This window comes from Nocardia elegans NBRC 108235 (assembly GCF_001612845.1).
Lineage (GTDB): Bacteria > Actinomycetota > Actinomycetes > Mycobacteriales > Mycobacteriaceae > Nocardia > Nocardia nova.
In genome coordinates this window covers 1-53,221 of record NZ_BDBF01000054.1, presented here as the reverse complement: position 1 = coordinate 53,221, position 53,221 = coordinate 1, and the positions used below count along the sequence as shown (strand labels likewise).

General features: G+C 68.2%; 50 protein-coding genes and 1 pseudogene. 31 read left to right on the top strand and 20 right to left on the bottom strand.

Going from position 1 to position 53,221, the window contains the following annotated elements; translation table 11 throughout:
• Window positions 1–135 precede the first annotated feature (135 nt).
• Window positions 136–957, bottom strand: a complete 822-nt coding sequence (locus tag NE2_RS29650) for an SDR family NAD(P)-dependent oxidoreductase (RefSeq protein ID WP_063031434.1) — start codon at window positions 955–957, stop codon at window positions 136–138.
• A gap of 115 nt (window positions 958–1,072) precedes the next feature.
• On the opposite strand from NE2_RS29650, the gene NE2_RS29645 reads away from it, so the two are divergent.
• On the top strand, window positions 1,073–1,675 hold the full coding sequence (locus NE2_RS29645; protein WP_063031432.1) for a TetR/AcrR family transcriptional regulator: 603 nt from the start codon (window positions 1,073–1,075) through the stop codon (window positions 1,673–1,675).
• A gap of 51 nt (window positions 1,676–1,726) precedes the next feature.
• Here NE2_RS29645 and NE2_RS29640 read toward each other — a convergent pair whose 3' ends face one another.
• The 3 genes from NE2_RS29640 to serS form a co-directional block, all read right to left on the bottom strand.
• Entirely contained in the window at window positions 1,727–2,698 is a 972-nt protein-coding gene (locus tag NE2_RS29640) for a DMT family transporter (RefSeq protein WP_063031430.1), read from the bottom strand.
• Between the two features lie 63 nt (window positions 2,699–2,761).
• Complete coding sequence (locus NE2_RS29635) at window positions 2,762–4,633, bottom strand: putative bifunctional diguanylate cyclase/phosphodiesterase (RefSeq protein WP_233429914.1); 1,872 nt, start codon at window positions 4,631–4,633, stop codon at window positions 2,762–2,764.
• Window positions 4,634–4,719: 86 nt separating this feature from the next.
• On the bottom strand, window positions 4,720–5,982 hold the full coding sequence (serS, locus tag NE2_RS29630) for a serine--tRNA ligase (protein WP_063016448.1): 1,263 nt from the start codon (window positions 5,980–5,982) through the stop codon (window positions 4,720–4,722).
• A 105-nt stretch (window positions 5,983–6,087) separates the two neighbouring features.
• On the opposite strand from serS, the gene NE2_RS29625 reads away from it, so the two are divergent.
• From NE2_RS29625 to NE2_RS29605, 5 genes are all read left to right on the top strand, one after another.
• Window positions 6,088–7,245 (top strand): septum formation family protein, encoded by a 1,158-nt coding sequence (locus NE2_RS29625; RefSeq protein WP_369829518.1) that lies wholly within the window; start codon window positions 6,088–6,090, stop codon window positions 7,243–7,245.
• Window positions 7,246–7,249: 4 nt separating this feature from the next.
• Window positions 7,250–7,603, top strand: a complete 354-nt coding sequence (locus NE2_RS29620) for a metallopeptidase family protein (RefSeq protein ID WP_063031424.1) — start codon at window positions 7,250–7,252, stop codon at window positions 7,601–7,603.
• A gap of 199 nt (window positions 7,604–7,802) precedes the next feature.
• Window positions 7,803–8,114 carry a PE family protein gene (locus NE2_RS29615; protein WP_030516766.1) on the top strand — a complete coding sequence of 104 codons (312 nt, stop codon included), beginning with the start codon at window positions 7,803–7,805 and terminating at the stop codon, window positions 8,112–8,114.
• A 44-nt stretch (window positions 8,115–8,158) separates the two neighbouring features.
• Complete coding sequence (locus NE2_RS29610) at window positions 8,159–9,334, top strand: PPE domain-containing protein (RefSeq protein ID WP_063031422.1); 1,176 nt, start codon at window positions 8,159–8,161, stop codon at window positions 9,332–9,334.
• Window positions 9,335–10,168: an ESX secretion-associated protein EspG gene (locus NE2_RS29605; protein WP_063031420.1), complete on the top strand. Its 834-nt coding sequence runs from the start codon at window positions 9,335–9,337 to the stop codon at window positions 10,166–10,168.
• Here the strand turns inward: NE2_RS29605 and NE2_RS29600 are convergent.
• The 3 genes from NE2_RS29600 to NE2_RS29590 all read right to left on the bottom strand — a co-directional run bounded on the left by NE2_RS29600 (window position 10,165) and on the right by NE2_RS29590 (window position 12,287).
• Window positions 10,165–10,866 carry a histidine phosphatase family protein gene (locus NE2_RS29600; protein ID WP_063031418.1) on the bottom strand — a complete coding sequence of 234 codons (702 nt, stop codon included), beginning with the start codon at window positions 10,864–10,866 and terminating at the stop codon, window positions 10,165–10,167. The two genes, NE2_RS29605 and NE2_RS29600, sit on opposite strands and share 4 nt — an antisense overlap.
• A complete protein-coding gene (gene pheA / locus NE2_RS29595; protein WP_063016463.1) occupies window positions 10,863–11,783 on the bottom strand; it encodes a prephenate dehydratase in 921 nt (306 codons plus the stop codon). Before pheA ends, NE2_RS29600 begins: the two co-directional genes overlap by 4 nt.
• 84 nt (window positions 11,784–11,867) lie before the next feature.
• Window positions 11,868–12,287 carry a hypothetical protein gene (locus NE2_RS29590; protein ID WP_063031416.1) on the bottom strand — a complete coding sequence of 140 codons (420 nt, stop codon included), beginning with the start codon at window positions 12,285–12,287 and terminating at the stop codon, window positions 11,868–11,870.
• A gap of 108 nt (window positions 12,288–12,395) precedes the next feature.
• On the opposite strand from NE2_RS29590, the gene NE2_RS29585 reads away from it, so the two are divergent.
• From NE2_RS29585 to NE2_RS29565, 5 genes are all read left to right on the top strand, one after another.
• Window positions 12,396–13,169, top strand: a complete 774-nt coding sequence (locus tag NE2_RS29585) for a DUF2470 domain-containing protein (protein WP_063031414.1) — start codon at window positions 12,396–12,398, stop codon at window positions 13,167–13,169.
• Window positions 13,170–13,218: 49 nt separating this feature from the next.
• Window positions 13,219–14,013, top strand: coding sequence for a CPBP family intramembrane glutamic endopeptidase (locus NE2_RS29580; protein ID WP_063031412.1), 795 nt, complete (start codon window positions 13,219–13,221; stop codon window positions 14,011–14,013).
• Between the two features lie 91 nt (window positions 14,014–14,104).
• Entirely contained in the window at window positions 14,105–15,541 is a 1,437-nt protein-coding gene (locus NE2_RS29575; protein WP_373862290.1) for an LCP family protein, read from the top strand.
• A 10-nt stretch (window positions 15,542–15,551) separates the two neighbouring features.
• Complete coding sequence (locus NE2_RS29570) at window positions 15,552–16,091, top strand: ferritin (RefSeq protein WP_063031409.1); 540 nt, start codon at window positions 15,552–15,554, stop codon at window positions 16,089–16,091.
• Window positions 16,092–16,243: 152 nt separating this feature from the next.
• On the top strand, window positions 16,244–16,792 hold the full coding sequence (locus tag NE2_RS29565; protein WP_030516756.1) for a ferritin: 549 nt from the start codon (window positions 16,244–16,246) through the stop codon (window positions 16,790–16,792).
• Window positions 16,793–16,891: 99 nt separating this feature from the next.
• On the opposite strand, the gene NE2_RS29560 is transcribed toward NE2_RS29565, so the two are convergent.
• The 4 genes from NE2_RS29560 to NE2_RS29545 all read right to left on the bottom strand — a co-directional run bounded on the left by NE2_RS29560 (window position 16,892) and on the right by NE2_RS29545 (window position 20,249).
• Entirely contained in the window at window positions 16,892–17,818 is a 927-nt protein-coding gene (locus tag NE2_RS29560) for a DUF5926 family protein (protein WP_063031406.1), read from the bottom strand.
• A gap of 125 nt (window positions 17,819–17,943) precedes the next feature.
• Complete coding sequence (locus NE2_RS29555) at window positions 17,944–18,711, bottom strand: glycerophosphodiester phosphodiesterase (RefSeq protein ID WP_030516754.1); 768 nt, start codon at window positions 18,709–18,711, stop codon at window positions 17,944–17,946.
• On the bottom strand, window positions 18,708–19,790 hold the full coding sequence (locus NE2_RS29550) for a DUF4328 domain-containing protein (RefSeq protein ID WP_233429913.1): 1,083 nt from the start codon (window positions 19,788–19,790) through the stop codon (window positions 18,708–18,710). The genes NE2_RS29555 and NE2_RS29550 overlap by 4 nt, the downstream gene beginning before the upstream one ends.
• 75 nt (window positions 19,791–19,865) lie before the next feature.
• A complete protein-coding gene (locus tag NE2_RS29545; RefSeq protein ID WP_233429912.1) occupies window positions 19,866–20,249 on the bottom strand; it encodes a rhodanese-like domain-containing protein in 384 nt (127 codons plus the stop codon).
• A gap of 447 nt (window positions 20,250–20,696) precedes the next feature.
• Here NE2_RS29545 and NE2_RS29540 point away from each other — a divergent pair, with 447 nt between their 5' ends.
• The 4 genes from NE2_RS29540 to NE2_RS29525 all read left to right on the top strand — a co-directional run bounded on the left by NE2_RS29540 (window position 20,697) and on the right by NE2_RS29525 (window position 24,012).
• Entirely contained in the window at window positions 20,697–21,305 is a 609-nt protein-coding gene (locus NE2_RS29540; protein ID WP_063031402.1) for a hypothetical protein, read from the top strand.
• A 260-nt stretch (window positions 21,306–21,565) separates the two neighbouring features.
• Window positions 21,566–22,189 (top strand): superoxide dismutase, encoded by a 624-nt coding sequence (locus NE2_RS29535; protein ID WP_030516750.1) that lies wholly within the window; start codon window positions 21,566–21,568, stop codon window positions 22,187–22,189.
• Between the two features lie 220 nt (window positions 22,190–22,409).
• Window positions 22,410–22,937, top strand: coding sequence for a hypothetical protein (locus NE2_RS29530; RefSeq protein ID WP_030516749.1), 528 nt, complete (start codon window positions 22,410–22,412; stop codon window positions 22,935–22,937).
• Window positions 22,938–23,295: 358 nt separating this feature from the next.
• Complete coding sequence (locus tag NE2_RS29525; protein WP_063031400.1) at window positions 23,296–24,012, top strand: TMEM165/GDT1 family protein; 717 nt, start codon at window positions 23,296–23,298, stop codon at window positions 24,010–24,012.
• On the opposite strand, the gene NE2_RS29520 is transcribed toward NE2_RS29525, so the two are convergent.
• A complete protein-coding gene (locus tag NE2_RS29520) occupies window positions 23,995–24,984 on the bottom strand; it encodes a helix-turn-helix transcriptional regulator (RefSeq protein ID WP_063031398.1) in 990 nt (329 codons plus the stop codon). The genes NE2_RS29525 and NE2_RS29520 overlap by 18 nt on opposite strands.
• Before the next feature lie 61 nt (window positions 24,985–25,045).
• On the opposite strand from NE2_RS29520, the gene NE2_RS29515 reads away from it, so the two are divergent.
• Window positions 25,046–25,615, top strand: a complete 570-nt coding sequence (locus NE2_RS29515) for a DinB family protein (RefSeq protein ID WP_063031396.1) — start codon at window positions 25,046–25,048, stop codon at window positions 25,613–25,615.
• Complete coding sequence (locus NE2_RS29510; RefSeq protein ID WP_063016485.1) at window positions 25,615–26,052, top strand: VOC family protein; 438 nt, start codon at window positions 25,615–25,617, stop codon at window positions 26,050–26,052. Before NE2_RS29515 ends, NE2_RS29510 begins: the two co-directional genes overlap by 1 nt.
• An 18-nt stretch (window positions 26,053–26,070) precedes the next feature.
• Here the strand turns inward: NE2_RS29510 and NE2_RS29505 are convergent, their stop codons facing one another.
• A complete protein-coding gene (locus NE2_RS29505) occupies window positions 26,071–26,826 on the bottom strand; it encodes a TetR/AcrR family transcriptional regulator (protein ID WP_063031394.1) in 756 nt (251 codons plus the stop codon).
• A 186-nt stretch (window positions 26,827–27,012) separates the two neighbouring features.
• Between NE2_RS29505 and NE2_RS29500 the strand changes: the two genes are divergently transcribed.
• The gene (locus tag NE2_RS29500) at window positions 27,013–27,780 is read left to right on the top strand and encodes an SDR family NAD(P)-dependent oxidoreductase (protein WP_030516743.1); all 768 of its coding nucleotides are present in this window, start codon (window positions 27,013–27,015) and stop codon (window positions 27,778–27,780) included.
• A 295-nt stretch (window positions 27,781–28,075) separates the two neighbouring features.
• Complete coding sequence (locus NE2_RS29495; protein ID WP_084494411.1) at window positions 28,076–29,428, top strand: lipase family protein; 1,353 nt, start codon at window positions 28,076–28,078, stop codon at window positions 29,426–29,428.
• A 121-nt stretch (window positions 29,429–29,549) separates the two neighbouring features.
• On the opposite strand, the gene htpG is transcribed toward NE2_RS29495, so the two are convergent.
• Together htpG and NE2_RS29485 are read right to left on the bottom strand one after the other, a co-directional pair.
• Window positions 29,550–31,565, bottom strand: a complete 2,016-nt coding sequence (htpG, locus tag NE2_RS29490; protein ID WP_063031392.1) for a molecular chaperone HtpG — start codon at window positions 31,563–31,565, stop codon at window positions 29,550–29,552.
• Entirely contained in the window at window positions 31,562–33,232 is a 1,671-nt protein-coding gene (locus tag NE2_RS29485; protein WP_063031440.1) for a TM0106 family RecB-like putative nuclease, read from the bottom strand. Before NE2_RS29485 ends, htpG begins: the two co-directional genes overlap by 4 nt.
• 410 nt (window positions 33,233–33,642) lie before the next feature.
• Here NE2_RS29485 and NE2_RS29480 point away from each other — a divergent pair, with 410 nt between their 5' ends.
• The 7 genes from NE2_RS29480 to rraA all read left to right on the top strand — a co-directional run bounded on the left by NE2_RS29480 (window position 33,643) and on the right by rraA (window position 38,231).
• Complete coding sequence (locus NE2_RS29480) at window positions 33,643–34,284, top strand: DUF6474 family protein (RefSeq protein WP_030516739.1); 642 nt, start codon at window positions 33,643–33,645, stop codon at window positions 34,282–34,284.
• Window positions 34,285–34,297: 13 nt separating this feature from the next.
• On the top strand, window positions 34,298–34,903 hold the full coding sequence (locus NE2_RS29475; protein WP_063031390.1) for a hypothetical protein: 606 nt from the start codon (window positions 34,298–34,300) through the stop codon (window positions 34,901–34,903).
• Window positions 34,904–34,978: 75 nt separating this feature from the next.
• On the top strand, window positions 34,979–35,638 hold the full coding sequence (locus NE2_RS29470; protein ID WP_063031388.1) for a YcnI family copper-binding membrane protein: 660 nt from the start codon (window positions 34,979–34,981) through the stop codon (window positions 35,636–35,638).
• Window positions 35,635–36,189: a copper resistance CopC family protein gene (locus NE2_RS29465; protein ID WP_084494410.1), complete on the top strand. Its 555-nt coding sequence runs from the start codon at window positions 35,635–35,637 to the stop codon at window positions 36,187–36,189. Before NE2_RS29470 ends, NE2_RS29465 begins: the two co-directional genes overlap by 4 nt.
• Entirely contained in the window at window positions 36,186–37,127 is a 942-nt protein-coding gene (locus NE2_RS29460) for a CopD family protein (RefSeq protein ID WP_063031384.1), read from the top strand. The genes NE2_RS29465 and NE2_RS29460 overlap by 4 nt, the downstream gene beginning before the upstream one ends.
• 89 nt (window positions 37,128–37,216) lie before the next feature.
• Window positions 37,217–37,675: an SRPBCC family protein gene (locus tag NE2_RS29455; protein WP_063031382.1), complete on the top strand. Its 459-nt coding sequence runs from the start codon at window positions 37,217–37,219 to the stop codon at window positions 37,673–37,675.
• 70 nt (window positions 37,676–37,745) lie between these two features.
• On the top strand, window positions 37,746–38,231 hold the full coding sequence (gene rraA, locus NE2_RS29450) for a ribonuclease E activity regulator RraA (protein WP_063031380.1): 486 nt from the start codon (window positions 37,746–37,748) through the stop codon (window positions 38,229–38,231).
• Between the two features lie 43 nt (window positions 38,232–38,274).
• Here the strand turns inward: rraA and NE2_RS29445 are convergent, their stop codons facing one another.
• Window positions 38,275–38,496, bottom strand: coding sequence for an RNA-binding S4 domain-containing protein (locus NE2_RS29445; protein WP_030516732.1), 222 nt, complete (start codon window positions 38,494–38,496; stop codon window positions 38,275–38,277).
• A gap of 156 nt (window positions 38,497–38,652) precedes the next feature.
• Here NE2_RS29445 and lysX point away from each other — a divergent pair, with 156 nt between their 5' ends.
• From lysX to NE2_RS29425, 4 genes are all read left to right on the top strand, one after another.
• Entirely contained in the window at window positions 38,653–41,988 is a 3,336-nt protein-coding gene (lysX, locus tag NE2_RS29440; protein ID WP_063031438.1) for a bifunctional lysylphosphatidylglycerol synthetase/lysine--tRNA ligase LysX, read from the top strand.
• A 70-nt stretch (window positions 41,989–42,058) separates the two neighbouring features.
• A complete protein-coding gene (locus tag NE2_RS29435) occupies window positions 42,059–42,703 on the top strand; it encodes a histidine phosphatase family protein (RefSeq protein WP_063031378.1) in 645 nt (214 codons plus the stop codon).
• Between the two features lie 155 nt (window positions 42,704–42,858).
• The gene (locus NE2_RS29430) at window positions 42,859–43,128 is read left to right on the top strand and encodes a hypothetical protein (protein WP_063031376.1); all 270 of its coding nucleotides are present in this window, start codon (window positions 42,859–42,861) and stop codon (window positions 43,126–43,128) included.
• A gap of 253 nt (window positions 43,129–43,381) precedes the next feature.
• Window positions 43,382–43,690: a hypothetical protein gene (locus NE2_RS29425; RefSeq protein WP_063031374.1), complete on the top strand. Its 309-nt coding sequence runs from the start codon at window positions 43,382–43,384 to the stop codon at window positions 43,688–43,690.
• 63 nt (window positions 43,691–43,753) lie between these two features.
• Here NE2_RS29425 and NE2_RS29420 read toward each other — a convergent pair whose 3' ends face one another.
• The 4 genes from NE2_RS29420 to NE2_RS29405 all read right to left on the bottom strand — a co-directional run bounded on the left by NE2_RS29420 (window position 43,754) and on the right by NE2_RS29405 (window position 52,646).
• A complete protein-coding gene (locus NE2_RS29420; RefSeq protein ID WP_084494409.1) occupies window positions 43,754–44,677 on the bottom strand; it encodes a cutinase family protein in 924 nt (307 codons plus the stop codon).
• A 362-nt stretch (window positions 44,678–45,039) separates the two neighbouring features.
• Complete coding sequence (locus NE2_RS29415) at window positions 45,040–46,509, bottom strand: glutamate synthase subunit beta (protein ID WP_063031372.1); 1,470 nt, start codon at window positions 46,507–46,509, stop codon at window positions 45,040–45,042.
• The gene (gene gltB / locus NE2_RS29410; protein WP_063031370.1) at window positions 46,502–51,166 is read right to left on the bottom strand and encodes a glutamate synthase large subunit; all 4,665 of its coding nucleotides are present in this window, start codon (window positions 51,164–51,166) and stop codon (window positions 46,502–46,504) included. The genes NE2_RS29415 and gltB overlap by 8 nt, the downstream gene beginning before the upstream one ends.
• Before the next feature lie 718 nt (window positions 51,167–51,884).
• Window positions 51,885–52,646, bottom strand: a complete 762-nt coding sequence (locus tag NE2_RS29405) for a chorismate mutase (protein WP_063031368.1) — start codon at window positions 52,644–52,646, stop codon at window positions 51,885–51,887.
• 284 nt (window positions 52,647–52,930) lie between these two features.
• Here NE2_RS29405 and NE2_RS29400 point away from each other — a divergent pair.
• Window positions 52,931–53,221, top strand: a pseudogene (locus NE2_RS29400) (hypothetical protein); the annotation flags it as partial.

The window sequence follows — 53,221 nt, the reverse complement described above, 5'->3', positions numbered from 1 at the left end:
CCACCAACCCCATACCCGTCACCACAACCAACATTTCAGGGTGGACGGCGCTACGCACCACCCACCCCAAAACGCAACAGCCCGATTTCCGCACGGACGGCTCAGGTTTGCACGAATAGTTCACCCGCCCGCCCATCAGCCGGGGGCCAATCGGCTGAGCGACTCCCAGGCTCGATAGCCGTCGGAGCGCGCCGCATAAAGGTCGGCGACCTGATCGAACGAGTTGCCGCCCACGATCAGACGTCGCGGCGGATCCTCCAGTTCGACCAGTTGCATGATCACCGGCGACGCCGAACTCGGCGCCGGACCGGATTCGTCGCCCCACATGCGTGCGAGTTCTTCGCGCAGTGGTTCGTAGTGCGGCAGGGCCGCGGTGGCGGTCGTTCCCGCGGTGAACAGGCCGGTGTCGTAACCGCCCATTTCCAGGTTGGTGACCTTGATTCCGAAGGGTTCGACCTCCATCGCCAGAGCTTCGGTCAGCGAGGCCAGCGCCGCCTTCCCGGCGCCGTAGTAGCCGACGGCGGCCATACCGCCGGCGGTTCCCATCGAGGTGACCTGCAGGATGCGGCCGTGACCCTGTGCGCGCAGCCGCGGCAGCACGGCTTGGACCACCCACACCGCGCCGAAGAAGTTGACATCCAGATGCGCGCGGATCTGGTCCTCGGTCGCCTCCTCGACCATGCCGTAGAGCATGCCGCCCGCGTTGTTCACCACGACGTCGAGATCGCCGACCAGCGCAACGGCCCGCTCGACGGCCTCGAATACGGCCCGGCGATCCGACACGTCCACGCTGAGCGGAAAAAGCCGATCCGGATGTGCCACAGCGAGGTCCCGTAGCGGTTCGACGTCACGAGCGGCCCCGACCACTCGATCACCGGCATGCAAGGCGGCCTCGGTGAACGCACGCCCCAGCCCACGGGAAGCGCCGGTGATGAACCAGGTCTTACCAGTGGTCATATCCACATCCTCTCGTTTCGAGACGGTCCGTCTCGTCTCGGGCAAGTGTGGTGGTCGCGTCTCGAATTGTCAACACGAACCGTCTCGTCTCGGTAGAAATGCTAGGGTCGGCCGCGTGTCCGCTACCGCGAAACCCGAACCCGACAGCACCCGGCGCAGCGAGAAGTCACGGCAGGCGATTCTGGCGGCCACTCGCGAGTTGATCTCCGAGGTCGGGTATCGGAAGGTCTCGATCGAGGCGATCGCCGCGCGTGCGGGGGTCGGTAAACAGACGATCTATCGCTGGTGGCCGTCCAAGGGCGCGGTGATCTTCGAATCGTTCCTGCACCTGAGCGAATCCGACGGGCAGGGCATCTCGCTGCCGGACACCGGGGATATCGAGGCGGATCTGAAACTCGTGATGCGAGCGACAGTCGCGGAATTCGCCGATGCGGACTTCGAGAAACCGGTGCGGGCGCTCAACACCGAGATCATCAACGATCCGGAACTGGCCGCACAGTACGACCGGCAGTTGCGGCGTCCCGTCGACGAGGCCAAGAAGGAGCGGTTACGCAGCGCGCAGGCGGCGGGGCAGGTCCGGGCGGATGCCGACCTCGATCTGATGCTCGAAATGCTGTATGCCCCGGTGTATCAGCGGTGGCTGCTGCGGTACGGGCCGCTCGACGACGCGTACGCCGACGCACTGGTGGAGCTCACACTTCGCGCCTTCCGGCCCTGAGCGACGAAACACGGGCGCGCTGATTCGTGCGGCAGCGCGCCGATATCGCCGTCAGTCCGGTTCGGCGCGGCCCTGCCCGAGGACGCCGATGGCGGCGGCGAGCAACGTCAATCCGCAGCCGACGACGGTCAGCGTCGACAGCCGGGTGCCCGTCGGCGCGACGACATCCAGGACCACCGAACCGATGAGCTGGCCGGACACCGAGGTCAGGCCGAACAGGAGCACTCCGATCCAGCGCACGATCAACGCCGCCACCGCGATGAAGAAGACCCCGATCGCCCCGCCGAGATAGAGCCACGGTTCGGTGGGAAAGCCGGTGGGCCAACCGATCCGAGCGAGCTGTGCCGCCTCCACGACCAACAGGCCCACGGTTCCGGTCGCGAAGTTGATCGTGGTGGCCGGCACGGGCCCGCCGACGGTCGCCAGCCGCCCGTTGACCGCCTGTTGCCACGCGAGGCCGAGGCCCGCCAGAGCGGGCAGCGCGATCAGCAGATAGGCCGCGCCTCCACCGGCCCCGGATTCGCCGCCGGAGCGGCCCAGGGCGGCGACACAGACCGCAGCGACCGCGAGTACCGCCGCACCGAGTCGGACCGGCGTCACGGGCGTCACGCCGGCCGGTCCCACACCCAGACGGTCCACGACGAGTCCGCTGGTCAACTGACCCGCGACCACGGCGATGGTGAAGGCGGTGACGCCGATCGTCGCCACGGACAAGCCTTGGCAGGCAACGAAGAACGCACCGCACAATCCCCCGAGTAGATGCCACCACCGCAGCCGGCCGACATGCACCGAACGGCGGATCGCGGCCAGGCCGGTACGCATTCGCCCGCTGAACCCGCTGACAAGGAGGAGCAGGAGCAGCCCGGAGCCGAAACTGATGACGGCCGCGGCGATTCCGTCGTTCAGCCGATCGCCGAGATCACCGTTGATTCGCGCCTGGACCGCCACACCGGCGCCGCAGCACAGGCCGAGCAGGACACCGATCCAGCGCCGCACGTCGGTTCGTTCGCGGACCGCAGTCATATCCGCCACGGTAGTTGGTCCGGGCGAGCCGATGCCGCGACCCGAATCGCCCGGCGGTCCGGGTCAGCCCCGATGGTCCAGGCCCTCCGGGTCGAAGCCGTTGTTGTCCACCGGGACCCAGCCCTTGGCGGCGAAATCCCGATCGGTCGTCCCGGCGCCGACCAGCCCGCGGTTGGAGTTCATATCGCTGATCAGCTCGGAGACCGGATGCGAATCGCTGTAGTGATAGCCCTGGGCGAGCGCGAAGCCGAGTTCGGTCAGCACCGCCGCCTGATACTCGGTCTCCACACCCTCGGCGATCACCTGCAGATCCAGCGACTTGCTCAGCGCCGCAATCACTCCCAGCAGCGGCGGCGCGGGCGAATCGGAACGGATCGCGGCGACGAAGGACTGGTCGACCTTGAGGATGTCGCTGGGGATGGTGGCCAACCGGCTCAGCGAGGAGTAGCCGGTGCCGAAGTCGTCGATGGCGATACGAACGCCGCTGTCGCGCAATTGGTGCAGATTCGCGATGGCGGTCTGGGATTCGGCGGCCAATTCGCTCTCGGTGACCTCGAGGACGAGCTGGTCGGCGGGCCAGCCGGTGTCGGCGAGGATGCCGGAGACCCGGTCGGCGTAGTTGGTCTCGGCCAATTCGAGACCGCTGACGTTGACGTTCAGGGTCAGATCGAGCTGGGCGAAGGTCTCCTGCAGCCGGGCCGCATCCGCGCACGCACGCCGCAGGACCAGTTCGTCGAGGTCGGAGATCAGGTCGTATTCCTCGGCGACCCGGATCAGCCCCTCGGTGGTGACGTCGGGCTGGGCGTTGGACGACCAGCGCAGCAGCGCCTCCACACCGACCGCCTGGGCGCCGTCCTCACCGAGGCTCACGATGGGCTGGTAGTGCACGTCCAGCGCGCCGGTATCGATGGCCTCGCGCAGTTCGACCGCCAGCGGCAGCTGCCGCGACGATTCCAGCACCGTGCGGTTGCGCCCGGCCTGCTTGGCCCGGTACAGGCCGACATCGGCACGACTGACCAGCAGCGAGCCGGACTCGCCGGGCTGCCAGGAGGTGACACCCGCCGAACATCCCGTGGTGACCGCGGCGCGCAGCTGTTCGGTCAGCAGGATCGCGGCCTGTTCGGTGGTGTTGGGCAACAGCAGCGCGAACGCGTCGCCGCCGTAGCGGGCCAGCAGCTGATCCGGGCCCAGCAGCTTCGACCAGGTGTCGCCGACGCGCTGCAGCACGGCATCGCCGGCGCGATGGCCGAGATGATCGTTGATCTTCTGGAACCGGTCCAGGTCGACCAGAACCAACGCGAGTCCCTGACCGGTCCGCCCGGCATGTCCGATGGCGCTGTTGAGCGCGCGATCGAAACCGCGGCGGTTCAACAGCCCGGTGAGTGTGTCGATATCGGCGTCGGAGGCCATCCGGGTGAGGATGCCGACCACGATGCCGACGCCGACCGTGATTCCGGCCGGGATGATGCCCGACCACCAGGGCAGACCCCGGGACGGCACCACCCACAGACAGAGCACGACCGCGAACGCCACATGCGCCCCGGCCAGCCGCCAGGCGAAGAAGATCGCGGCATCCGCCGCGACGAAGACGTAGAAGGCGGCGAGCGTGATCGCGCCGACCGTATTCGGGAACCAGTGCACGGCGATGGTGACCAGCACCGTCGCCACCGCGACATACCCGTGGTGCACCCAGTGCGGCTGGCGAGGCCCCCAGATCAGCAGGCTCACGCCGAGCAACAGCGCGACCGCTGCGGCCGAGCCGACCAGCGGGCGGTTGCCCTCGTTTCCCGGTGCGATGGCAGTGATCAGCAGGCCCAGGACCCCACCCATGACGTAGAACGCCCCGGTGGTCCGAGCCATGACCATTGCCGTCGCCAGCGCCGATGCCGCCCGAACCTGCGTGCGGGTATCGCCGCGAGACCCGAGTCCTCGCACGCCGTCCAGCCTAGACAACGCGGTGCATAGCAGTAGTGACAACCGCCGGATTCGAGGCCGAAGTCACCGCGGCGGTGCCGCCGTCATCACCGCGGCGGCTCGAGCACCTCGCGGCCCACGAACGGGACCAGTGCGGCGGGCACCCGGACCGAGCCGTCGGCCTGCTGGTGATTTTCCAGCAACGCGACGATCCACCGCGTGGTCGCGAGGGTGCCGTTGAGGGTCGCGGCGATCTGCGGCTTGCCGTTCTCGTCCCGATAGCGCACCGACAGGCGGCGGGCCTGGAAGGTGGTGCAGTTCGAGGTCGAGGTGAGTTCGCGATAGGTCTGCTGGGTCGGCACCCACGCCTCGCAGTCGAACTTGCGGGCGGCCGAGCTGCCGAGATCGCCGCCGGCCACATCGATGACCCGATACGGGACCTCGATCGCGGCGAGCATCTCCTTCTCCCAGTCGAGCAGGCGGCGGTGTTCGGCGTCGGCGTCCTCGGGACGGCAGTAGACGAACATCTCGACCTTGTCGAACTGGTGCACGCGGATGATGCCGCGGGTGTCCTTGCCGTAACTGCCCGCCTCGCGGCGGAAGCACGACGACCAGCCGGCATAGCGCTTCGGCCCGTCGCTCAGGTCGAGGATCTCGCCCGAGTGGTAGCCGGCCAGCGGGACCTCCGAGGTGCCGACCAGGTACAGATCGTCGTCGTCGAGGTGGTAGACCTCGGCCGAATGCTGCCCCAGGAAGCCCGTTCCGGCCATGATCTCCGGGCGCACCAGCACCGGCGGGATCATCATGGTGAAACCGTTGGCGACCGCGCGCTGGGCGGCCAGCTGCAGCAGGCCCAGTTGCAGCAGGGCGCCGTAGCCGGTCAGGAAGTAGAAGCGCGCGCCCGAGACCTTGGCGCCACGTTCCATATCGATCAGTCCGAGCGCCTCGCCCAGGTCGAGATGATCGCGCGGGGAGAAGTCGAATTCGGTGGGCGTGCCCACTGTTTCGAGCAGCACGAAATCGTCCTCGCCGCCTGCGGGCGCGCCCTCCTGCACGACGTTCGAGATCGCGCGGTGGGCGGTGTCGAGTTCGGCGTCGGCGGCGTTCTCGGCGGCCTCGGCCTCCTTCACCTTCGCCGACAACTCCTGCGCATGCGCCAGCAGCGTCGCGCGCTCGTCGGGGGACGCCTTGCCGACCTTCTTACCCAGCGCTTTCTGTTCGGCGCGCAGGTTGTCCGCCGTCGCGACCGCGGCGCGGCGGGCGGCATCCGCCTCGAGCAGGGCATCCACCAGCGCCGGGTCCTCACCGCGGGCACGCTGCGAGGCACGGACCGCTTCGGGATTCTCGCGCAGGAATCGGAGGTCGATCATGGGCAATCAGCCTAGTGGGAGGTGTCCACCGCATTTTCTGAGGATCCGGTGAAATCCGAACCGATCGTGGCAGGCCTCGCACGGGGCCTGCCATGATGGACGGCGATGTCCTCCGACGATGGGGCGCCAGCGGCGCCGGAACCGGGAAACGAAGAATCCGACATGCCTCGCCGCAGGCGTGCCGGGGCGAAACGTCGCCGCCCGTTGCCGGGCGCCGGGAAACGCCTGGGGCAGGATGGCAAGGCGTTGCATCCGCATCGGCTGCGGTGGGGACTGCTCGCGGTCGCCGTCGGTGCCGTGGTGGCGGCGCTGGTGACGCTCTCCATCTCGGGGTTTCGCAGTTCGCACGGACTGGAGGTGCACGATCCCGGATCGGGGAAACCGCCCGCGGGTCGTGCCGACGCCGCCTTCGGCGCCGCCAAGACCGGCGACTGCCTCACCTGGACCAGCACCAAAACCCTGGATCTGACCAAGGTCAACTGCGCCGACAAACATCTGTTCGAGGTCACCGCCGACATCGACCTGAGCAAATATCCGGGTCGCGAATTCGGGCCGGGCTCGGCCTTCCCCGATTCGCTGCGCTTCGGCGAACTGCGCGACGAACACTGCGCATCGGCCGCGGCCGCCTACCTCGGTGGCCGGCTCGACCCGCGCGGGCGATTCGTGGTCGGCATGGTCAACCCGGGTGAACCGGGCTGGCGCAACGGCGATCGGACCATCCGGTGCGGGCTGCAGTTGGTGAGCGCCACGGGCAACGCCACACAGCAGACCGTGGGCCGGGTCCGCGACAGCGACCAGTCGCGCGTCTTCGATCCGGGCACCTGCATCGGCATCAATCAGAACCTGCCGACCAACGAACCGGTCCCCTGCGGCCAGCCGCACGCCTACGAGGTGATGTCGACGGTGGATCTCGGCACCCACTTCAACGGCGGCCCGCCGGCGAACGCCGATCAGGACAAGTTCATGCAGGACGAATGTGGCCGCGCCGCAGGCGATTACCTCGGTGGCCAGGACGCGCTGATCAACAAGACGCTGACCATCTTCTGGGACAACCTCGACGCCCGCAGCTGGCTGGTCGGCAGCCACAAGCTGAACTGCCTGGTGGGCAAGGGCTCTCAGGACGGTTTCGCGACCATCACCGGATCGGCCAAGGGCGATGTGCTGATCGACGGCCAGGCTCCGGTGCCGCCGCCGAGTTCCGGGCGTTCCACCCCGGCGCCGCTGCCGGGTGCGGCTCCCGCGCCGATTCCGCCGCAGCGCTGACGCCATGCCGGTGTCGATGTCGGAGAGCCGGTTCGAAGAACTGGTCGGCGATGCGCTGGATACGATTCCGCCCGCGCTCACCCAGGCGATCGACAACGTCGTGGTGTTGATCGAACCCCGCAATCCCGAGGATCCGCATCTGCTCGGGCTCTATCACGGCATCGCCCTGACCGACCGGGTGGACAGTCAGTACGGCGGCGCGCTGCCGGACACCGTCACCATCTATCGCGACACGATTCTGGAAATGTGCGACGACGAACGGCAGGTCGTCGAGGAAGTGGCCATCACCGTGATCCATGAGATAGCTCACTATTTCGGGATCGACGAAGAACGACTGCATCACTTGGGATGGGGCTAGTCTTTACGCGCGTAGCGGGTAAAGTCGAATCGATTCGTGACTCGAGGGAACCGAACCGGGGGCCGTCGCGTCCAATCATCTCGTAGGGGGAATTCTCGTGGTTCCACCGACGAGTCTGCCGGATCCTCTGTGCCGGAACAGCACTGAGGCTCGGGCAGTCTCGACACTTGCACAGCCGCCACAAGAAGGAGTTCGAGTCATGGTTGGTCTGCTCGGTGTACAGCCCGAAGTCGTCCTGGCGGCCTCGGCGGAACTCGATCTGCTCGCCGAACGTCTCACGGCCGCCACTGCTTTGAGCGGTCCGGCCACCCACGTCGTCCCCGCCGGCGCCGAAGAGGTATCCGTCGCCGCGGCAACCCATCTGAACGAGGGCGCTCTCAGCCACGACCGCGCGGCCGCGCAGGCCATCCTCGAGCTGCATCACGCGGCCGCCATCCTGCGTCAGCAGCTGGCCTCCTACATCGCCCAGGACGCGGTCAACGCGGCCGGCACCGCCGCCATTCAGTTCTGACCGGCGCCGATCCTTCACCACACCATTCGTTCAGGGGAGAGACAATGACTGCAGGGATCACCGGAATCTACTGGCTGCCCCGGCTCGCCGAGGGCAACTCGAGTTTGCTGACCGCGGGTCCGCATGCCGTTCCGGCCGCTGCCGCGGCCACGGCATGGGGTGGGCTGACGGCGGCGTGGGTGGACGCGACCGCGACCGTCACCCGGGTCATGGCCGAACTGGGTGTCGGCATGATCGGCCTCAACGGCGCCGTCGCACTGACCAAACTCGCCGGCTTCACCGGCTGGGCCGAACAGCAGGGTGTGCAGGCGGCGGCGATGGCGGCGAAGGCCTCCGCACACGCCACCGCCAATACCGTTGCCACCCTTGCCATGCCGAGCCTGCCCGAGATCGCCGCGGTGGATGCCGCGCGCGTCGCGGCACATGCCCACGGCGGCGATCTGGACGGTAGCGCCGAGGCGGCCGAAGCCGCCAAGGCCGCACTGGATGTGCAGGCCGCCCTGGTCATGGACACCTACGAATCCACCGTCGAGGCCATGACGGCGACTCCGGCCGAATTCCTGACGCCGCCGCCGATCGCGGCGGGCGCCGGACTGGCCGACAGCGGCGCCGAGGCGGCGTCGCAGAACACCAGCAGCGACCCGGTGCAGACCGCCATCGGTGTGGCACAGGCGCTCGCGAGCGATCCGGGCGTGGTCAGCGCCGCGACCCAGGCGGCCAACGTCGCCGGATCGGTGGCCTCGACGGGCGTCTCCACGGTGGGCAATGTGGCCGGTACCGCGATAGCCGCGGCCACCAGCCAAGCCGCGCCGGCCGCGAGCATGTCGCCGATGATGATGGGCGGCATCGGTAGTGTCGCCGCCGCCGGTGGCGCCGCGGCCGCCACTCGCGCCGTGTCCTTCGGTGGGAGCACCGTCGGTATCGGGAATGGCGCCGGCACGCTGCAACTTCCCGAGGGCTGGGGCGCCGGCAATGTGATCGGTGGTCCGGCCGCGACCGCGCCGGTGGCGGAGACCGCACCCGTCGCGCAGATGGGCGCACCGGCTCCGGCCCGCGCGAACAACGCCGCCGGTAACCCGCTGCTGGGCCGCCAGGTGAACAGCGACGACGACGAGGGCGAGCACCAGGGCAACGACTATCTGCGCGGTGAGCACTTCGCCGACGGCCGGGTCATCGCGCCCGGTGTCATCGGAGCGGACCCGGTCGCGGGAGCGCGCTAAGTGACCGTACTCGGCGCCGGCCGCGGGCCGTCGATGCTCGAGTCCGTCGTGGTGTCGCTCGACGAGATGCAGTTTCTGCTGGAGAAACTGGAGATCGACGAGGTGCCGGTCGTGCTGAATGCGATGGGCCGCTACGACAACGTCGTCGACCACGACCGGGCAATGTCCGCGGCCGCCGAATCGCTCACCGCGCGTGAGCTACTCGTCGACGGGGTCGTCCATCACGACCTGGAAGACCGGCTGCGCGGGCTGTACCGCCCGCACTGGGTGATCTCGATGCGCTGGTACGTCGGCGAGCGGGTGAACCGATTCTGCCTCGCCAAGGGCGACAACCTCGATGTCGTCGCTCTGCGCGGGCCGAATTCCTACAGCATCGACGAAGCCGGACACGACCTGCCGGGCACGATCATGGCGGCGCTGGGTCCGGCGGAGGCGCTCGAGCTCAGCGGAATGAACGTCCTGACCGAGGAACTCAAGCCGATCCTCGGTGATGCCGGGGATGCCGCCACCACCGCCCAGCGCCTGGGCCGGGTGGGGCGGCCGCCCCGCGACGCGCAGGCGCTGGCCTCGGCGCTGGTCGAAATCCATTCGCACGCTTCGATCGTCGGCGTGGTGTACAACGATGCCAGCCGCGACATCTCCGATGGGATGATCGCGGTGTACAACACCCGCAACGGGCGATTCATCGGTGTCACCACCCGCTCCGACGACGAGGTCATGTGGACCTCGCTGGCGAGCGGGACACCGGGCCGGCTGCGGACCGCCATCAAGGACCTCATCGAAAAGCTTCCGCTCCGTGAGGATTTCAAGCCGACGGCGCCCGGCGTCGGCTAACCCATCGGGTCGTCGGCCTTCGGTTCGACCTGGTATCCGAACGGCGGGGTGTAGCGGCCCCAGCGGACACAGGTCCAACCGCCGTCGGCCGTCGGGGCCAGTTCGATGGTCTCGGTGTTGTCCAAATGGTTGTTGGTCGTGAACGGCGGTGCGACGCCGGTGAGTTCACGGGCCGCCAGTCGCATCGCGGCGCCGTGACTGACCAGCAGCACGTCGCGCGAATTCGAACCGGGGAGCAGATAGGTGTCCCGGAGTTGTTCCAGCACGGGCAGATACCGCTCGAGGACCTCCTCGCCGGATTCGCCGCCCGGCAGCCGCGTATTCAGCTCGCCCAGATGCCAGGACCGGTAGACGCGCTGGAATTCCCGATGCGCCGCTTCGGAGTTCTGCCCCTCCAGTTCGCCGACCTGTACCTCGTACACGCCGTCGACCACCTCGGCCCCCACACCGGTCACCGATTCGATATGGCCTGCGGTCTGCTGAGCACGCAGCGCCACCGAGGAATACAACCGCACCGGCGGCACCGCCAACCGCGAGGCGAACGACTTGGCTTGAGCCACACCGCGTTCGGTGAGCGGTAAGCCGGGAACGCGGGTATCCAGAAGTTTCGCGACATTGCCCTCGGTCTCGCCGTGACGGACCAGCACCAACCTGCCGGAACCACCGACGGGATCGAGAGTCGCACCGATTTCGGTCATGAGGCGTCCACCCCCTTTTTCACATCATCCAACCAGGCCGCCGCCGGCTCGTCGGCGGGCGGCGGCGAACCACTCGGTGAACTGGCCGGCCAGGAGCCCAGGTACCGGATCCGCCCGGCGGTCCGGTGCAGCGCTTTCAGGGCCTCGGCGACGGCGGTGTCGTCGATATGGCCGACACAATCCAGATAGAAGCGATAGGTACCCATCCCGGTGCGCGTCGGCCGGGATTCGATCCGGGTCAGATCGACACCGCGAGTGGCGAATTCGGCGAAAACCCGCATCAGCGACCCGGGTTCGTTCGCCAATTCGAGCACCACCAGCGAGGTGCGGTCCGCTCCGGTACGGGCCGGCGCCTCGCACGGCGGAGTGACCAGCACGAAGCGGGTGATGGCCTGGTCGTGGTCGGCGACGCCGGTGGCCAGTTCGATGAGGTTCAGGCGCTGACCGGCCAGTGTGGTCGAGACCGCGGCGTCGGCATGGCCGGCCACGACATCCTCGGCCGCGGCCGCGTTGGAGGCCGACGTGTACAGCGCTGCCTGCGGCATCCGATCCGCCAGCCACAACCGCACCTGCGCGGCCGCCACCGGATAGGCCGCGACCGTGCGCACCCGCGACAGTTCCATACCGGGTTTCGCCACGATCGTGAACGCCACGTCGAGCTCGGTTTCGGCGATGATCTGCAGCCGCGGGCCCACCGCGAGGGCGTCCAGGGTCGCCGAGATGGAACCCTCCACCGAGCTCTCGATCGGCACCACCGCGCCGTCGGCCGCACCGGAGCGGATCATCTCGAGTGCCGCGCCCTGACTGGGTGCGGCGATCCGCTCGACCGGCTCGTCGAAGGCCCCGTCCGATTCGAGTCGGGCCAGGGCCATCTCGGTGAAAGTTCCCGACGGTCCGAAATAGGCGATACGCGGCACGGATACGACATTACTGGCAGTTGGCTGCGCGCTCGCCGTTTGCGCGTACCCGGCGGTAACAGCCCAGGTCGTGGCGGGCAGCGATCAGGGCGTCAGCACCCGCAGCGCCGCGGTCACCGCCTCCACCCGTTCGGTTTCGACGGCCAGCAGCACCTCGCGCAGCGCCTGAACGGCCGGCGCCGACAGGCCGCGCAGGAATTCGATATCGGGGCTGGTCAGTGCGGTCCGGATATTCTCGCCGCACAACGCGGCCACCGTGGCGGCGACGATCGCCACCGCTCGCTCGCCCGAGGCGGTCACGGCGACGAATCCGGTATCGGAATGTGCCACGCCGACCAGGAATTCGGCGACGCGCTCATCGGACAGGGTCAGGTCGAGCACCGGCGCCTGGGGATTCGCCGACGGTGGCCGGACCAGCCCGTCCACCAGATCGGATGGGCCCGTGGTGGGCACGCTCAGCGACAGCAGAACGGGTTCGGAGGCGGGCGTCGAATCGTGCGGCACATTTCCACCGTAGCGAGCACAATGCTTGCGCAACGACGGGCCGTGACTTAGCTTAGGTTTACCTAATTATCCGCCGTATCCGTCCCGGGTTCGTCACTGGAGGTCTGTATGCGCCGCACGATCACGTCCGCCGCTCCATCCGCCGCGGAGCGGATCCGCAGCGCGTGCGCCCATGCCGAGAGTTCCGTCCTGGCCCTGCCCGGCACCGATCCGATTCCCACGACCGTGCATCATCTGCGCGCGTGCGGCGATGTGGTCGTCGCCGTCGCGCGCAATTCGGCGGCGGTCGCCGCCGCGGCGGCCGAGGTCGGTTCGCCGGGGGTGCTGGAGCTGACCGACCACGCACCCCTGGCGTTGCGCGAGCCCGTCCGGGCGCTCGTCTGGCTGCGCGGGCGGGTGCGCGCGGTACCCGGACATGCCCAGCGCGCCTTGGCATCTCAGGTCGCGAGCGAATATCCGCATCCGGGTCTGCTCGATGTCGGTCACACCAGCACGCTGCTGCGACTGGTGCTGGAATCGGCCGTCGTCGCCGATTCCGCCGGCGCCGAATCGGTCTGCCCGCACGATCTGCGCAGCGCCGACGCCGACCCGTTCTGGGAGCTGGAAGCGGCCTGGCTGCACCATATGGACTCCGATCACGCGGATGTGATCGCCCGGCTGGCCCGCCATCTGCCGGTCCGGCTGCGCGGTGGTTCGGTGCGGCCGCTGGCCATCGACCGCTACGGCGTCACGCTCCGGGTCGAGGGACCCGACACCGATCACGATGTGCGACTGCCCTTCCACGCACCGGTGGACGATGTGCAGTCGCTGAGCCGCGCGGTGCGGATCCTCGCCGGTTGCCCGTTCCTCGACCGCATGCACGGCTCCGATCGCTCCGCCTGAGAGCACGCCGGATACGCGGCACGCGGCGGAGCACCCCTAGATTGTTCCTATGGTTCCGGGTGATCGTTTCGCAGCTACCTGGCCCGATCCCGCTGCGGAGCGCGACCGGTTCGCCGTCCGGGTGGAGATCGCGATCGTCCTGGTCGTCACCTTCGGGACGAGCGGGGCCGGTGCGGCACTGTCGCTGCTGGAAAGCGCGCTGGCGCCGGGCGGAATCGGCGGGCAGCAGGTCGCGCTGAATCCCTCGCGGGCCGCGCAGTCGACGATCGATCTGCTGTTTCAGCTGTTGAGCGTCGCACGACTGATCGGCTGGGGTGCGCTGGGACTGTATCTGTTGTGGCGCAGCGGAATCGGGCCGCGACTGATCGGGCTGGCGCGGCTCCGGTGGCGTGGTGACGTGGTCCCCGGCCTCGTCCTCGCCGCGGTGATCGGCCTGCCCGGACTGGGTCTTTATCTGGCCGCCCATGCGCTGGGGCTCAGCGTGACGATCGTGCCCAGTTCCCTGCACGACCACTGGTGGCGATTGCCGGTGCTGGTGCTCTCGGCCATCGCGAATGCCGTGGCCGAGGAGATCGTCGTCGTCGGGTATCTGATCAGCCGGCTGCGCATGCTCGGGTGGTCGGAGAACCGATCACTGGCCGCGTCGGCGCTGCTGCGTGGCAGTTATCACCTGTATCAGGGGTTGGGCGGAGGCCTCGGCAACCTGGTGATGGGGGTGATCTTCGGCCGGTACTGGCAGCGGACCGGACGGCTGTGGCCGCTGATCCTGGCACACGCGACGATCGATTCGGTCGCCTACATCGGCTACACCGCACTGCACGGCCACGGCTCCTGGCTGCCGTAAGACCGGGCCGACCTGCGGGAATCAGCCACGTTCACCCCCGCGGACGCATTGTGCCGACGAGCACAACGCCCCGGTCAGTACCATCTCGGTGGTGAACGGCGACGACCCCCAGCAGTATCCGCGGACCCGCCGGGTGCCGCCGCCGGCGGGCCCGGATGGTCGGCGCATGCCGCCGCCGGATCGGCACGGCCACGATCCGCGAGTTCCGCCCGGTTCCGGACGGCCGATGCCACCCGGCTCGGGCCGCCCGCCGAATTCGGGCCGTCCTCCCGGCTCGGGCCGGCCGCTGCCGCCCGGCTCGGGCCATCCGCCCGGGCGCCCACCGATCGAACCGACCCAGGTCATCCACCGCGACGGCGACAATCCACCGCTGGCCTGGTCACAGGTCCCGAGCAGTCCCGCCCGGCCGCGCGGTAACCCGCAGCCCTTCGAACACGGCGTCGCACCCGGCGGCGAACCGCCCACCCACGCTCCGACGCAGCGCCCGGTTCCGTACCGGGAACCACCGCCGCCGCCCCCGGCACGTCCCCGCCGCACCGAACGCCCGCCGCGCGAACCACGTGCGCCGCGGACCCGCCGGAAACGGCATTGGGGCAGGTGGTTGCTGATTCTGCTGCTCATCATCGTTCTGCTGCCCGTCGCGGGGGTGATCTATCTGGATCGCTCACTGCACCGCATCGACGCCCTGTCCGCCTATCCCGACCGGGTCGCGCAGACGGCCGGCACGAACTGGCTGCTCACCGGATCCGACACCCGCGTCGGTCTGACGCCGGAACAGGAGAAGGAGCTGTCGACCGGCGACAGCGCCGATGCCGGTGGTGAGCGCAGCGACACCATCATGCTCGTGCACATCCCGAAATCCGGTGCGCCCACCGTGGTGAGCCTGCCGCGCGATTCGTATGTGAGCATTCCGGGCGTCGGCAAGGACAAACTCAACGCGGCGTTCTCCGCCGGCGGTCCGAAATTGCTGGTGCAGACGGTCGAGAACGCGACCGGCCTACGGATCGATCATTTCGCCGAGATCGGCTTCGGCGGTTTCGCGGGCATGGTCGATTCACTCGGCGGGATCGATATGTGCCTGCCCGATGCGATCGACGATCCGAAGGCCGGCATCGACCTCCCGGCGGGATGCCAGCATCTGTCCGGCTCCCAGGCGCTCGGCTTCGTGCGCACCCGTGCCACGCCCCGGGCGGATCTGGACCGTATGAACAATCAGCGGCTGTTCCTTTCCGCGCTGCTGGAGAAGGCGACCAGCGCCGGTACGCTCGCCAATCCGTTGAAGGTGTGGCCACTGGCTCGCGATGTGGCGTCCTCACTGCAGGTCGACAAGGGAGATCACATCTGGGATCTCGGCCGGCTGGGCTGGGCGCTGCACGGTAAGACGATTGCCACCACGGTGCCCATCGGCGGTTTCACCGACGAGTCCGGCTCGGGCAACGTGCTGTTGTGGGACAAGGATCGGGCGAGCCGATTCTTCGACGCGCTGGCGCACGACCAGGCGATCCCGGACGATCTGCTCACCCGGTAGCGTCGGGGGCATGCCCGGTACCGGCCCCTTCCCCGAACTCCTGCGCGCGCAGATACGGCACGAATTCACCGCCTCGCAGCAATATCTCGCCGCCGCCGTCTATTTCGACGCGCAGCGACTGCCGCAGCTGGCACGTATTTGCTATGCAGGCGCGGAGGACAAACGCGCCCATGCCTTGCGGATGGTGCAGTATCTGCTCGACCGGGATGTCGCCGTCACGGTCACGGGTACCGACGAAGTGTGTTCGGAATTCGAATCACCCTCGGCCACCGTGGAATTCCTGCTGGCTCGCGAACGGGAGCTGACCGATCTCATCACCACACTGACCCGGACCGCCCGGGATGCGGGCGATTATCTCGGCGAACAGTTCATCCGCTGGTTTCTCGAAGACCAGCTCGAGGAGGTGGCGCGGCTCACCACCCTGGTGGCGGTCTGCGGGCGCGCGGCCGGCAATCTGTTCGACATCGAGGAGTTCGTGGCGCGCGAGATTCCGGCCACACGCGCGCCCGATGCCTCCGCGCCGAAACCCGCGGGAAGTGCGCGGCGATGAAATGCGGGCGAGGCTGGAAATCGCAGGCAGTCGACGAATTCACCGAATGCGGCCCGTCGCAAGGGTGCGACGGCGATAACTAAGGCAACACTTGCCTCATTAAGGGTGTACTTGGATGACAGCCGAAGTTGACCAGCACTAATGTCGGGCCCATGTCCAGCCACCCCGATTCCTCGCACAGCAAATTTCACGCCCTGCTCCACGATCAGATCAGGCATGAATTCAATGCCGAGCACCAGTACATTGCGATCGCGGTGTGGTTCGACAACGCCGACCTGCCGGTTCTGGCGAAGCACTTCTATGCCCAGGCCATCGAGGAACGCAATCACGCGATGATGATCGTGCAGTATTTCCTCGATCGGGATATGAGCGTCGAACTCTCCGGAGTCGATGGCGCGCGCTCGCAATTCGAGAATGCGCGCGAGCCGATCCAATTGGCGCTGCAGCAGGAGAAGACCGTCACCGAGCAGATCATCCAGTTGGCCAGTACCGCCCGCGAAGAGGGCGATTACCTGGGCGAGCAGTTCATGCAGTGGTTCCTGAAGGAACAGGTCGAAGAGGTGGCGCGGATGACCACGCTGCTCACCGTCGCGGATCGGGCCGGGTCGAATCTGTTCGATCTCGAGTATTTCGTCTCCCGCGAGATGAGCGGTCCGAGCGATGCCTCGGGGGCGCCCTCGGCGGCCGGCGGAAACATCTGACGCGAGACGAAACGCGAAAAACGAACTCGGCCTGCCGTCCGGCGGGCCGAGTTCGTCGTCTGGAGCCGATGCGAAACGCTTGTCCCGCAGTGGGTTTCGCTAGCGCAGGGTGACCTGGCGCGAGCGCAGTCCGTCGCGCGAGCGCCGCTCGTCGGAACTCATCGGGGCGTCGGAGGCCAGCGCCTCGGCCAGGCGCGCACCGAATTCGTTTGCGGGGGTGACCCATTCACTCGGGTGGCGTTCGCGATCCAGATCGAAGACCGGCACCAGCAGGCCGTGCGTGCGGAACGAGCCCGCGAATCGGGAACCCTCGCCCAGGTGCAGTCCGCCCGCGGCGTGCACGCGCGCGAGGGCCAGCATCAGGTCATCCTCGTCCTCGGGCCGGACCCAGCGCAGATGCGCCTTCTCCCCCGCGTCGACCCACCACGCCGCGCCCACGGATTCGGCGCCGAGAGCGAGCCGGTCCGACGGCATGATCGCCTGATCGGCCTGGTCGATCGTCGCGGCGACCTGCGGATCCGGCGTGACGCCCTCCGGGACCCACCACTGGAAGTTCTGGTGGACGGTCAGATCCAGAGGCGCCTTGGGGTCGATCACCTCGGTCAGCGGGGGCACCGCCTCCTGGGCGGCCTCGCTTGCCGCGGTGAGCGATGCGCCGGGTTCGGCGGCCTGCGTCCACAGAATCGCGGCGGCCAGATCGGCGGCCGGATTCTCCGACTGGAACTGCACCTGCGCCCCGACGAAACCGGTCGGCTCGTCACCGGCGCGGACCAGGGCGGCGACGGCGCCGGGCAGCACGGTGGCCAAGGTCACCGGCCGCTCGGCGGAGACGCCGGCGGCCAGTTTCAGGGTCGCGGTCGCCGACGGAACGAACTCGCGGAGTGCGACCAGGTCGCATTCGGCGGCCAGCCCGGCGAAGGGACGCGTGACGGCCGAGGCGGCCTGCTGTTGCGCCGCACGACGTTCGGCGAGGCGCTGAGCCCGATTACTGTCGGGCTTGGGACTGTTGCGCTTGCTCTTACCCACGAACGCAGAACCTACAGGTTCCCGCGGCCACGGCCGCGCAGGGGCGCACCGATTCCGCCGCGCCGGGGCGCCGGAATTCGCCCCGCGGGACGCATCGAGTCGGCCGCCGGGGCCGGCCGGGTGGATCAGATACCGTCCAGCACGGTCTTGGTCCGGCCGGGATGGTTGGTCGCGACCCAGCTGACGCCCAGCTCCGCGCACAATTCGACGTCCTGGGGATCGTCGACGGTCCAGCAGTAGGTGGCGCGGCCGGCCGCCGCGGCCTTGTCGACGAGTTCGGGATGTTCGCGCAGGGTTTTCACCGACGGGCCGACCGCGGTGGCGCCGACCGTCGTGGCGGCGCTGCCGCCCAGATACCGCGAGGATTCGCCGAGCAGCACGGTCGGCAGCAGCGGAGCGGCGCGGCGGATGCGCCATACCGCGGTGGCGGCGAACGACATCACGACCGCTCGGGAATGGTCGGCCGAGGCCGGTGTGGCGATGCCGAAGCGCTGCAATTCGGCCAGCACCTTGTTCTCCACCAGCGCGCCGTAGCGGACCGGATGCTTGGTCTCGATGAACAGTTTGGTCGGCCGGCTGCGCCAGTCCAGTACCAGCGTGATCAGCTCGCTCAGCGTCAGCACGGGTGCGGGGCTGCCGTCACCGCCGAAGTCGAGTTCGCGCAGCTCGTCGAGGGTCATCTCGCTGACCAGGCCGGTGCCGGACGAGGTGCGGTCCACGGTGCGGTCGTGCACACAGACCAGGTGACCGTCACGGGTCAGCCGGACATCGCATTCGACACCGTCGGCGCCCTCCTCCAATGCCAGCTCGTAGGCGGCGAGGGTGTGTTCGGGACGGGTCCCCGACGCACCCCGGTGCGCGACCACGAACGGTGCGCGATTGCCCTGGCTCACTTGGCCATGACCTCCTCTTGTTCGACGCGCTCCGCTTCGGTGTGCTCGGCTTCGATGTCCGGTGCTTCGATGTGGCCGCCGGCCGACCGGTTGTCGGCTTCCGCCACGGCGACCGGATGGACGGGCTCGATCACCGGCACCGCCGGACCGGTCGCGGGCAACCAGCGCTTGGGCATCCGGATCCGGCCGCGCAGATCACGACCCTCGCACATCCGCAGCACCCACAGCGACAGCACCGCCGCCGCGACCGCGACCAGATCGGTGTAGACCGTGAAGATCACACCGTCGGCTTGGCCCTGCAGCGTATCGGCCGTGCGCCAGAACAGCGACGCGATCACCATCACACCGTTGAGAACCCAGACACACCACCAGATCCGCACCGCGCGCAGCGTGCGCGGATCGCCACCCAGCTGACGGACCAGTTCGGTGAGGAAAACGCCCGGCCAGACCAGATTGACCACCGGAACGATCCCGCCGCACAGCAGCGCCCGCAGGGAGCGGGGATCGCGGCGGCCGTTGTCGGCATAGGCGCTGCGGCGCGCGCGGACCAGCCAGCCGATCAGGCCCACCGCGGTGACCAGCGCGCAGATCAGCGCGGCGACCGAGGTCGCGTAGACGGTGAGGTCGGAGAAGAACAGCAGCAGCGGCTGGATCAGCCGGGTGCGGTTGCGCAGCAGAATCAGATAGCGGCCGAATTCGGCGACCGCCGACAGTCCGAACAGGATGACGGTGGCGAGCAGCAGACCGGCCACCCGTTCGGTCAGCCAGTGCAGGACGGCCTGGACCCGGTTCTGCGGCGTGACGGCGACGTGCGGCGGCCGATCCCGCAGTCCCCAGCGCGGAATCTCGGTGTAGCGCGGGGTGGCCGGATCGACCGCGGGCGTCGGACGCGGACGTTCGCCCCGCGGGCCGCGCCCCGGCGGGCGGGCCACCCAGCGGTAGTTACGCCGTTCCGGCGGCGCGTCGACGGGCGCAGGAGACAGCAGCACACCGCGACAGCGCGGGCACCAGTGCATCGGGCTGCCGTGCACCGCCCAGCGGGCGCCGCACCGGGCGCAGGGTTGCACGACCGTACTCACCGGGCTGCTCCCCCTTCCATCCAGTCGACCTTCATCATCGGGTGTGCGGTTGCGCTCGTGGTGTTCGACGGCTCGTCAGTAGATTTTCGCCTCGTGATCGCCCGGGGTGCTCAGTGGGCGTCCGGCCCGCTGCCAGGCGACCATGCCGCCGACGACCTGGTAGACCTCGAATCCCACGTACGCCAGATACTTGGCGACCTCGATCGAGCGCCCGCCCTGCCGGCAGACCACGTAGATCTCGGCGTCGTAGTCCAGTTCGTCCAGGCGTGCGGGCACGTCGATCATCGGGATGTGCAGCGCGGCCGGCGCGTGGCCGAGCTGCCATTCGTCGGCTTCGCGGACATCGAGCAGGATCGCGGACGGGGCGCCGGCACCGGATCCGGCACCCGCCGACGGTGCGGCGTCGAATTCGGCAGGCAGATCCTGGACCGGCACCGAGAGGATTTCGGAGCTCGTCACAATGGACGATCCTGCCATGTCCCCCGGATCGGCGGGGAGACCCGGCAGTCGATCGCCTGGGTGAACTCCAGGTTTGTTCCGGCCGTCGATACCGTGCCGCACACCCCGGGCACACCGACCTGTGTATATCTCACCCCCAGTTATCCACATAATCCACAACCTCATCCACAGGTTGCGACTTGCGAGACCGGTCGGTTCGCATCATCCGATTCAGGAAAACGGAACGGGGGCCGCTCCGGGACTCCCCTCCTCGTCCCGGAGCGGCCCCCGCCGCCGCCTGCGGGCCTCTGCGCTGGTCAACGGCGTATCACCGGCCGCTACGAGACCCGACACATACTTGGACGGGCGGTCTGACCGATCGGTTCCCTCTCTTCGGCAAAAAAACGACAACACTAGCGAGAAATTGAAATACCGGGCTCGACGGCGGGGAATCGGTAGCCTGACGCTATGGACGCGAGCAGGGCGTTACTCGACGGATTGGATACGGCCGGGCTCAACACCGCACTCGCCGAGGCGACCTGTCTCGGACTCGTGGTCGACGCCGCGGACGCACGACTTCGAATCGAACTGGAGGTGCTCACCCTCCCCGGTGACGGGCAGCCCGCCGACGGCCGGGTGTCGCTCACACTGTCCGGGGTCAGCCGGGTCGCGGCATCCCTGCGCCAGCAGCGCTGGGACGACCTGGAACCACATATCTTCCCCCTCACCCTCGACACCCTCGGGGACGCCATCGCCGGATTCGGCGGCGGCGCCCTGCACGGCTGGGATTTCATCGACGTCGACGACAGCGGCTGGGCGCTGTGGCGCGAGCTGCTGAGCTTCGACACCACGATCAGCGATCGGACCCCTGCCCACGTCCTCGAGTTCTCCCAGCAGGAGGGCACCGATCCCCGCGAACTGGATGTGCGGGTCTGGTTCGAGGACGTCACCATCGAGACCGCCGACGGAAGTCTGGTCGGTCTCGACGAATTCGCGGCCGGCGCCCGGCGCTGGTGGAAGGCGCACGACTCGTGCGATCCGCGCACCATGCTGCCCGACGTCGCACCGCCGATGTAGGGACGGATCGCGCCACCGAAGTGGCGGAACCCGGTATCGGGATCCACGCGAAATGTGCGCCGACATGCGTTCAGCGTGAATAAATCTCCGAGCCGGGGCATATCTCGGGCATGCGCCCTCGATCCTGGCCGCGCAGTCGATTTCGGGCCGTGGGAATCTAGGGTGGACCGGACCCGGTTGCATCGAGCGGGTGTACGAATGAAGGTTGGTGTGCTCGACAAGACCGGGTACACGCGCCGACATCATGAGGAAGGGACATCGTGGCTGAGTACACGCTGCCAGATCTGGATTACGACTACGGCGCCTTGGAGCCTCACATCTCCGGGCAGATCAACGAGATTCACCACTCGAAGCATCACGCCGCATACGTCGCCGGCGTCAACACCGCGCTCGAGAAGCTGGAAGCCGCGCGCGAGGCCGAGGACCACGGCGCGATCTTCCTGCACGAGAAGAACCTGGCCTTCCACCTCGGTGGTCACGTGAACCACTCGATCTGGTGGAAGAACCTGTCCCCCAACGGCGGCGACAAGCCGGTCGGGGACCTGGCCGCCGCGATCGACGACCAGTTCGGATCGTTCGACAAGTTCCGCGCGCAATTCACCGCTGCCGCCAACGGCCTGCAGGGTTCGGGCTGGGCCGTGCTGGGTTACGACACCCTCGGCCAGAAGCTGCTGACCTTCCAGCTGTACGACCAGCAGGCCAACGTGCCGCTCGGCATCATTCCGCTGCTGCAGGTCGACATGTGGGAGCACGCCTTCTACCTGCAGTACAAGAACGTCAAGGCCGACTACGTGAAGGCGTTCTGGAACGTCGTCAACTGGGCCGACGTGCAGGAGCGCTTCGCCAAGGCCGTCGCTCAGGGCAAGGGCCTCATCTTCGGCTGAGCTGATCCGCCTCTTCGCGTACTCAGGCCATACCGTTCCGGTATGGCCTGAGTTGCGTTCGGGGCCGTGTTTCGGCCGTGTTACCTGCGATTTAGCACTCTCTGGTACTTGTGTGCCAGACATTGTTCGAGTCATTCTCGGGTACTCCTATCGCACGATAGGCCGAGGACGGGCTCGCTCACCGCGGAGCCGCCCCCGTTGACAGTTCGGGAGGCATCCGATGCGTACGAACAATCCGGTCGGGGTCACGCCGTTCCAGGCCCGCGGCCTGCTGCGTGGCTTCGTGATCTCCGGGCGCTGGCCCGATACGACCAAGGAATGGGCGCAACTGCTGGCGCTCGCGGTGCGGGTGGCGAGCCTGCCCGGCCTGCTGACCACCACGACGGTCTTCGGTGCGCGCGAAGAACTGCCCGACGACCCGCATCCGGGCACCGTCGGACTGGTGGTGGCCGAGGGGCCGGTATTGGGCGAGGAAGCGATCGAGCCGGGGCGCTTCGCCGATCATGTGCCGCCCGCGCTGATGATGTTGCATCCGCCCTCGGAGACGAATCCGTCGCTACCCGAATGTGTCGGTGCCGCGTCGGGATGCGTTCTGCTGCCGGGCGTTCCGCATCTGGGGCTGGCGCACCGGGCGGCGTGGGTGGAGGCCGAACTCGACGGCACGGTCACCTCCATGGTCAGCCGCGTGGGCGTGGATCCGATCTCGGATCCCGATACCGCGGTGCTGGCCATGCTGCTCGCCGCCTGAGGTCCACGACGCCCCTTCACACCCGCGACACGGCAGTCCGAACGAGGTGCCCCGCCCCGGCGAAATCCCTTCGACGGGTACCCGAAAATTTTCTGCCGCATCGCCAAACTTATTGCGCGCATTGCGATTTCGGCAACAGGGAGTTGGCAGCCGGGTAGGGGTAAGGGTAGGCTGAGATGTAGCGAAGGGGAGTAGCCCGCAATCGCATGGTCGACATACTGATCCGCTGGACGGATCCGGCCATCCGAACCGGTTTTCCGGTGGGCGAGACCTTCGGCCGACGACAGACCGTTCATGCGGCGTGGTCGGCTGAGGGCGCCCGTCTTCGGCCGATACGCCGGAGACCTGGGAGCCGATAATGATCGCCGCGATACTACTGAGCTTCGGCGTGCTCTTCGTCGCCGAACTCGGCGACAAATCGCAGCTGATGGCCTTGACCTTCGCTCTGCGTTACCGCTGGTGGATCGTGCTGGGCGGTATCACCGTCGCGAGCGTTCTGGTGAACGTGATCGCCGTCGGCGTAGGACATTTCCTCGGAGCTGCCCTGCCCACCGAGTTGATCGCACTCTGCACCGGCATCATCCTGCTGGCGGTCGGTGTGTGGACGCTGTGGGCGTCCCGGCACGAGGAACCCGATCCCGACGAGCCCGTAACCACCGGCCCCACCTCCCCCGGCCGCGCCTTCCTGATCGTGATCTCCTCGTTCCTGCTCGCCGAACTCGGCGACCGGACCATGTTCGCCACCATCGCGCTGGCCTCCAATCACAACTGGGTGGCCGTCTGGGCGGGTTCGGTCGCGGGCATGGTCGCGGCCGGCGGTCTCGCCATCGCGATCGGCATCACCGTGGGCAAGCACATTCCGGAACGAGCGGTCGCGGTCGCTTCCGGCCTGCTGTTCCTCTACATCGGTGCCGCCACCCTGCTCGGCGCGGTGGCGCCGGACCTGGGCAAACTCGGCGAGTACTCGCTCGCGGCCGTCGTGCCGCTGCTCGGCGGTGCGGTGTGGGGCCTGCTCGGCCGCCCGGATCGGCCCGAGGAGGAGCCGGCGGAACCGCATTCACTGCACGGGCGCTGAGCGGCCGGCGGCACGGCCCGGTTCGGCTATCGCCGACAGATCGCGGGCCAGACGGGCCGCGGCCTCCCGCAGTTCCGGCGGCTCGACGACGTCGACCTCGAAACCCAGGCGCACGATGCGGACCGCGAGCCAGTCGAGGTCGTCACCGGCCACCGTCAATACCGACCAGCCGTCGCGATCGTCTTCGACGCGGCCGACCTGGGGCGGAATCAGGTCGCGCACCCGGGCGGAATCGGCGTGCACACGGATTCGGGCGAGGTGGCGGTACGGTGCCTCGGCCACCGATCGCTGGACGTAGCCGACCGGGTCCGGATGGGCGCGGGGACGGAAGCGCCAGGTCGTGGCCTGCACCTCCCGCATGCGGTCGAGGCGGAAGGTGCGCCAGTCGTCGCGGTCCACGTCGCGGGCCATGAGATACCAGCGCCGGCCGGTGGTGACCATGCGGACCGGTTCGACGGTGCGTTCACCGGCGACCCCGGTGCGGCCGGCGTAGTGGAAGCGGACCCGGACGGCGTCCCGGCAGGCCCGGGCGAGGGTCATCAGCAACTCGGCGTCGATCTCGATTCCCGGACCGGCCATGGTCTCGGTCGCGTCGTGGACCGCGCGCACCTCGGCCCGCAATCGGGGCGGCATCACCTGATCGAGCTTCGTCAGTGCCCGCAGCGCCGCCTCGCCCGCACCCGCGACGGTTCCTCCGGTGGCCAGGCGCAGCGACACCGCGGTGGCGATGGCCTCCTCGTCGTCGAGCAGCAGCGGCGGCAGCCGCGTACCCGCGCCGAGTTGGTATCCCCCGCCGACACCGGCCGTGGCCTGGACGGGATAACCGATCGCGCGCAGACGCTCGACGTCGCGGCGCACCGAACGATCGGTGACGCCCAGCTCGGCGGCCAGTTCGGAGGCCGTCCACGACGGCCGCCGTTGCAGCAGGGCCAGCAGCCGCAGCACCCGTTCGGTAGTCGCCTCGACGGTCATGTGCTCATGGTGGCACAAATTGCGGAAGGCATCTGTCCGCTATTCGCGCGAAGCTGTGCCCATGACCGACTGGAACAAACTGCTGCGCGAGCAGATCGACCGGCACTGGACCAACCAACTCCGGCCCCGGCTCGACGGGCTCACCGACGACGAGTACTTCTGGGAGCCCGTGCCCGGCTGCTGGAACCTGCACCCGCGCGGCGCCGGCAGCGCACCGATCCAGGGCGGTTCCGGCGCGATGACCATCGACTTCGCCTTCCCGCCGCCGGAGCCCGCGCCGTTCACGACGATCGCGTGGCGGCTCGGCCATGTGATCGTCGGCGTACTCGCCGTGCGCAACGCCGCGCACTTCGGGCGCGCGGCCACCGACTACTACTCGTTCGAGTACGCCGAGACCGCGAAAGACGCACTGGCCCAACTCGATTCGGAATATTCCACCTGGCTGGGCGGCATCGAATCGCTGGGCGAAGACGGCCTCGACCGTCCGTGCGGTGCGGCCGAGGGGCCCTATGCCGAACTCCCGCTCTCGGCACTGGTTTTGCACATCCATCGCGAACTGATCCACCATCTGGCGGAGGTCTGCCTGCTGCGCGACCTCTACCTGCACCGGAACCGACAGGAGGCGAGCTGATGGCCCGCGATGTCCAGATCACCTTCGACTGCGGCGATCCCGCGACATTGGCCGAGTTCTGGGCCGACGCCCTCGGCTACCGGCTGCAGGATCCACCACCCGGATTCCGGACCTGGGACGAGGCGCTGGCGGCCATGCACGTGCCGCCCGAACGGCGCAACGACGCTTCGGCGCTGATCGACCCCGAGGGCGCCGGTCCGCGGCTGTTCTTCCAGCGGGTGCCCGAGGGCAAACAGGCCAAGAATCGCGTACACCTGGACGTGCGGGCAGCCCCCGGCCTCAGCGGCGACGAACGGATGGCGGCCTTGGAGGCCGAGGCCGAGCGGCTCGTATCCCGCGGCGCGACCAGGCTGCAGCGCCACGAACCGGCTCCCCCGCTGGGCAACGGGCATATCGTGATGGCCGATCCGGAGGGCAACGAATTCTGCCTCGACTGAGTCGGCATGCCGCGGTGGTCACCAGGGATCGAAATGCTCCCGCGGATCGGTGCGATCGAGGGCGCCGGGGTCGGCGGGAACGCCGCCGAACAGATCGCCGCTGCGGCGGACCAACTCGAGCATCGGCTCGCGCAACTCACGCAGCCCGTCCAGATCATCGGCCGCGACGTGGGCGGTCACCATGGCGCTGAGGGCGGCCACCATGGTGCGGCACGCGAAGCGCTGCTGATCGGTGCGGGCGTCGAGAATGTCCGCGACGAGTGAGACGAACGATTCCTGCAGTTCCGCGCGCCGCGCGATCGCCTTGGGCCCCGCGGCGTAGACCTCGACGAGGAACAGGCGCGCATAGGCCGGTTCGGAGGCCAGACCGTCGAGGTAGGCGTCGAGCAAGGCGCCGATCGGCGGGCCGGCCGGGGCATCGGGCCGGCGCGCAGGATTTCGTGCGGAATCGCTGCCGCCGGTGCCGGTCCCGGCGGACCGATCCGGCGCCGGCGGCAGCGCATCCTGCATGCGCGCGATCAGCAGTTCCACGGCTCGCTCGTAGGCCGCCTCGAAACAATCCTCTTTCGAGCGGAACTGCTCGTAGAAGGTCTCCCGCGACACACCCGCTCGCTTGAGCACCGCCGCGACCGACGTGCCCACATAGCCGTGTGCGGCCATCGCATCCGCCATCGCCGCGAGGATTCGGTCGCGCTGGTCCTGGACGACCGTTTCCCGCGGGATTCCGTGCCGGCCCCGAGGGAGCCGGCGGTCCGCGGGGGCCGAGGCGGTCATGTGGTTACTCCATCGATCGATCGCGTACCAGTTCGCAAACGAAACTAGCTGGTTGTCTTCCATTCTGCGCGGTTCCGGCTTCCCACGCGGCGCACCCCCGGCTGTGACCGCACCCACGCCCGATATGGTGCTGTTGACGGAAGGCCAGTACCCATAGGGCCGTCACTAACGAGAGGACCAAACACCGTGGAGATTTCGGGCTCCGCCGCGATCATCACCGGAGCTGCGTCCGGTCTGGGCGCCGCGACCGCAAAACGCTTCGCCGACCAGGGTGCGACCGTATTCGGTCTCGATCTGGCTCAGTCGATCGAACGGGCCGGCGACAGCGTCCCCGCCGGTGTCACCCTGATCCCGACCGACGTGACCAGCAACGACGAGGTCGCCGCCGCGGTGGCGAAGGTCGTCGAATCCGGTGTGCCGCCGCGCATCGTGGTCAACTGCGCCGGTGTGGGCTGGGCGGGACGCATCCTGTCCAAGAACGGCCCGCACGATCTGGAGCTGTTCCGGACCGTGATCACCGTGAATCTGCTGGGCACCTTCAACGTGATGCGCCTGGCCGCCGACGCCATCTCCAAGACCGAGCCGGTCGACGAGTACGGCCAGCGCGGCGTCGTGATCAACACCGCGTCGGTGGCGGCGTTCGAGGGCCAGATCGGCCAGATCGCCTACTCCGCCTCCAAGGGCGGCGTCGCCGGCATGACCGTTCCGGCCGCGCGCGACCTGGCCCAGTTCGGCATCCGCGTCAACACCATCGCCCCCGGCATCATCGACACCCCGATGCTGGCCGGCGTCACCGAGGAGTACCGCAAGGGCCTCGAGGCCGGTGTGCCGTTCCCGTCGCGCCTGGGCCGCCCGGACGAGTACGCGCAGCTCGCGCAGTACATCACCGAGCACGACTACCTGAACGGCGAGACCTTCCGCATGGACGGTGCGCTGCGCATGGCGCCGCGCTGACGCTGGGTCCTGGGGGCTTCGCCCCCGCACCCGTAGGGAAAGCTGGGGGCCCGGCCCCCAGCCCCCGGGTGAAGCGAGGCCGACACGAAATCACGTGTCGGCCTTTCGTTTTCGTGGGACGAAGATTTCTGCGGGCATGGCTGCGCTCCGAGTCGGCGGCTCGCCGGTTGTGGGCGGTCACAATTTCGGAGGCGCGGATTCGGGGCGGCTGACGATGAATTTCTCCCCAGCGGGAAATACGGTATGTTAAAGCCTATTCTACTGGGAAGTAAGTTCATAAGGCCAGGTCGTGACGATGAAGTTGGATCGCAGAGCACAGGACTCGAGGGCGAGTGGATCGCCGAGACGGCGCCGCGGGGGCATCCGTCGGATCGTGGCGCTCGGGGCCGCGGCGTGTGCGGGGGCGACACTCGGTGGCGTGGCCGCCGGTACCGCCACCGCCACCCCGGTGAGCGAGTTCTACACTCCCCCTGCGCAATTCGCGACCGCGCCGGGATCGGTGATCAAGACCGAGCCGATGCCGGTGTTCATCGCACCGCCCGGACTCGGGCCATGGCCGGTGAGCGCGCAGAAGGTCATGTACACCTCGCAGACCCAGGACGGTGAGCCGGTCGCGGTCAGTGGAACCTACATCGACGCGACTCGCCCGTGGCAGGGCACCGGGCCGCGGCCGACCGTCGTCATCGCGCCCGGTACCTCGGGTCAGGGCGATCAGTGCGCGCCGTCGGAGGCCTTCTCCACCGGCCTCTACGCCGATATCACGCCGCCGAGCGTCTCCGCGAATCAGGAGGCCGTCTCGGCCATGGCCTGGAATTCGCTCGGCGCCCGGGTCTTCGTGACCGACTACATCGGACTCGGCACCCCCGGCGTCCACACCTACGTCAACCGCGTCGAGGAGGCGCACGCCGTCCTCGATGCCGCGCGTGCCGCGAATGCGCTCTCCGGCACCGGCCCGCGCACACCGCTGGCCTTCTGGGGCTATTCCCAGGGCGGCGGCGCGACCGCGGCCGCGGCGGAACTACAGCCGAGTTACGCACCCGAACTGGACCTGAAGGGCGTCTGGGCGGGCGCGCCGGTGGCCGATCTGTCGGCGGTCCTGCAGAAGATCGACGGCAATCTGATCGGCGGCGTGGTCGGATACGCCCTCAACGGATTCCTGGCTCGTTATCCGGACCTGAAGCCCGAACTGGACAAGCGGGTCACGCCGCAGGCCCAGGAACTGCTCGCGGACCTGCAGAACGAGTGCATCGGCGATGTGATCCTGAAGCACCCGTTCCTGCACGGCAGTGATTTCACGGCCGATCACCGGTCGATCCTGGACAACCTGCGCGAGGTACCGGCCGCCATCGACATTCTGGATCGGCAGCGCATCGGCACGCTCACGCCGAGCGCGCCCGTCCTGATCACCAGCGGCATCAACGACGACACCGTCCCCTACGACCAAGCCCAGCAACTGGCCGGCGACTGGTGCGGCCACGGCGCGACCGTCACCTTCCGGACCGACAATCTGCCGCCGATCCTGCCCGGTGCGGCGCTGCCCAATCACTTCGGACCCGAGATCATCGACGGGTTCGGAACCGACAACGCCATCTCGTATCTGGTCGATCGGCTGAACGACAAGCCGGTCGCCGGATGCACCTTCGACTGAGGACACGGCCTTCGGCGCGGTCCGGACGAGGCGAACTCGTCCGGACCGCAGGAGCTCAGGCGCCGAAAGGGTAGGGCTCGCACGGATTTCCGTGCGAGCCCTACCGTGTCTCCGGATGCGGTCAGACGGTCTTCGTGAGCCGGTCCGCCAGCAGTTGCGCGAAGTGGGCCGGATCCTTCAATTCGCCGCCTTCGGCGAGAATCGCTGTGCCATAGAGCAATTCGGCGGTAGCGGCCAATTCTCCGGACTTCTCGGCGGTGTCCTTGTTCGCGGAGTACGCATCGCGCAGCCCGGTGACCAGCGGGTGCTCCGGATTGAGTTCCAGAATTCGCTTGGATTCCGGCAGGGCCTGTCCCGATGCCCGGTACATGCGCTCCAGCTGCGGGGTGAAGTCGAAGACGTCGCCCACGACACAGGCCGGGGAGGTGGTCAGGCGGGAGGACAGGCGGACCTCCTTGACGCTGTCGCTCAGCGTCTCCTGCAGCCACTTCAGCACATCGCCGAAATCCTTCTCCCGCTGCTCACGCAGCTGTTCGGAGGCTTTCTTCTCCTCCTCGGTCTCCAGATCGACCTCGCCCTTGGCGATCGACTGGAACGGCTTGCCGTCGAAGTCCGGCACCGAGCCGACCCACATCTCGTCGACCGGATCGGTGAGGATCAGCACCTCGAGGCCCTTGGCCTTGAACGCCTCCATATGCGGCGAATTCTCGATCTGCTGCCGAGATTCGCCGGTCATGTAGTAGATCTTGTCCTGGCCTTCGGCCATGCGCTCCACGTACTGCGCGAGCGTGGTGGGCTCGGAATCCGAGTGCGTCGAGGCGAAAGACGAGACCTGCAGGATGGTTTCGCGGTTGTCGAAGTCGGAGAGCAGGCCCTCCTTGAGAACTCGGCCGAATTCGTTCCAGAAGGTCCGGTACTTGGACTCTTTCGCGGTGGCGTCGTCGTCGCCGGATTCGGCCGATTCGGCGCCCTGCATATCCTTGATCGTCGACAGCACCTTGCGCACCAGGCGCTTGCGGATCATCTGGATCTGCCGGTCCTGCTGCAGAATCTCGCGCGAGACGTTGAGCGAGAGATCCTGCGCATCCACCACGCCCTTGACGAAGCGCAGATACTCCGGCATCAGCTCTTCGCAGTTGTCCATGATGAATACGCGGCGCACGTACAACTGCACCCCGCGCTTGTGCTCGCGCATGAACAGATCGAACGGCGCGTGCGACGGGATGAACAGCAGCGCCTGATATTCGAACGTGCCCTCGGCCTTGAGCGGAATGATCTCCAGCGGGTCGTCCCAGGCGTGCGAGACGTGCTTGTAGAACTCCTTGTACTCCTCGTCGGAGACGTCGCTGCGCGGGCGCGTCCACAGCGCCTTCTGCGAATTGAGCGTCTGCTCCTCGAGGATGGTCTTCTCGGTCTTCTCCTCGCCCTCGCCCTCGGTGACGGTGCGCTCCACCTGCATCCGAATGGGCCAGGAGATGAAGTCCGAGTACTTCTTGACGATCTCGCGGAGCTTCCACTCCTGCGTGTAATCGAAGAGGTGATCGTCCTCGTCCGCGGACTTCAAGTGCAGCGAGACCGCGGTGCCCTGAGGCGCGTCGTCGAGGGTTTCGATGGTGTAGGTCGAGCTGCCCGCTGCGGACTCCCAGCGGGTGCCCTCGGACTCACCCGCGCGGCGGGTCGTCAGCGTGACCTTGTCGGCCACCATGAACGTCGAGTAGAAGCCGATACCGAACTGGCCGATGAGGTCCGCGGGAGCGGAGCCTGCGGAGCGACCCGAAGAATCGGCGTCGGCTCCTTTCATTTCCAGCAGCTGACGACGCAGTTCGGCGGTGCCGGACTTGGCCAGGGTTCCGATGAGGTCGACCACCTCGGCGCGCGACATGCCGACGCCGTTGTCGCGGACGGTCAGCACCCGGGCGTCCTTGTCGACCTCTAGTTCGATATGCAGATCCGAGGTGTCGACCTCGAGATCCTTGTCCCGGAACGACTCGAGCCGGAGCTTGTCCAGCGCGTCGGAGGCGTTCGAGATCAATTCCCGCAGGAACGTGTCCTTGTTCGAGTAGACCGAGTGGATCATCAGTTCCAGAAGCTGATGGGTCTCGGCCTGAAACTCCAGTTGTTCGACGTGATCGGTCACGTGCAGATATTACGACGGACCGCGGGTGGCTCGCGAAAGTCGGTCATCGCGGGAACCTCGGCATCGGCGCTGTGCGCGCGGGGTTGCGCGGGCGCCATCCATTCGCGCAGCACCTGGGTCGCGCGCACGTCGTCCTCGTTGTACTCCAGCAGCCGGGTGCGCTGCGACAGATCGGGCGCACCGTCGTAGCCGACCGCCAGGCGATACCAGCTCATCGACGCCTCGCCGCCGGCCTCGGGATCGCGCCAGCCGAATCCGGCGACCGGAGCGATCTTCTTGAGTCCCTTGCCGTTCGGGCAGATGAACTGCTCCGACACCGCCTGGAACATATCCACCCACTGCGGGCTGTCGACGAAGGCGCGGACCTCGTCCGCGCTGGGTACCCCGGGCCGTCCGGCGAAGCGGCGCGCCGATTCGTAGAGCCACTTGTCCTCGGCGGTGCGCGAGTAGCAGTAGGCGGCGAACGTCTTACCCGCAGCGGCCGCGTCGGCGCGCACCGCCATCAACCAGGTCCAGAATTCGGCGAACGAGCGGGCCTCGTCGACGGTCGGCAGCGGGTCCCAGGTGAAGAAGGGGCGATATACACCGTCGAGCAGGGTGCCCCACAGATAGGCGCCGTATTCCTGATAGCTCTCCAGGTCGACGTCGACCTCGACGTCGGCCCGGGTGACGCGCACCCGATCCACGCGGCGGACCAGCGGCGCGCCCGAGATCCAGGCGCGCGCGGTCACCACCGTCTCGGCGAACGGCTCGTACTGCCAGTCCTCGGGTTCGTCCGCGGTCCACTCGGCCAGGTCGTCGATGGTCTGCACGCCGTGGCGGCGCAGCAGTTCGGCGCGGGATCCGGGTGCGACGAGGCTGACGTCGCGATGGTCCGCCAGCCAGCCCTCACAGCTCACCGCGGGCGGTTCGGTGATACCCGTTCGCTCGACGATCGGCGCTCGGGTCCACCACGGGCACTGCCGGCATTCCGGCACCTTCGACGGCACGGTCGGCAGCTCACCCCGCACCACCGCGATGCGGTCGGCGTAACGCCGGTCGTACTCGTCGAGCACCGGGCCCAGGTCGTGCACCAGGATCCGGTCGAAGTGATAGCCGATCGCCCCGCCGACCAGGGCGGGACTGGCCAGCCCGTGCCGCTGCAACATCCGGTAGAGGTGGGCCAGCCGCTGCTGGTCTCGCGGCTGGGTGCGGACGCGGACGTGCCGGTCGGGGCGCGGATCCCAGTGGTACAGATCGGAGGTGGTGGGGTGGAAATCGGCCGGATCGGGCTGGCGCGGATCGGTCACCTTGTGGTTGACCACGATGATCGGGATATAGCCGCCCCGATCGGTGTCGCGCAGCAGGATCTCGCAGCCGCCGCGACGACCGGTATCGGACTCCTGCGGCAGCAACGCACCCCAAATGCGCTGCGCTCCTTCCGAACACGCGCGCAGCGTGTCCTCGGCGCGACCGCTCGCGGTCTGATCCGGATCGATGATCACCCACGCCTGTGGGTCGGCGGCGACGAGTGTGTCGCGGACCTTGGTGCGATGCGCGGTGGCGGCGTCGCGGCGCTGTTTGACCCCCGCGTCCTCGGGCACCCCGAGCAGCCGTTCCGGATGGGTGGCGTCCAGATGCAGCCGATGCCGGCAGCCGACCAGTGCGCGCGCGTCGACGTAGGCGATTCGCGGCGGATGTTCACCGGCCTCGGCGGGGGCCGAGATATTCACCGTATCGGCCGAAACCTGCTGCGCCCGTTCCACTTCGGCGGGCACTACGACGGTTCGGCGAGCAGCAGCCCGCCGCTCGTCGCCTCCGCCGTCCTCCTCGCGACCGTCCCGGTCGCCGCTGCCCGAATACACGGTAAGCAGTATGGTCCCTACCTCCGACACTCCCGCGAACCGCCTGCGTGCAGGGTGTACGCGGGGCCGCTACCTCGGCACTCCCGCCGTCCGGAGCTCGGATCGCCACGCGCGCGAACCGCGAACCGTCCGCCGCGGCGGCGCCCTCGGGTGCGCATCCCGCTACAGTTGGCGCAAACCGTGTGGCATGTGGGTATATCAGCATGACGGAACTTCGTGACGGAGGGCTTTCGATGGGGTTGTTCACCAAGCGCAAGCGGCGTGCGGACCGCAAAGCCGAGGCGAAAGCCCTCAAGCACAAAGCCGCGATGGAGGCCAAACTCGGCGCCCGCAACGAACGCAAACGCCAGCGCGCCGAGATCCGCACCCAGCGCGAGGTGGCGAAGGCTCAGATCGCGACCTTGAAGGCGGAGGAGAAGGCCGCCCTCAAGACCGCCGAACGAGCCGACCGCGAACTGCTCACCGCGAGCCAGGTGAAGAAGTATCTGGGCGTGGCGCGCGTGCTGGTGCCGGTGCTGGCGCCGCTGGCCTACCGGGCCGCCACCTTCATCCGCGGCCAGATCGACACCCGCCGCGCCCATCGGCTGGGTATCGGCATAGGCGAACTGGGCAACTTCACCGGCCACGGCGCCCGCCTGCAGGCCCGCATCACCGGTGTCGAATCGACCCTGGCCGGTATCGAGAACTCCGGTGACAAGAGCGGCGAGACGCAGAAGTTCGTGGCCGCCACCCGCGACCGGCTCGCCAGTCTGTCGGCTGCCGTGCGTACCGCCGAGCAGATGCCCGCGCCGCGCCGGCGTGCGGTGCACAACTCCATCTCGCACGAACTGGCCGGCGTCGAAGCCGATATCCTCGCGCGCCTCGGCGTGCACTGACCGACCGCTCGCTATGCCGCATCGTGCCCGGCCCGCGACCGGATCCCTGCCTTACCGGCGAGCGGTCCGGCGGCCGGGCATCGATGGCCTGCGGGGCGGGCTGGTCGGTATGGCGGTGGTCGTCCTCGCGGTGGCCGCGCACGGATGGGCCGACGGCGGCTATCCCGGCTCGGCGACGCTGGCGCTGCTATTGCTGAGCGCGGCGGCCACCGGAACCTTCGCGTCGATGCTGCCGCCCACCGGCGGTGTGAGTGGCCGGATCGGCATCCTGGCGGCACTCGGAGGCGGACAGGCGGTGTCGCATATCGCGCTGAGTCTGCTGCCCGCTCATCGGCCCGGTGAAACATCGTGCGGGAGCGGCCTTTCCGGGCTGATCTCGATCTTCCCGAACAACTGGATGACACTGGCGCACACCCTCGCCACCGTGGTGTGCGCGGTGCTGATCGTGGCCGTGGAACGGCTGTATGCCGCGGTCTCCCGATCGGTCCGGGCCGTCACCACCCGGCCGCAACCGCCGGTGGATATCGCCACGCCCCGGTGGCGGACCTCCCCGCGGCAAGCGTGGCAGCAATGGAGCGCCGGCGCCCTCGGCTCCCGCGCACCCCCGGTACTCGCCTGAACCGATCCTCGACCACAGGCAATTCCTCCGGCATCTCGCCGAGTACCGAGAAAGTCACCCATCGTGAGTTCACGCATGTCCACCTCACTGTCGCGCGCCCTGGTCGCCACGGGCGCCGCCGCCGGTCTCGCCCTGCTCGCCTCCGGCCCCGCGGCCGCGCACGTCACCGCCGACGCGCCCGGTGCGGCCCAGGGCGGCTACGCGGTCATCACCTTCCGCGTGCCGACCGAATCGGCGACGGCGTCCACCACCAAACTGACCGTCGCGCTGCCGCAACTGTCCGCGGCTCGCACCGAACCCGTTCCGGGCTGGACCGCCAAGACCGAGAAGAACGACAAGAACCAGTTCACCTCCGTCACCTGGACCGCCAACCCGGGCACTCCCGGCATCACTCCCGAGCAGTTCCAGCGCTTCGCCGTCGCGGTCGGGCCGCTGCCGAAGCAGGACAAGATCAACTTCCCGGCCACTCAGACCTACAGCGACGGCAAGGTCGTCAACTGGAGCGAGCCCATGCCCGCCGGCGGTGACGAGCCCGAGCATCCCGCTCCGAGCATCACGCTGGCCGCCGCCGGATCCGACGACGATCACGCCAGTATGCCGAGCGCTGCCGCCGACAAGTCCGACAGCGACGAGTCCGACAACACCGCGCGCTGGCTGGGCGGTATCGGACTGGTTCTCGGCGCCCTCGGTGCCGCGCTCGGACTCGGCAGCCTGATCCGGAGCCGGCGCTCATGATGCGCCGCATCGTGTTCGCCCTGGTCGGCGCGCTGGCGCTGGGCGCACTGACGATCACGGTCGCCGGTCCGGCCGCCGCACATTCGACGGTGGTATCCACCGACCCCGCCGACGGCGCGAAGGTCGAGACCGGTCCCGCGCGGGTGAGCGTCACCTTCAACGAGAATCTGCAGCCGAGTTTCCCGTCGCTGACCGTCGTCGGCCCGGACGGGAATCTGTGGTCGAAGGGCAAGCCGGTGGTGGACGGCCCGACCGTCACCGTCGAGGTCGGTGACCTGGGCCCGGCCGGCACCTACACGATGGCGTACCGGGTCACCTCCGCCGACGGCCACCCGGTCAGCGGTACCCGCAGTTTCGAACTGACCACGCCCGGCCACGGCGCACCGGGGCCCAAGGCCGATGCCAAGAGCGGCAACTCCGGCAGCGGCGATTCCGGGGGCGTGCCGCTGTGGGTGTTCATCGTGGCCGCGGTCGTGCTGTTCGGTGGTGGACTGGCGTTCGCGCTGTTCGGCGGTCGCTCCCGACGGTCGGGCAGCGGCGGCAAACCATGAGGCCGGGGACGGCCGGCAGCAGATCGACCGCACTGCGTTACGCACTGCTGCTGGTCGTCCCGGCCGCCCTCGTCGGTGCCGCCGCCGGATGGGCGCTCGCCGCACCCGATCCGGTACAGGCCGAGGCGCCGGTGCGCACTCTGGCCGACGGGCTCGGCGCGACGGTTCTCGGCCTGGCCGCGCTGCCGCGCCTGCACGACCGGCTGCGGCCCGCGTGGCGGTTGCTGGCCGTCTTCGGCGGCCTCTGGGCGGTGGCGGAATTCGTGCTGCTGGCCACCGAGGCCGCCGAGGTGGTGGGGGTACCGCTGACCCGGTTGCGCGCCAGCGATTTCGGCGACTACCTCACGCATGTCAGCGGGGGCCAGATCGGCATCGCCGTGCTGATCGGCACCGCGGCGGTCGCCTGCTACAGCACGCTGGCCTTCCGGCGACCGGACCGCGCGACCGCCGATCTGGTGCTGGTCTTCGCCGCGGTGACGCTGGTGCTGCGCCCGATCACCGGCCATATGTCACAGCAGACGCTGGGCTCGGTGCTGGCCGCGGTCCACGCCCTGGCCGCCGCCGTCTGGTTCGGCCTGCTGCTGGCGCTGGCGCTGGTCGTGCGCACCCGCGGTGAGTGGGCGGTGATCCTGCCGCGCTATTCCGGCTGGGCGCTGCCCGCGGTGGCCGCGGTGACGGTGACCGGCGTGGTGAACGGGCTGGTCCGGGTCGGCGATCCGGCCGCCCTGGTCGATACCGGATACGGCCGCATCCTGCTGGCGAAGACGGTCATGGCGCTCGCGCTGCTCGGCCTCGGCTGGTGGTGGCGGCGCAGTTGGGTTCCGGTGGCCACCGACCACCGGATGACCGCGGACTCCTCGCTGCGCCGCGCCCTGATCGAGGTCGTGGTGATGGCCGCGGTGTTCGGCCTGGCGGCGACGCTGGCGGTGACCGCCTGAGTCCGAGCCCGGGCCGGACAGGCCTCCGAACTGGAGTGATAGCAATTACATCCGGTCCGGGCCGGACTAGAACACGTTACGGTTACTGCATGACCGCAGTGAAGATCGTGGCCGATTGCGCCGCGCCGGCCGAGACCGCGTTCGACTACGTCAACGACTATCGCCATCTACCGGAATTCGTCACCGAGGTCCATTCCTTCCGCCCGATCACCGATCAGGTGGCCGGGCTGGGCGCGACGTTCGACACCGAGATCAAACTGGGCCCCGCCTCGTTGACCTCCCGGCTGCAGATCGTGCGCTGGGAGAAGAACGTCGAGATCGCGGTGAAGGCCGTGACCGGATTCGAGATCGAATCGACCTTCCTGTTCCATCCCCGCGGCGACCGCGACTGCACGGTGGACGCCATCGTCGAATACCGGGTGCCGGGCGGACTCGCGGGCAAGGTGCTGGGCAAGACCATCGAGCCGTTCGTCAAACTGTCGGTCAAACACACCACCCACAATCTGACGACCAAGATCGCGGAGTATCAGCGCACCCTCGACAGCTGAACCGGGCGGCCCCGCGTCACGCGGCGAAGGTCTCAGGATCCGATCGTCGCCCGCATGGCAAGCTTATTTCGTGACCGATTCAGCAAACCCAGTGGCAACCGCCGACCTCGCCGACGAGATCGGCCCCGAGATTCGTAGCTGCGATACGCAATTCACGCAGTTCGGCGGCAATCCGGTGTTCAGCGGGCGCATCGTCACCATTCGCTGCTTCCAGGACAATCTGTTGGTCAAGCAGACTCTCAGCGAACCCGGTGACGGACGTGTGCTGGTCGTGGACGGCGGCGCGAGCATCCACACCGCCCTCGTCGGTGACGTGATCGCCGGCCGTGGAGTCGACAACGGCTGGTCCGGCGTCGTGATCAACGGCGGCGTCCGCGATTCGGCGATTCTGCGTACCCTGCCCATCGGCATCAAGGCGCTGGGCACCAACCCGCGCAAGAGCACGCAGACCGGATCCGGCGAACGCGATGTGCCGGTCGAATTCGGCGGCGTCACCTTCGTTCCGGGCGAGATGCTCTACAGCGATCACGACGGGGTCGTCGTCCGCGCGGAATGAGTCGCCGATCGCCGCCGGGCCGGCCGGCCCCGCGCCTGCCGAACTATCCGCCTGCCACCCGCACGCGGTGGCCGGCGAGTGCGACCACGTCTCCGGCATGGAGCTGGCGGCCCCGCCGTAGTTCCACCTCGTCGTTGACGCGCACGAGTCCGGCGGCGATCACGGTCTTGGCCTCCGACCCGCTGTCGATGAGATTGGCCAGCTTCAGGAATTGCCCGAGTCGAATGACTTCGTCTTCGATCGGCACATCGACTGGATCCGACATGGGTTACATCTTTACCGCCGCGCTCGGCGGGCCGCACGCCGCCCCCGTCGCGTTCGGCACCGGGGTCCGGCGAAAGGATCGAATATGACCGTGCACGAGCAGGACTCGCCCGGTGGCCTTCTCCCCTCGAGCGGCCCCAGCCCGCACACTGGTGCGGTGACTTCCACGCAAGACCAGCTCCACTCGCGCGACCGCAGATCACCTTCGTCACCGGTTCCGCATCGCGCCCACGGTCGGCTGAGCGAAGTCCCCCATCTGGTCGGCCTGGTGCTCGGCGTGTTCTCGGCTCTGTGTGCGCTGTGGAGTATTTCGCCCGGCCTGCGCTACATCACCTCCGTCCCACGGCACTACCTCGACGCCTACTATTTCGACGCGCCCGACACGAACCTGATGTGGGCGGTGATCGTCGGTCTGCTCGCCGGCGCGACGGCCTCCCGTAAACGCATCGCCTGGTGGCTGCTGGTCGGGTACATGGCGCTGTTCGCGCTCGCCAACGGACTGGATTTCGCCGAGGAACAGGATCCGCACGCGCTGGCCGCGCTGTTCGTCCACCTCGCGGTGATCGGCCTGATGATCGCGGCATGGCCGGAGTTCTACACCCGGGTGCGGCGGGGCGCGGTGTGGAAGGCGCTCGGTGTCCTGGTCAGCGGGCTGGTGATCAGCAGCCTGCTCGGCTGGGGGCTGGTGGAGCTGTTCCCCGGCAGCCTGCCGCGCGGTGCGCAGCGCCCGCTGTGGGCGATCTCGCGGGTCACCGCGACAATTCTGGTGGCCGACAACAACTTCGACGGCCACCCGCCGCATGTGGTGAATCTGCTGCTGGGCCTGTTCGGTGCCATCGCACTGCTGGCTGCCGCGCTGGTGCTGTTCCGGTCGCAACGCGCCTCCAACGCGATGACCGGGCTGGACGAATCCGCGGTGCGCGGCCTGCTCGCCCGCTCCGATGTCGAGGATTCGCTGGGCTACTTCGCGACTCGCCGCGACAAGGCCGTGGTGTTCGCGCCCAGCGGTAAGGCGGCGATCACCTTCCGCGTCGAACTCGGCGTATGCCTGGCCTCCGGTGATCCGATCGGTGTGCGGGAGGCGTGGCCGCAGGCCATCGATGCCTGGCTGCGACTGGCCGACGAATACGGCTGGGCCCCGGCGGTGATGGGCGCCGGGGAATTCGGCGCCACCGCCTACCGCCGGGCCGGCCTGTCCGCGCTGCGCCTGGGCGACGAGGCGATTCTCGACACCCGTTCGTTCTCGCTGGCCGGGCCCGAGATGAAGCAGGTGCGCCAGGCCGCCAACCGCCTGCACAAACAGGGCTTCACCGTCCGGGTCCGCCGCCACAGCGAACTCTCGCCGGACGAGATGGCGCAGATGATCGCCCGCGCCGATTCCTGGCGCGATACCGAAACCGAACGCGGCTTCTCGATGGCGCTGGGCCGGCTCGGCGACCGGCTCGACGGCGACAGCCTGCTGGTGGAGGCTCTCGATCGCGACTGCCGGGTGTGGGGCATGCTGTCGCTGGTGCCCTGGGGCCGCACCGGGGTCTCGCTCGACGTGATGCGACGAGATCCCAAGGGCCCCAACGGAATCATGGAATTCATGATCTCCCAGCTGGCGCTGACCTCGGAACAGTACGGGATCACCCGGGTCTCGCTGAACTTCGCGGTATTCCGCTCGGTCTTCGAGGAGGGCAGCCGGATCGGCGCCGGCCCGGTGCTGCGGCTGTGGCGCAGTGTGCTGATGTTCTTCAGCCGCTGGTGGCAACTCGAGGCGCTGTACCGGTCGAATGTGAAATATCAGCCGCAGTGGGTGCCGCGGTTCTTCATCTTCGAGGAACGCCGCCAACTGCCGCGGGTCGCGCTCGCCAGCGCGCTGGCCGAGGGCTTCCTGCCGCGCTTCGGCAAGCAGCCGGATGCCTCGGCCCACACCGGTCTGCATTCCGCGGTGCCGGCCACGATCACCGGGCTGCACGCCGACGGCAGCCCGCCCGAGGCGCCGCCCTCGGCCCTCGAACAGGCCGCCGCCCGCCGCCCCGAACAGGTGCGGGTGCGGATGGACAAGGTGCGCCGGCTCGAATCGGCCGATATCGACGCCTATCCGGTGGCCTACGCCCCGACCCATTCGATCGCCGATGCCCGCCGCTCCCCCAAGGGCACCACGGTGCGAGTATGCGGGCGGCTGTTGCGGATCCGCGACCACGGCGGCGTCACCTTCGCGACGCTGCGCGACTGGTCCGGCGACATCCAGATCCTGATCGACCGGGGCCGGGTCGGCGCGCGCCGCTCGAGTTCGTTCGGCGAGTACTTCGATCTGGGCGATCTGATCGAGGTGAGCGGCCAGATCGGCGCGAGCCGCCGGGGCGAGCTGTCGCTGCTCGCCCAGGACTGGCGGATGATCGGCAAATGCCTGCATCCGCTGCCGGACAAGTGGCGCGGACTCGCGGACCCCGAGGCGCGGGTGCGGCAGCGCTACGTCGATATGACGATCAACGTCGAGACGCGCGAGGTACTGGCCAAACGCAGCGCTGTGGTGCGGTCGCTGCGGGATACGTTGAACGGCTGGGGTTTCCTCGAGGTCGAGACGCCGGTGCTGCAGCAGGTGCACGGCGGCGCCAACGCCGCACCCTTCCGCACCCACATCAATGCCTACGATCTGGACCTGTACCTGCGCATCGCACCGGAGCTGTACCTCAAGCGGCTGTGCGTGGGCGGGATGGAGAAGGTCTTCGAACTGGGCCGGGTATTCCGCAACGAGGGCGTGGACTACAGCCACAATCCGGAATTCACGATTCTGGAAGCCTATGAAGCGCACAGTGATTACGAGCGCATGATGCACGCGTGCCGGCAGCTGATCCAGAATGCGGCGATCGCGGCCAACGGCGCCTGCGTGGCCCTGCGGCCGGGTGCGGACGGCACGCTGACCGAGGTCGACATCTCCGGCGACTGGCCGGTGCGCACCGTGCACGGCGCCATCTCCGAGGCCGTCGGCGAGACCGTCACCCCCGACACCCCGGTGGATCGGCTGCGGTTGCTGTGCGACAAGGTCGAGGTGCCGTATCAGCCGGGTTGGGACGCCGGGCAGGTCGTGCTCGAGATGTACGAGCACCTCGTCGAGGAACGGACCCAGGAGCCGACCTTCTACATCGATTTCCCGACCTCCGTGTCACCGCTGACGCGCGCCCATCGCCGCATCGACGGTGTGGCCGAACGCTGGGATCTGGTGGCCTGGGGTGTCGAACTGGGTACCGCCTACAGCGAATTGACCAACCCGATCGAACAGCGCCGTCGCCTGACCGAACAGTCGCTGCTGGCCGCGGGCGGTGATCCGGAGGCCATGGAACTGGACGAGGACTTCCTCGAGGCACTGGAATTCGCGATGCCGCCGACCGGCGGTCTGGGTGTGGGTGTGGATCGTGTGGTCATGCTCATCACCGGCCGCAGTATCCGCGAAACCCTGCCGTTCCCGCTGGTCAAACCGCGCACCGGACAGGGCGAGGGACGCTGACCGCACCGCCGGCGCCGGGGCCCGCGCACCCGTTCGCGAACCCGGAACCCGCGTCCGGCACAGTAGATCCGTGCAGCTTGTTCTCGTGCGTCACGCCCAGCCCGGCCGGGTGCTGACCACCTCCGGTCCCGCCGATCCCGAACTCACCGAACTCGGTGTCGAGCAGGCTCGGCGGGTACCGGCCGTGATCGCCCGGTTCGCCGGGGGCGAGCATCGCATCGCGCGGGTGGTGAGCAGTCCGCAGCGGCGGGCCCGCGATACCGCCGCGCCGACGGCCGAGAAGTTGGGACTGCCGGTCGAGGTACTCGACGGGCTGGCCGAATACGACCGCGACCTACCCGCGTATATCCCGATCGAAGATGCCAAGCGCGATTTCCGCGCCACCTACGACCGGATCAAGGCCGGACATCTGCCCGAACAGATCGACGGGCCCGCGTTCGTGGCGCGGGTGCTGGGCACGGTGTCGGAACTCGTCGCGGCCGCCGAACCCGCCGATACGGTTGTCGCCTTCGCCCACGGCGGAGTGGTGAACGTGCTGCTCCAGGACATTCTCGGACTCGAACGCCCCCTGACCTTTCCGATCGACTACTGCTCGATCACCCGGATTCTGTTCTCCCGTAGCGGTAATCGCACCGCCGCGACGATCAACGAGAACAGCCACGTGTGGGATCTGCTGCCGCGAAATCGTCCCGGAGCGGCCAGCGACGTGATCTGAGCACAGCGTAGGGGCGGGAGAATCCGAAAGCTGTGCGGGTGGCGGAAATTCACAGCCGATTGCCAGCCCTGAAGCCTGCCGGACACAGCAACGAGTCGTTCCATGGATGACCACGGGCCCCGCCCGGCGGCCCGTGTTCCGAGAAAGGTAGTCCGTTGCTCTCCTCCACGAGTTCCTCGCGCCGCCGGCTGATCGCCCGCATCGCCGTCGCCGGCGCGATCGCGGCCGCCCCCGTCGCCGCGGTCGCGGTACCCGCTTTCGCCGATACCCCGTCCGCCACGCAGATCGACTGGCACGACCACGATCACGACCACGACGGGTGGCGTCATCATCGCGATCGCGATCACGATCACGACAACGGCCCGTGGCAGTCCGGTCCCGGCGGCTTCCTGCCCGGACCCCCGCCCACCGGCTCGTTCGGCTGATCGAACCGCACAGCCGAGGAACATACGAGGGCCGCTCCCTTTCCGGGAGCGGCCCTCGTTCGCTGTGTGGAACACGGATTCGGTGGTCGTGAACGGGATCGCGGCACCGTGGCCGGTCGCTTCAAAGTTCATTCACAGTTCGCGAACATCGCCGTCCCAGCCGGCGGCGTTTCGATGTACTCGTGAGCCGCCGGGCCGCCCGGTCCGAATCCCCCAGCACGGCTCCGTATTTCGCAGACGAAAGGCCGAAACCTTGCAGACCACCGCGAAGCCGAAGAACCGCACCCGCCGCCTAGTGACCCGCGTCGCCGTCGCCGGTGCGCTCGTCGTCGTTCCCCTGTCCGCGCTCGCCGTGCCGGCCTTCGCCGACGCCCCGGCCAACACCCCCAGCGCGGTCGCCATCGACCGCGACAACCACCCCGGTGACCGCGACGGGGACCACCGCGGACCGGATCGCGACAACCACGGCGACAACCACGGCGATCGGGACCGCGGCCCGGAGAACCAGCCGGCTCCCGGCCCGCAGCTGCCCCAGCTCCCGCCGACCGGTTCCGCCGGCTGATCCCCGAAACGGTGAAGGCCACCCCGCTCGACGCGGGGTGGCCTTCACAGGCGCCTTACCGGCTCATGCCATTCCGGCGATCCAGTTGTGCATCCACGAGATCGCGGTCTGGCCGCCGCCCACCGAATAATTGCCGTAGGAGGTGTGCGTGCCGGACTGGTAGAAGTGCTCGAGCTGTTCCACCCGCTGCTGGTTGGCGTCGTCGGTGAGCTGCGATTGCAGGGCCGCGACACCACCGTGCGCCATCAGGTCGCCGATGATCGACCCCGCCTCGAGCTGGTAGCGCCACAGGTTGGCCGCGCTCGCACCGGAGGCCTGCGCCAGGAAGCCGGCGAAACGGGTGACGTAGTCGGTGTCCTCGGTGGAGCAGTACAGATCGCCGGCCGCGCAGATGGTGCGGACCCGGTCGCTGAGGAAGCCGAATCCACCCACGCGCGGGCCACCGGCGCCGGCGCCGCCGACCACCGGGCCGACCTGGACGTCTGTGGGCGACCGACGCGGATCGGAGATCAGGCCGACACCCGAAACGCGGTCCGGCGGAACGGCGCCCAGGCCGGTGCCGATCTCGGCGGCCAGATCGCCCGCGGCATCCGCACCCTGGCTGTAACCGACGATCGCGTAGTGCGTACCGGCGCAGCGGGCCGCCATCGCCTGGATGAGGCCCCGTGCGTTGTCGGTCGCTTCCTTCTTGGAGGCGCCGTAGACATCACCCTCCCACGGGAAGGCGGTCGCGGCGTAGCTGACGTAGTCGACGTCCGCCGAACTCGGCAGGCCGCGCGTCACCCCCGACAGCATGCCGGGGCCGACCATATGGTCGGGCTTGTGATCACCGGTCTCCCAGGTGCCCGGGATCGCGACGACGTACAGGCTCGGGCAACCGGGATCCGCGCTCGCGGAACCGCTTCCGATCGCGGTACCCGACACTGCCATACCAGCCAGTACCGCGACTGCCGCCCCGGCGGCCGCGACAACCTTCTTCAACCGCATGCTGCTCCAGTTCAAGCCAGCCCTCGCCGGGGCTCCCCATATGTATTCGCCGCTGATGATGCCGCCGCCACATTGCCGCGCGGTAAATTCCCGGCGAAGCAAAAACCGCCCGCGTCCGAGACCTCGTGAACGAGTTCGGACGCGGACCAAGAGCACTTACGACATACCGGTGCTCAGGATAACGGCGGCACGGTGGAACTGCCATCCGAGCTCGAAATCCCGTCCGATTTCCGATGTTTGAGACGCGGGTACACGTTTTCGCAGTACAGGGCGAAAAAACAGGCGTCCACGGGCTCGAAAGCCCGTGGACGCCTCGTATTTTCGATTGTTCGGCAGTCGGCCCTCGCCGTCCCGGCCGGGACTCAGCGCTGGGCGACCGCCGTCGGAGCGATCGGCGCCGGCAGCGCGGTCTCACCCTCGAGGTGCTTGTCCACCGCCGAGGCGGCGGCGCGGCCCTCGGCGATGGCCCACACGATCAGCGACTGACCACGCCCCATATCGCCGGCGACGAAGACTCCGGGAACGGTGGTCTGGAAGTCCTTACCGCGCTTGACGTTGCCCCGCTGGTCGTAGCCCACGCCGAGATCCTCGAGCAGACCCGGCTTCTGCGGGCCGACGAAGCCCATCGCCAGCAGGACCAGATCGGCCTCCAGGGTGAAGTCGGTGCCCTCGACCTTCTCGAAGCGGCCGTTGACGTTACGAACCTCGTGCGCCTGCAGGCCGGTGACCTTGCCGTCCTCACCGATGAACCGCTCGGTGTTCACCGAGAAGACGCGCTCGCCACCCTCTTCGTGCGCCGAGGAGACCCGGAACATCAGCGGGTAGGTCGGCCACGGGGTCGACTCGGCCCGCTCCTCCGGCGGCCTCGGCATGATCTCGAACTGGTGGACGCTCGCCGCGCCCTGGCGGTGCGACGTGCCCAGGCAGTCGGCGCCGGTGTCACCGCCACCGATGATGACGACCTTCTTGCCCTTGGCGTGGATCCGCGGCAGGCCCTCCTCGTCGGCGACCGGATCGCCCAGCTGAACCCGGTTGGCCAGCGGCAGGAATTCCATCGCCTGGTGGATGCCGTCCAGATCGCGCCCCGGAATCGGCAGGTCGCGCGCGATGGTGGAACCACCCGCGAGCACCACCGCGTCGAACTGCTCGCGCAGCTGCTCGGCGGTGATGTCGACACCGACGTTCACGCCCGCCTTGAAGACGGTGCCCTCGGCCTCCATCTGCGCCAGGCGGCGGTCGATGAAGCGCTTCTCCATCTTGAATTCCGGAATGCCGTAGCGCAGCAGGCCACCGATGCGGTCGTCGCGCTCGAACACCGTGACGGTGTGGCCGGCGCGGGTCAGCTGCTGGGCCGCGGCCAGACCGGCCGGACCCGAACCCACGACCGCGACCTTCTTACCGGTCAGGCGGGTCGGATAGACCGGCTGCACCCAGCCCTCGTCGAAGGCGTTCTCGATGAGTTCGACCTCGACCTGCTTGATGGTGACCGGATCCTGGTTGATACCGAGCACACACGACGCCTCACACGGCGCCGGGCACAACCGCCCGGTGAATTCCGGGAAGTTGTTGGTCGCGTGCAGACGGTCGATGCCCTCGCGCCAGCGATCCCGGTAGACCAGGTCGTTCCACTCGGGAATCAGGTTCCCCAGTGGGCAGCCGTTGTGGCAGAACGGGATACCGCAGTCCATGCAGCGGCTGGCCTGGGTCTGCAGGGTCTGGTGGGAGTAGTTCTCCTCGTAGACCTCTTTCCAGTCCATCAGGCGCAGCGGTACCGGACGCCGAGTGGGCAGTTCCCGGCTGGTGTGCTTCAGAAATCCCTGTGGATCACCCACGTGCGGCCTCCATGATCGCCTCGTCGACATCCCGCCCGGCCTTCTCAGCCTCGGAGATAGCGAGCAATACCTTCTTGTAGTCGCGAGGCATAACCTTCACGAAGTGGTTCACCTGCTGCGACCAATCGCTCAGGATGCGTTCGGCCACCGCCGAACCCGTCGCGTCGCGATGGCTCGCGACCACGTCGCGCAGCCAGGTGAAGTCCTCGCCCTCGAGCTGTTCGATATCCACCAGCTCGGTGTTGAGGTTGGCTTCGAACGTGCCGTTCGGGTTGTAGATGTAGGCGATACCGCCCGACATACCGGCACCGAAGTTGCGCCCGGTCTCGCCGAGGATGACGACCCGGCCACCGGTCATGTACTCGCAGCCGTGATCACCCACGCCCTCGACCACCGCGGTGGCGCCCGAGTTACGCACGCAGAACCGCTCGCCGACCACACCGCGGATGAACGCCTCACCGCTGGTGGCGCCGAACAGGATCACGTTGCCCGCGATGATGTTCTCTTCGGCGACGAAGGACTCCGGCGCGTTCAGCGACGGCCGCACCACCAGGTGTCCGCCCGAAAGGCCCTTGCCCACATAGTCGTTGGCATCACCGAACACCCGCAGGGTGATACCGGCCGGGACGAACGCGCCGAAGCTGTTGCCCGCCGAACCGGTGAAGGTGATGTCGATGGTGTCGTCGGGCAGGCCGGCGCCACCGTAGAGCTTGGTCACCTCGTGGCCGAGCATGGTGCCGACCGTGCGGTTCACGTTCGTGATCTTGGTCTCGAACTTGACCGGCTTGCCGCGCTCGAGCGCATCCGCCGCCTGGGCGATGAGCTGGTTGTCGAGCGCCTTGTCCAGGCCGTGGTCCTGAGTCTTGGTGCAGCGGCGGTCCTGGTACATGAACGCCGTCTCGACATCGTCGAGGATCGGCGACAGATCCAGCTTGCTCGCCTTCCAGTGCTCCTTGGCCTTGGTCGTGTCGAGCAGGTCGACCCGGCCGATGGCCTCGTCGAGCGAGCGCAGACCCAGCGAGGCCAGCAGCTCCCGCACCTCTTCGGCGATGAACATGAAGAAGTTCTCGACGAATTCGGGCTTACCGGTGAAGCGCTGGCGCAGCACCGGATTCTGGGTCGCGACGCCGACCGGGCAGGTGTCGAGGTGGCAGACGCGCATCATGACGCAGCCGGAGACCACCAGCGGAGCGGTCGCGAAACCGTACTCCTCGGCGCCGAGCAAGGCGCCGATCAGCACGTCGCGGCCGGTCTTCATCTGGCCGTCGACCTGCACCACGATGCGGTCGCGCAGACCGTTGAGCAGCAGGGTCTGCTGGGTCTCGGCCAGGCCGAGTTCCCAGGGGCCGCCCGCGTGCTTCAGCGAGGTCAGCGGCGAGGCGCCGGTACCACCATCGTGGCCGGAGATCAGCACGACGTCGGCGTGGGCCTTCGACACACCGGCCGCGACCGTTCCGACACCCGGCTCCGCGACAAGTTTCACGTGAATCCGAGCCTGCGGATTCGCGTTCTTCAGGTCGTGGATCAGCTGGGCCAGATCCTCGATCGAGTAGATGTCGTGGTGCGGCGGCGGCGAGATCAGGCCGACACCCGGCGTCGAGTGCCGCACCTCGGCGACCCACGGGTACACCTTGTGCGCGGGCAGCTGACCGCCCTCACCGGGCTTGGCGCCCTGGGCCATCTTGATCTGGATGTCGGTGCAGTTGGTCAGATAGTGCGCGGTCACGCCGAAGCGACCCGACGCCACCTGCTTGATCGCGCTGCGCCGCCAGTCACCGTTGTCCTCCGGCTCGAAGCGAGCCGGCGACTCGCCGCCCTCACCCGAGTTGGAACGGCCGCCGAGGCGGTTCATCGCGATGGCGAGGGTCTCGTGCGCCTCCGCCGAGATCGAGCCGTAGCTCATCGCGCCGGTGGAGAAGCGCTTCACGATCTCGCTGGCGGGCTCGACCTCCTCGACCGGAATCGCGTGCCGGCCCTCGGTCTTGAACTTGAACAGGCCGCGCAGCGAGGCCAGGCGCTCGGACTGGTCGTCGACCAGCTTGGTGTACTCCTTGAAGATCGAGTACTGACCCGAGCGGGTCGCGTGCTGCAGCTTGAACACCGTGTCCGGGTTGAACAGGTGGTATTCACCCTCGCGCCGCCACTGGTACTCACCGCCGATCTCGAGCTCGCGGTGCGCGCGCTCGGTGCGGTTCTCCAGGAAGGCGATCCGGTGGCGGGCGGCGACCTCGGCGGCGATGTCGTCGAGACCGATGCCGTCCAGCGGCGAGGTCAGGCCGGTGAAGTACTGGTCGCAGAGTTCCTGCGACAGACCCACGACCTGGAACAGCTGCGCGCCGCGGTAGGAGGCGATGGTGGAGATGCCCATCTTGGACATCACCTTCAGCACACCCTTGCCGGCCGCCTTGTTGTAGTTCTTGACGGCCGCGGCGTAGTCCGCCGCCTTGTCGCCGGTGCTGCCGGGCATCTCCAGCGCGCCGCGCTCGAGCATGTCCTCGATCGACTCGAAGGCCATGTAGGGGTTGATCGCGGCCGCGCCGAAGCCGACCAGCATGGCCATGTGGTGCACCTCGCGGGCGTCACCGGCCTCGACCACGAGGCCGACCTTGGTCCGGGTGCGCTCGCGCACCAGGTGGTGGTGCACCGAGGCGGTGAGCAGCAGCGACGGAATCGGCGCCAGCTTCTCGTTGGATTCCCGGTCGGACAGCACGATGATCCGCGCGCCGCCGTCGATGGCGGCCGACACCTGGGCATTGATCGCCTCGAGTGCCTTGCGCAGGCCCTTGCCACCCTCCTTCACCGAGTAGAGGCCGCGCACGACCACCGAACGCAGCTCGGGCCGCGAACCGTCGTCGTTGATGTGGACGAGCTTGGCCAGTTCGTCGTTGTCGAGAATCGGCTGGGTCAGCGTGATGTGACGACAGGACTCCGGACCCGGATGCAGCAGGTCGGCCTCGGGGCCGATGGTGCTGCGCAGGCTGGTGACGACCTCCTCGCGGATGGCGTCCAGCGGCGGGTTGGTGACCTGGGCGAACAGCTGCGCGAAGTAGTCGAACAGCAGACGCGGACGCGAGGACAGCACGGCGATCGGCGTGTCGGTGCCCATCGAACCCAGCGCCTCACCGCCGGTCTTGGCCATCGGCGAGATCAGCAGGCTCAGTTCCTCGGTGGAGTATCCGAAGATCTGCTGACGGATGAGCACGCGGTCGTGCGACATGTGCTCGTGCGGACGGTCGGGCAGCTCGGCGAGCTTGATGATGCCCTCGTCGAGCCACTGCTGATAGGGCTGCTCGGCGGCCAGCTCCGACTTGATCTCGTCGTCGCTGATGATGCGGCCCTGCGAGGTGTCGACCAGGAACATGCGGCCGGGCTGCAGACGGGCCTTGCGGACCACCTTCGACGGCTCGATGTCGAGCACGCCGACCTCGGAGGCCATGACGACCAGGCCGTCCTCGGTGACCCAGATGCGGGAGGGGCGCAGACCATTGCGGTCCAGCACCGCGCCGACCACGGTGCCGTCGGTGAAGCACACCGAGGCCGGGCCGTCCCACGGCTCCATCAGCATGGAGTGGTAGCGGTAGAAGGCGCGCTGCGCCGGGTCCATCGACTCGTGCCGCTCCCAGGCCTCCGGGATCATCATCAGCACGGCGTGCGGCAGGCTGCGGCCACCGAGGTGCAGCAGTTCCAGCACCTCGTCGAAGCGCGCGGTGTCGGAGGCGCCCGGGGTGCAGACCGGGAAGATCTTCTCCAGCCGGTTGTTGCCCTCGCTGTCGGTGCCGAAGATCTCGGAGTTCAGCAGCGCTTCACGCGCGCGCATCCAGTTCTCGTTACCGGTGACGGTGTTGATCTCACCGTTGTGCGCGACGCGGCGGAACGGGTGGGCCAGCGGCCAGGACGGGAAGGTGTTGGTCGAGAAGCGAGAGTGCACGATGCCCAGCGCCGACTCCACCCGGTCGTCCTGCAGATCCAGGTAGAACGCCCGCAGCTGCGGGGTGGTGAACATGCCCTTGTAGACGAAGGTCTGGCCGGACAGGCTCGGGAAGTAGACGGTCTCGCGGCCGACGGCACCCTCGCCGGCGCCCTGCTTGCCGAGCTCGTGCTCGACCCGCTTGCGCACGACATAGGCACGCCGCTCCAGATCCATTCCGCTGAGCTGCTCGGCGGAATCGGCGGGCGAGGCGACGAACAGCTGCCGGAACGTCGGCATGGCATCCCGCGACAGCGCACCCAGGGAGGACCCGTCGATCGGAACCTCGCGCCAGCCCAGAACGGCCAGGCCCTCTTCCTTGACGATCTTCTCGACCAGGTAGCAGGCGCGGGCGGCCTCGCGGCGGGCCTGCGGCAGGAATGCGATACCGGTGGCGTAGGAGCCTTCCGGCGGCAACTCGAACGTGGCACCACCCTCGGCCAGCGCGGCCCGGAAGAACTTGTCCGGGAGCTGGATCAGGATGCCCGCACCGTCACCGGAGTTGGGTTCCGCACCCGCAGCACCACGGTGCTCCAGGTTCAGCAGTGCCGTAATAGCCTTGTCGACGATGTCGCGGCTACGACGGCCATGCATGTCGACGACGAACGCGACACCGCAGGAGTCGTGCTCGTTCGCCGGGTCATAGAGCCCGATCGGTCCAGGTGACCTGTGGCCAGGAAGTTGCGTCATGCCTCTGCCTTCAAGAAATAGGCGCCTTCAACGAAGAGGCCTTCGATTTCGATGCCTTCTTCCGATGGCCCTCGTCGAAACGCCTCCGCCTAGACTGCGTCCGGACGTTGCGGCGACCAGCGGCGCTGATGGTCATCCCGTGCAGTCAAACTCTCCAGTTGTCCACCCGCTTCGGTTTCGTAGTCGGGTGCTCGGTGGTAGCGGAACTCTGAGGAGTTCCTTACCCACCGCGCCGTGCTCGCCCGCTAGGCTGATGCTTGCGGCTCGTGGCCGAGTCCGGGCGACGAGTCGGACATTTCGCGTCCGACACTTAGAGCAAACGATAAGTCAGGACCGGAGCCCAACCAACTTAGGTTGTGCTAAATACTCCGTCTACCTGGGCATCTACATCGGTCCTCCACTACCTGCGCGTTCTCCAGTGTAAAGCAGGCAGCGCGGATCGCTGAGTCGCGTTCGCCACTGCCGTCGATAGCGCCTGGGCATCGGCCACGAGCTGGGAGCCCAGTCCTGCGCAACGCTCTCACCTGCGTCGAAACAGATTTCCCCGTACGCGGCGGCGGCAAACCGGAGTGTAAGGCGGCTAACTCTCCGGACACCTGGAGGAGACATTCCGGATACCGGAGCGACAAGCCACGCCAATGTGCGGACCGTACGGCATCGTTTGCGAATGTGGAGTTCAGCACATTCTTGGCAAACCAAGATCGAGAATGACTGTGGTTTATTTCACATACGTTGCGGGACAAAGCGTTACGGTCGCGCGGACCAGGGCGGCACCGTGCAGCGCGTCCACCCGGCCCGAGGTCAGCACCGGGAACACCGCGGCCGCGAGCTGCTGCGCACAATCCGGTGCGGTCAGCACCGTGCGGTGAGCCGCCAGCTGATTCAGGATCTCGCCGTTCACCTCGTCGATCACCGGCCGCACGGCGGCCAGATCCGACGCATCCGGCGCGGGCGCGGCCGCCGGATCGAAGCGCCACCGGGTGAGTAGTCCGTACTGCACGGTCTTGTTGGCTTCGATCTGTCCGGTGAACACCTGCCGCACCCACTCCTGCGGCAGCCCCGACCGGGTGCCGGCCGCGGCCATCGCGTCGTAGACCTGCGCCTCGCGCGCCGGATCGTCGACCACCGGAGGCTGCCCGGTCCGCTGCGAGGCGGTCCATTTCGCGGCGGCGACGGCATCGGCGGTGTTCAGGCGGCGCAGCACCAACTCCACCAGCGGACTCAGTGCCGACCGGTCCTCTTCCGCCGGCGCCGCCTGCGCCTGCGGAAGTACTCGCTCGGTGGTCATCGGCGCCACGATCGCGAATGCCGAGGTGACGAGCAGGGCGGCCGCGACGAGACGGGCACGCCGGCGCGCGTGGTGACGATCGAATCGCGACAGTGCCCCGGCGTCGACCGCCGCTGCGGCCGCGGAATCGTCGGTTTCGCCCGCATATGGTCCCCCGATCCGATGAATACCGACGCCCGGAGTCGCTCGCACGTTCCGCCCTCCTGTCACCGCCGCACCATCGTGTCGATCGGTGCCGCCCTACCCGAGAGTAGGGTTTCGCTCCGCGGCCGTCTGTGAGGCTCACCACATCGATGCCGCCGCGCTCGGTGGTTCTTCGCTCGGCCTGTCACTCTGAACCTGATTGCGCGCGACCGCGGCGCTCGGCGGATGGCCCGTCCCGCTCGCGCGCGGGGGCACACCACCGCCCGGACCACGATGCAACGACCGTTTCGCCCGGTGGCGACAACGATTGGGACCCAGAGGATGTGAATCCGTTGACCGATCCCCACGTCTTCGAACAGTCCCCCGCCGAAAGTTCGGCATCCGGCCCCTCGGGGTCCGGCTCCCGCACGACCGAATCGCGAGCGAGGCGGTCCCCCGCCGCGGTGCTGACCTGGCTCGGTGGCGCCGAAGCCGGCCGCGGCGACCGGCACGAGGGATCGACGTACGCCGTGACCGGTGGGGTGGTGCTGCTGTTCGCGGTGCTGTCCGGGATCGTCGTCGCGGCGGCCGGTGCGGCGGCGCACTGGCCCGCCGCGGTGGTGGCGATCGTCGCGGTGCCGGCG

Coding starts and splice junctions, on each gene's coding strand:
- NE2_RS29530 (WP_030516749.1), top strand. CDS start 22,410: ATGCGTACGAACAATCCGGTCGGGGTCACGCCGTTCCAGGCCCGCGGC.
- NE2_RS29520 (WP_063031398.1), bottom strand. CDS start 24,984: ATGACCGTCGAGGCGACTACCGAACGGGTGCTGCGGCTGCTGGCCCTG.
- NE2_RS29420 (WP_084494409.1), bottom strand. CDS start 44,677: ATGCGGTTGAAGAAGGTTGTCGCGGCCGCCGGGGCGGCAGTCGCGGTA.
- NE2_RS29620 (WP_063031424.1), top strand. CDS start 7,250: ATGCCGGTGTCGATGTCGGAGAGCCGGTTCGAAGAACTGGTCGGCGAT.
- gltB (WP_063031370.1), bottom strand. CDS start 51,166: ATGACGCAACTTCCTGGCCACAGGTCACCTGGACCGATCGGGCTCTAT.
- NE2_RS29615 (WP_030516766.1), top strand. CDS start 7,803: ATGGTTGGTCTGCTCGGTGTACAGCCCGAAGTCGTCCTGGCGGCCTCG.
- NE2_RS29515 (WP_063031396.1), top strand. CDS start 25,046: ATGACCGACTGGAACAAACTGCTGCGCGAGCAGATCGACCGGCACTGG.
- NE2_RS29495 (WP_084494411.1), top strand. CDS start 28,076: ATGAAGTTGGATCGCAGAGCACAGGACTCGAGGGCGAGTGGATCGCCG.
- NE2_RS29505 (WP_063031394.1), bottom strand. CDS start 26,826: ATGACCGCCTCGGCCCCCGCGGACCGCCGGCTCCCTCGGGGCCGGCAC.
- NE2_RS29455 (WP_063031382.1), top strand. CDS start 37,217: ATGACCGCAGTGAAGATCGTGGCCGATTGCGCCGCGCCGGCCGAGACC.
- NE2_RS29525 (WP_063031400.1), top strand. CDS start 23,296: ATGATCGCCGCGATACTACTGAGCTTCGGCGTGCTCTTCGTCGCCGAA.
- NE2_RS29465 (WP_084494410.1), top strand. CDS start 35,635: ATGATGCGCCGCATCGTGTTCGCCCTGGTCGGCGCGCTGGCGCTGGGC.
- NE2_RS29460 (WP_063031384.1), top strand. CDS start 36,186: ATGAGGCCGGGGACGGCCGGCAGCAGATCGACCGCACTGCGTTACGCA.
- NE2_RS29585 (WP_063031414.1), top strand. CDS start 12,396: ATGCGCCGCACGATCACGTCCGCCGCTCCATCCGCCGCGGAGCGGATC.
- NE2_RS29580 (WP_063031412.1), top strand. CDS start 13,219: ATGGTTCCGGGTGATCGTTTCGCAGCTACCTGGCCCGATCCCGCTGCG.
- NE2_RS29600 (WP_063031418.1), bottom strand. CDS start 10,866: ATGACCGAAATCGGTGCGACTCTCGATCCCGTCGGTGGTTCCGGCAGG.
- NE2_RS29625 (WP_369829518.1), top strand. CDS start 6,088: ATGTCCTCCGACGATGGGGCGCCAGCGGCGCCGGAACCGGGAAACGAA.
- NE2_RS29470 (WP_063031388.1), top strand. CDS start 34,979: ATGTCCACCTCACTGTCGCGCGCCCTGGTCGCCACGGGCGCCGCCGCC.
- NE2_RS29640 (WP_063031430.1), bottom strand. CDS start 2,698: ATGACTGCGGTCCGCGAACGAACCGACGTGCGGCGCTGGATCGGTGTC.
- NE2_RS29480 (WP_030516739.1), top strand. CDS start 33,643: ATGGGGTTGTTCACCAAGCGCAAGCGGCGTGCGGACCGCAAAGCCGAG.
- NE2_RS29540 (WP_063031402.1), top strand. CDS start 20,697: ATGGACGCGAGCAGGGCGTTACTCGACGGATTGGATACGGCCGGGCTC.
- serS (WP_063016448.1), bottom strand. CDS start 5,982: ATGATCGACCTCCGATTCCTGCGCGAGAATCCCGAAGCGGTCCGTGCC.
- NE2_RS29510 (WP_063016485.1), top strand. CDS start 25,615: ATGGCCCGCGATGTCCAGATCACCTTCGACTGCGGCGATCCCGCGACA.
- NE2_RS29650 (WP_063031434.1), bottom strand. CDS start 957: ATGACCACTGGTAAGACCTGGTTCATCACCGGCGCTTCCCGTGGGCTG.
- NE2_RS29445 (WP_030516732.1), bottom strand. CDS start 38,496: ATGTCGGATCCAGTCGATGTGCCGATCGAAGACGAAGTCATTCGACTC.
- NE2_RS29610 (WP_063031422.1), top strand. CDS start 8,159: ATGACTGCAGGGATCACCGGAATCTACTGGCTGCCCCGGCTCGCCGAG.
- NE2_RS29475 (WP_063031390.1), top strand. CDS start 34,298: ATGCCGCATCGTGCCCGGCCCGCGACCGGATCCCTGCCTTACCGGCGA.
- NE2_RS29570 (WP_063031409.1), top strand. CDS start 15,552: ATGCCCGGTACCGGCCCCTTCCCCGAACTCCTGCGCGCGCAGATACGG.
- NE2_RS29565 (WP_030516756.1), top strand. CDS start 16,244: ATGTCCAGCCACCCCGATTCCTCGCACAGCAAATTTCACGCCCTGCTC.